This window comes from Prevotella illustrans (assembly GCF_017426725.1).
GTDB classification, from domain to species: Bacteria; Bacteroidota; Bacteroidia; order Bacteroidales; family Bacteroidaceae; genus Prevotella; species Prevotella illustrans.
This window is the reverse complement of sequence record NZ_JAERMS010000009.1, coordinates 1-57,671: the sequence shown is the minus strand read 5'-3', so window position 1 is coordinate 57,671 and position 57,671 is coordinate 1. Positions and strand designations below refer to the sequence as shown.

Sequence of the window (57,671 nt, the reverse complement as noted above, 5' to 3'; positions counted from 1 at the left end):
CAGTGCTACTGGGCGCAGGCTTTGGGCGAGGAGCCGAGCCCCTACCGCGAGGCCGACAAGGCAAAGCCCAACTATGTATATTATAATAAGGAGAACAACGGCTGGGCGTGCGACGACTTCCGCCTCACCGACGACAAGCCGCTGCCCATCGGCATCGACTTCACCGCTGCCAAGGTAAGCTACGAGCGCGACCTTTCCATAGGGAAAGCCACCCTTTGTCTGCCCTACGAGTTGTCTGTACAAGGTTTCAAGGCCTACACCATCTCGGGCGGCAACAACAGTGCAGTCCATTTCGCGGATGCGAAGGATAAGCTCGAAGCCTACAAGCCTTACCTGATTACTGCCGACGGTGTGCCACAGCTCGGCGGCAACGACATACAGGTGAAAGCCTACAAGGCCGACGCTCTGACCACTACCGCCGGCAAGTACAGTTTCGTGGGCACGGTAACCGGCGTGGACAACGCCACGGCAGCAGCCGCCAACGCCTACATCCTGCAGAACGACGGCCTCTTCCACAAGGTAACGACGGAGCACCCCGGCGCCACGGTTCCCGCTTATCGCGCCTATGTCACTTGTCCGAAAGGCGCGGGCGCCAAGCAGCTCTCCATCGTCATCGACGGCGAGACCACCGGCATCGGTGGCGCTACGAACGACGCGAGGGGCAGAGCCGACGGTCCGGTGTACGACCTGCAAGGTCGCCGCGTGGCCGACCGCCTCGACGACGCCGCACGCCACCGGTTGCCCGCAGGCGTCTACATCGTCGGCGGCCGCAAGGTTGTTGTGAAATAAAAAAGATGTCTCTCTCATCGGGGGTGCGGCACGCCGCAGGGGCGTGATTTATCATGTTCCGCCCCATCCGGAAACGGGCGCGCCCCCGATAACCCGTAACCCTATATGTAATGATAAAAATTGGAAGATTTAGAACGATTTGTGGGATTTATTCGCCTGACGGCTCATCAACTCGTCTCGGCGAGCCGACTGAAGGAGTGTCCTGCGGACAGAAATCGGACAAATCAGTACAAATCGAACAAATAATAGATAATGTAAAAATTGGAAGATTTGTAAGATTTCTCGGCGAAGCCGACTGAAAAAGTGCGAAGCCGACTGAAAATTACCAATCCATTTTTATAAAAACATTTAAACCAACCTTTATAAAACATTCAAACAAAATGAAAGAGTACATCAAACCGGAAATGAAATCGCAACTCATCGAGTTAGAAAACTGCATCCTCGCCGGCTCCCTTGACATAGGCATCAGCGAAGACCCCGCCACGGGACCGGCCCTGTCGAAGGGTAACAACTTCTTCGACGACGAAGAGGATGACGCCCAGACCACCACAACCCGTTCCTCGTCCTCGTTGTGGGACGATTAACCTACCCCGGCCTTTGCTTTGCTTTTCCCTCCGGCCAGCGATTTACAATTACCTCGCTCCGCGAACAGCGACCCAAAGGGAGGGAGAACTTCCGAATCACGGGGAACGGCAACCCGTCAGGCGTAGGGGCGTGATTTATCACGTTCCGAATCACCAAGGAAATAGGCAATCACGCCCCACGCCATTTACAAACGCCACGACAGGCGGAACGTGATGAATCACGCCCCTCCGGCTGGCGCATGGCGACTGACTTGCAGCTACCGAGCTATGATTTCTGTGTTTGTAAACGGCAGGGCGTGAGCTGTAGGGGCGTGATTTATCACGTTCCGCCTATGCCTGTATTCCTTTTATATCATGGGATTTCTTCGTCAGCGTATCGGGATGTTTTGATAGGTAATCTTTCTTGGTCTTTTCTTTTTCAGGAGTCGACGCCTCCAAACTCTGTGCTCCCATCGCTTTGAGATTAGCGGAGTTGTAATTAATATCGTAGATAGCCTGTGGCAGGCGTCTGGGTGATTGGCCTTCGGGGCAGAAGGTCTTAACCGTTCCCGTCACATTATACCAGTATTTTTCAGTTTGTTTGATCAGTTGTTGAATTGTTTTTGCAGCCAACTGATGAAACGTTCTTTCCAGCTGATCGCTTCTTTCGTTGTTTTTCGGGCAGTGGCGCCGAAGCCGTGGCCGCCCGTTTGGTATTGGATATATACATGGGGTACGTCGTGGGCAGTCATGGCGCTGTCCATCAATACGGCGTTGCGGTAGTCGACGATAGGGTCGTCCTTGCAGTTCATCAGGAAAACGGGGCATTGGATGCGGTCGGCGTGCCGCTCCATCGACAGCGAGTCGCGCATCACGGTGCTGCGTCGGCGCCATTCGCCTAATAGTCCGCGTCGGCTGCGCTTGTGCGTAACGGCGTGGGAGAGCGACACCACAGGATAGATGGGCGCGATGAAGTCGGGCCGCAATGGTCCGGTAAGGTTCTCGGCCGCCATCAGTGCCAAGTGGCCGCCGGCCGAGAAGCCCATGACGCCTACGTGGCGGTAGCCTTGCTGTCGGACAAGGCGCATGGCCTGTTCGATGGCCCGCAGCTGGTCGGGATATTGCCGACCGGGAAAGTAAAGCCGACTGCGGAGCACGAATCCGGCCCAACCCGCCGTGGGGTAGTGCAGCACGTAGGCTGCTATGCCCTTGCTGTTGAGCCATCGGGCCACTTCGCTGCCTTCGTATTTTTTACTCAACCAGCAGTAGCTGCCCCCCGGACAGACGATGACAGCCGTGCGGCAGGTGTCGCTCGGTTTATAGATCTTCAGCCGGCGATAGTTCGGGTCACTCTTTTGCGCGCCTACGGTCGAACAAACGGTGAGCAGGAGCAGCAAAAGACTAATTCTTGGTTTCATACGCGTTGATTTTATCGACGATAACGTTGTGTCCCACGATGGCTTCGGCCGTATTGACAGCCGTCAGCGGTACGCCGCAAAACCCGTGTAGGTTGATATTCTGTCCCGTCAGAAACAGGTTTTTACATTTCGTGTAGACCGATACTTGCGACCGGGCGATGTTCTCCGTGTCGCGTCGCAGGCCATAGAGGGCGCCCTCGGGCTCGTCGTAGTAGTCGCGGATGGTGAGCGGCGACGAGGCAAAGCGGTGGGCGAGCGTGGCTTCAAAGCCGGGATAGAGCCGCTCCATACGGCCGATGATCTTTTCCAGATGGGCTTCTTTCCATGTTTCATAGTCCTTGCCTCGGTGTCCGCTTCGGGTGTCTTTCCATCGTTCTACCACCTGATAGGGCATGATGGCGTTCACAATCATCTTCGTTGCCCATGAACCTTGCTGTCTGTCGGCCGGTGTCATGTACATGAAGCCCCTTGGCCAGTGAGCCTCGTCGTAATCATTGTAGTTCCACACGTGGCCATAGTCTTCCTGAAAGTAGCATGTGTGATTGATATATGGAAAACTTTCGGGTTTGAAGACGAAATAGGCACAGAACGAAGAGTAGCTGTTGGGCGCCTCGTCGATGCGTGTCCTGAATGCTTTGGAAAAGCAAGAGCTGTCTGTCATGCCGATCAATTGGCGAGGATGGATGGCACTGATGTAAGTGTCGGCGGTGTAGATATGGCCTTGTTCGGTCCTTACGGCTGCCACCCGGCGGTCGTTGATATCAACCGCTACCACCTTGTCGCCACTGATGACACGCCCTCCACCCGCACGAATGATATCCGCCAAGGCGTCGGCCAACTGCTGGCTACCACCCGAAAAGCGGCTCGGGCCGTTGATATAGAGCACGTTGATAAGCGCGTGGATATAGGCCGGCGTGTGTCCTTCCATACCGCCATACATCGGATTCATGTAGCCCAATACGTCGCGGAGACGTGGGTCGCTGATAAAATGAGCCACCAAGCGGTCGGCCGGCCACATGAATGTTTCGTTATGGGTAAACACATGGTCGTTGGTGGGTCGCAGATAGAAAAAGTCTATCTCGTCGACCATGCTGTAGAGTGCTTCCACATATTGCCTGATTTGGTGGCTCTGATGTGGAAACTCCCGTGCGAAATAGGCGATGAACGCCTCCTTTCCCTGTGGCACACGATAGGTCTTGCCGTCGGAAAGATAGGTGATCTGGTCCATGCAGTCGGCGTCTACATCGATGATTTTCAGTCGGTTTCTGATTCCTAAGTAGCGCAGCATCTTGTCGATGGTCTGCCCTTTGTGCAGGCTGCCAAGCAAGTGCATACCCGTTTCGAAGGTCAGGCCGTAGTATTGAAAACTCTGCAGGCCACCGCCGATGGTCTTGTTTTTCTCGAGGATGGTTATCTTATGGCCTTCTTTGGTAAGCAGGGCGCCTGTGAAAAGGCCGCCGAGGCCACCGCCGATGATGATATTCATTTTCTTCCTTTTTTAAGAGCGGCTTAATGGCATATCAGTCCTAATAGGTTTCTGTTATCTGCCTGAAGATTTCTTCGCTGCCGAGCAGCTCTGAGCATGTGACGATGGTGCCGACGAGCACGCCCAATATGCCGTGGCTGTTGATGTTCTGCCCCGTGAGCAGCAAGTTGGGTATGCGGGTCAGATGATGCACCCGGGCTGCGGGACCAAGCGTGATGTCGTGGGCTATGCCATACATGCCACCGGCCTCCGTTCCGGTGTAGTCGCGATAGGTCAGTGGCGTACTGGTGAAGTATTGTTCTATGCCGTCGGCAAAACCGGGGATATCGTGTTCCACCGCCGCGATGAGCTTTTCGGCATGTTGCCGCTTGAAGGCCTCATAGTCTTCGCCCCGTCGTCCGGTAAAGGTTCTTTCCCATCGGGCCACGTCGGCATATTGCATGTACGACAGAATAATACCGCTTTGGGCATACTGTTGTTGCTGTTCCTGGCACGTGTGCAAGTAAAGATAGCCCTTGGGCCACGTTTCAGTCGTATAGGACTCGCATCCCCAAGGCGTCGGCGAGCGGTAACCATAGAGATTATAGTTCATGTAAGGCACCGTGCGAGGCTTGAATTTCAGATAGACGGAGAAGCCGCCGACGGTATTGGGCAGTGCCCGGAGCCGCCGACGATAGGCAGGTCGCAACAAAGGAGAGTCGGTCAGCTCGAGCGTTCGGGCCGGATGAAGGTCGGAAATCAGCACATCGGCTTCATAACGATTACCATCGGACGTCAACACGGCGACAGCTCGTTGGTCATCGCATTCGATATGTGTCACCTCTTGTTTTGTAATCACCTTGCCACCATAGCGCTCAATGGCAGCCTGCATGGCCCGCGCAATGAGGTCGCTGCCGCCCACCACACGATAGGCACTCTGGTTATAGAAGTCGGTAACGAAGGCATGGGTGGCAAATGGCGTCTTATCTTTCTCGGCCGCGTAGAGCGGTAGCGCACCCATGAGCACGTCGCGTAGCAGCGGATCGGCCACGGTTTGCTCCATCACGTCGTTGATACTCCGTGTTAAATATTCGGGTTGGATGGCCTCCATCGTCTCGGTATGGCGCAGACTGTGGAGCCGTGACGCGCCGGCCACCTGCCGGATGAGGTCGTAATAGCGTCCCAAGTCGGCCTGTGCATGAGGAAAAGAGGGCAAAAGCTGGCGGATGAAGTTGTCGCGTCCGTTGGCCATACGATAAGTTTTCCCATTGAGTAGAATCACGTTGTAGCCCCAAGGGTCTAATGGGCTCAACTCGATAGCGTCGCTTACTTCCAAGTAGCGCAACATCCGATCGAGCGTCTGGCCCGGTGACGCACTGCCGATGAAGTGCATACCCGACTCAAACTTTACCCCTTTGCGTGAGAAACACTGCAGACAGCCACCTATCTGGTAGTGCTTTTCCAAGACGGTCACTTCATAACCATTCTTAGCTAAGATAACACCGCAGGAAAGACCGCCTAATCCGCTGCCGATGATGACACACTTTTTCTGACTCATACTTTCGTTTTATAGTAATCGCGCAACTGCCTATAAGGCTGCAGATAGGCTTCCGTCTCTATCCGGCGGCGCATTTCGGCATAATGTTTCTGATAATGGTGGCGCATGTTTTTAGCCATCAAGCGTATGGCTTCGTTGGCTTCAAGGCCTTGGTCGTCGTAACGATCGAACCGAACGCGCTGCCCCACTTCGATATTAATTTCGCCCGGGCGCAACATGAAGTCGCGTTTGGGCAGCACATAGCCCGCCCCATGGAGATAAAGCGGCAGTATATCGGCTCCCAATTCGTGGGCTATATAGAAGGCTCCCTTATGAAAACGCCGCACCTCGCACGTCTCACTGCGGGTGCCTTCGGGATAAATCACGATGTTGTAACCGGCTTTATAAAGCTCGCGCAGCTTGGTCATGTTCTTATCAAGTCCATCGGCGGCCGGCAGGAAATCGCCATAATGGAGCACGTCGCCGTAGAAAGGATTGTCCCATGTCCACGCGTTGGTGATAATAATAATCTTGGGTGACAGCTGCAACACGGCCATAATGTCGAGGTGACTCTGGTGGTTGCAAATGATGACAGCCGGCTTTTCAAATGTTTCGCCCACCTTATTATATATATGACACTTCACACCGGGCAACAGCTTGAGCCCTTTTCGGGCGAAGAATTGGAACAAACGGTGGTAGCGGTCGCGCCTTTCCGGGTCGTCTTTCTTCTTTCTGAAGATCCATCGCGTATAGGGTTTGGCCCCTAAATACATGAAAAGAAGGAAGGAAATCATGAAATACAGCGAACTGACGATGCGGCGTAGCGTAAGCGGGAGCTTGTCGGTAATCCACAGTTGCACGTCGGACGGCTCTTCGGTGGGCAGATGCCTACCTCGCACAAGCCAACGGAAGACCAACGGAGGCAGATAATAGGCCATAATTACGACCGTAAACATGCCGATTATTGTCACAACAGCCAACGACCGCATGGCCGGATGGCGGGCCAGAATGAGGCTGCCGATACCGATAAACATGAGCAAAGCCGAGATGGCCACGCTGTGTTTGTAGGAGCTGAGTCGCTTACGGCCCGTGGTATGTTCGTACATCAGCCCTTCGGTAATGAAGATAGTATAGTCGTCTCCCTGACCAAAGATGAAGGTGGCGAGGATGATATTGACAATATTAAACTGGATGCCGCCTATCTGCATCATGCCTAATATCCACAACCAGCTGACGGCCAGCGGCAGAAAAGATAGCAACGACAATTCGAGTTTGCCGAAAGAGAGCCACAGGAAGAAGAAAACCACACATCCGCAGACCAGTCCGATGTAGTTGAACGAGTCGTTGAGCACGCGAACAAGCTGGTTGCCGATGTCCTTAGAGGAGAATACAAAATAGGGCGCGGTGGCCTGTTGATTGATGTCGCGCTTTAAAATGGAGTCCGCGCCGGCCGACGGCAGGTAGTTGACAATGCGTGTTTGGTTGGGCGAATGCAGGATGTAAGTGCCGACGAATGGCTGCAAGATTGGATTGAAATAAGACTGCGGACGAACCGAATTGTGGTCGGTCGTCAGTAGTTCGTAGAACGGTTGGAAGGCTTCGGGCTTCAATCCTTGGCGTCGGGCCTCAGCTTTCACACGATCGATCAACTGCCGAGCATCGTGGATAGTCCACAGTTGCCGCCATGCGGTCAGTGAAGCGCGTTGCCGTTCGGCCGTGGGCGAGAAGTCGCCGATTCCGTGAGGCTGATAGCCATGCGCCTGTAATTGACTAAGCAGGCGGTCGTTGGCCTGGAATGCCTGCGTCATGGTTTTACCTTCGGCCACAGCATAGAGCGCGGCTTCGTGCTGCGTACCCGCTAACCGCTGCATGTCGGCACGCTGATCGGGCGTCATATAGTTGATATGCGTGAGGTCGCTGTCGAAAGATGTCTTGGTTGAAAAATAACCGAAGACCATCGTTAGCATCATGACAATGGGCAGAACAGCTCGTTTAATGGCCTTGCGGTTGAGCCAATCCTCAGCCCGTTCCATAAGGGGCAGCAGTATACCGGCGCGGTGTTGTGGCGCGGCGGCGGGTCGTCGGGCATAGAGCGGAAGGAAAACGAGCACGAAGAGTATCGTACCGATGAGCATGAGTGCCCCGAAAAGGCCGAGATCGCGCATGGCTTGGGCGTCGAGCCATACCAAACAGAGGAAAGCTGCCACGGTCGTGACGTTGCCGATAAGCAGGGGCGGCACCATTTCTTTCAATGCCTGGAGACGATTGCCGACCTCACGGATATGGTCGAGGAAGTGCAAAGGATAATTGACGGCGATACCGATAATGACAGAACCGATACCCAGCACGATCATCGAAACGCTATCGTGGAACAAGGCCATGCCGCCGATGGCAAACAACCAGCCGAAGACGATGGAAACGCCAATCCACAACATGTCGCTCAGTCGACGATAATGCCACCAAAGCAGAAGCAAAATGAAGACAGAGGCGATAGCAACGGCCACGATAGCGTCGGTCTTGATGGTCGTGGCATTGGTGACGGCGATGAGCGGTGCCCCGATGGCGCTGACCTTGAGTTGCGGATAACGGGTTTCGATTGTATGGGCAGCGCTATCGAGCAGGGCGGCTATCTCGCCGTTGCGTTGCGTTTCACTGGCACCGAAGCGGCTGTTGAACGTCACCATACCCGTGCGACCGTCGTGGGTAAAGACATAACCATCAATCAACTGAAACTGACGGTCCATGCGGAAACGCTGCATGCGCTGCAACACAGGCGTAAAAAGGTGGAGCGGATCGTGGCGTAGCGTCGTCATGGCGATACCGCCTGTGGGAAGCATCAGTATCTTCTTGTTCTCTTCCATTTGACGGGCCACGAAATCGGGTGACCGAAGCAGAGAGTCAATGTGGCGCGCGTCACTGTTGGTGATGAAATAAGGGGAGTTGGTGTTGACGAAATCAATCATCTTGAGTGCCGCAGTCTCGTCGGCACTCACCTGTAACTGTTCGATGAGCGGACTGTTTTCAATCTGCTTGCCAAAAGATTCCATGGCTTGCCCGATGGTTTCCGTATCGACGGGACGAAGGGAGTCCTTCGACGAGAAGAGCACAGCTACGCGACTTTGCAGCGCAATCTGTTCATATACGTCTTGATACTTTTCGTTTTGAGTGTCGTGGGGCAGAAATTTGGCAATATCTTCTTCGTAATGGACACGCGAAGACAGCAGCGCAGCCAGTGCGCAAATAGTCAGCAACACGGCGGAAGCCCACAGTCTGCGTGCGGAAAAATAATGATAAATATGGAGAAAAAATCTTGTCATTGATTCAAAAATCATCGATGAAAAAGTTTCTTATAAACCGCCCTCGGCCCGTTGTAGACAATCAGCTTAGACAGATAGAAGAAAAGGGAGCCTAAACAGAGAGCGGTATTGAGCAGACTGATACGCGTGAAGTCGACGGCCGGTCGGAAGTGGGTGACTCTCTCGGCCTGCGGAGGGTAGTAAACCCGTACGTTGACCGACCTAATCGCTACATCCATCCAAGCCGCAACGACTAATAATGACAGCTCGGCTTCGTAACGTGAAGAGAATATCCAGCGACGACTGACACGCCGGAGCGGATAAAGACGATAGCCACTCTGCGTGTCGGCTACATGACGGAGCGTCTGTACGGTAAACCAAAAGTTGGAAAAGCGATTGGCAAACGTGTTTCGACGCTGCGTACTGTCGGCGGTCAGTTGGCGAACGCCCACGATTAATGCTTCGGGATGGGCTTCGTGCTCGCGTAGCAACAGCGGTATGTCTTCGGGAAAATGCTGTCCGTCGCTGTCGATCGTTATGGCATAATCATAGCCCAGCGCAAGCGCCATACGGAACCCCTGCTTTAGCGCATAGCCCTTGCCACGATTCACGCCGTATTCTATCCGATGAATGATGAAAGGCAACTGATGAAGGGCGGTGTGCGTATGATCGGTACTGCCGTCGTTGACAACGATGATGTCGGGCGTAATGGCGTGGACGCGGGTCACGATGTCGGCAATGGTCTTGCCGTTGTTATACGTTGGAATGATGACACAGACTTTTCCCATGTTTGCGGTGGTTATGTGTTCAGACAATAGCGTCCAGACGTGCGATGAGCGAGAACTTCGTGAAGACGATTTCGCCGTGAATAACGGAACCACGGAGCTTCACTGTGCCGTCCGTCAGGTCCAGATGATCGAACAGAACGGTGGCTTCGGGATGACGAACGGGCGAGAGGGGCTGAATGAATTTCAAGTTTTTGACTTGTTGCAAGCGCAACGGAGTCGTGAGAAACCGCTCTGCCAACTCTAAAATAATCTTGATAATACACACGCCGGGCGTAATAGGCTGGCCCGGAAAATGCGCCCGATAGATGAGATGGTCGGCATTGAGACGGATATCAGCCGCGTGTCGCGCCTCGTCTAAGCGCGCTATCGTGAACATGTCGTTCGTGAGTTTCATCATGTAGTCTTGATTTCTGATAATTCAATCGTTATCTTATCGCCGCCGGGCTGTGACATAATGACCTTGGAAACCATCTTGGTCCTTCGGTCGAAATAGAGACTGATGGATTGGAAAAACTTCTTCAACCGTGGTTCTTTGGGCGACAGTTCGGCCTTCCAGATATTGCCTCCGTCATACATAACGACCGTGAAGTCACGGTTGCTGCGCAGGTTCTGTCCCGTCATGCTGTTTTTTACCATCTTCACAATGCTTTGAACGCTGGCACCCGACAGATCTATGGTCTGTTTTTTTCCATCAGATTGAATGGTTGCCTTGTTGTTGCTGAGGGTAAAAGTGTAGCGATAGGGCCTTATGTATTTCCATGTCAGGTTGCCTTTGCTGTCATAATCCATATAACCATTGGCCACAACGGGCTCTTCCATGTATGAAGCCTCGGTCTTCTGCACGAATTGACAACGCAAAGTCTTGATGGACAGCGCTTGCTTACTGATAGCGTTGACCATCGATTGCTGCCGGGCCGGCGTCACTTTGCGAAACGATTGCGCGCCGATTGTAGCCATCTGCGTGAGTAGCAGCATGACTATTAAAATCTGATATCTGTATGTTTGTTTCATAAAAACGATGCTAAGCTGGATTATGATAACTTATATATAAATTCTTAGGCCTATAACACCTGTTCTCCTCTTCCTATTTTGCCACCAGAAAGCAGCCGGTAATGATGAGAAAAACGCCTAACCAACGGGTGGGTGGGATGGTCTCGTGGAAGAAGAGCAGGGCTGCCAGCATACCGAAAACATAGCTGAGCGAAACCATGGGATAAGCCATGGAGAACGGGAAGGTCTTGATGATATACATCCACTGTACCGTGGCCGCGCCATAACATAAGCCACAGCCCAGCCACCACCAGTTAGTGAGCTGATCGGTGATGAGCGACCAGGCCCAACGGAAAGGGCCCATCTGCTGCAAAGCGAACTTCAGGAATACCTGACCGCTACAAAGCAGCAGGCTTTGAAGGATGGAAAGAAGAATCAGTCGCATAGTTCTCGGGTGATGATTTCGGCGGTATCGCCGTTTTGTGGATGATGACGCAGACGAATGTCTACCAGTTCTTTGCATGTGCCGGCGCTTTTTTCGCTTGACAACACGACGGCGACGGAGCGGTCTTCGGCCACGCAGACGGTGCCGGCAGTCTGAAGTTTTGCTTGGAGCGCGGGCGTAATTTCATCGTTAGCACATACCAACGCCGTGCGGATACGCCCCGATTTGATTTGTAGGAAGGCATCGAGCAAGGCACTCTCGAATGAGATTCGCCCATGAGCATAGGTACTATTGTAGCCGTGATTGCCCATGTGAATGGCAATGAGCGACGCAATGGTGTTGTGGGTAGACTGCATGAAGTTGGTGGGCATGCTCATCTGCTCACCCTCCGTGGCCAAAGCGTCAAGCATTCGTTCCGTATTTTCGATACAACCCATGGCCGTTCCGTTGATGATAGCGTCGGGCTGGTCGACACCACTCTCCTTGATAGCCTTCAAAGCCGTCACGAGTGCCCTTCGTAACAAGCGGCCATAACGGCGCGCCTTCATAGGGTTGAGATAGTCACGGTATTCCGCTTCGGGAACATTCGTCACTTCCGCGATGATATATACCTTATTCTCCATAACGTGAAAGGATAATGGCGGAGTCGTTGCCGCCGAACCCGAAAGCGTTGCAAAGCACGTTTTCAAGCTTCGGCAGCGGGCCGCCGGTGTAGGGAACAACGCACTGCGGATCGGCGGTTTGCCAACCGATATTGGCCGGCGCGAACTGATGGCGCAGTGCCAGGAGGCAGAATACGGCCTCAATGGCACCCGACGCGCTCGTGGTGTGACCCGTTAACATCTTGGTTGACGACACCGCAGGCAGTGTTTTGCCGAAAACACGGCGTAGGGCTTGGCTCTCACTGGCGTCGTTATTGGGTGTTCCGGTGCCATGGGCATTGACATATTGAATGTCGGAAGGTAGCAATCGAGCCTCATCCAAAGCCTGTCGGATGGCTAAGAACGCACCTTCGCCATCGTCGGACGAGGCCGTCTGATGGAAAGCATCGCAGGCATTGCCCGTGCCCAGCAGTTCACCAAAGATGTCGGCGTGGCGTCGCAGCGCGCTATCTTCGCTCTCCAACACGATGAAAGCAGCGCCCTCACCCAGATTAAGACCGGCTCGTGTGGTGTCGAAAGGCCGGCAACGTCGCTCGTCGAGTATCATGAGCGACTTGAAACCATTGAGATGGAAGCGGCTAAGGCTCTCGCTACCTCCAACGACAACGATGTCGCGCAGACCGCTTTTAATCATTCGAGCACCCATAATGATGGCATTGAGGGCCGCGCTGCAGGCCGTAGAAACAGTTGTTGTTAAGTCGAAACAACCGAAATAATCGGCAATGGCATTGGTAGAAGCCCCACAGTCGTGTCGATTTAGGATGTCGGCATCGAGCCGGTCGGGATAAAACGCCTCGGTACGATCCATTCCGGCCACGGTCGTTCCGCCCAATAAGGCCAGACCTTGCACAGCCGGCGTGCCCGCTTCGTCGATAAGACGGGCTTGCAACAAGGCTTCTTTCAGGGCCAACATGCCCATAAGTTCGGTGCGACTCTCACGCTTGGTATAGGGAATATTGAGTTGCCGGCACATCATTTCATTGCTAAGTTTCACCTCGCCCACAGGAAATTCCGTGTGCTCCGTCGGCAGAAAGCGCACCCGTTCCACCCCCGACAGTCCTCGTCGGAGGGCTTCCAAGCTCTGTTCTTGGCCGAAACCGATGGCCGAAACCACGCCGGCGCCTGTAATCAATACTCGCTTTTGCATACTTATTTTGTGCGATTCGCTGCCACGTAGTCAGCCATTACGCTGACCGACTTAAAGATATTCTTACCTTCTTTCGGGTCTTTGATTTTAATACCGTAGTTCTTTTCGAGCAACACAATGAGTTCGAGCGCATCGATAGAGTCGAGACCGAAGCCGTCTTCACCGAACAACGGCACGTTATCGTCAATGTCGGCCGTCGTCACGTCTTCGAGATTGAGCGCTTCGATGAGCTTTGTTTTCAGTTCTTCTTTGAGTTCCATATTTGTATTGGTTGTGTTCCGTCGTTGCGGAATATAAATAATTCTTTATTTTGTAATGAGTTTCAGTGCCGCCGTAAAATGATGATTATCGGGTGCTTCTATCCAACCGGCGATGGCACTGGTGGTCGTGGGATCTGTGAAAGCGGCTTCCGTAACTTGTCGGATGCGCTCATCGTCACGTTCGTTGAGGATAATGAAGTTGGTCTCTCCGTAATAATGATTGCGAATGGCAATCTCTCCGGTCACGATATTGGGTAGCGTATAGACAAAGACCGATGGGCTTGGAAAGAAGTCCGATCGGTCACGAATCGTCTCTTCAAAGGCTTTGTCGGCCTGAATAGACGAGGAATGATTAAAGAAAAGGATAGCCCGATCGGCCCGATCGGCCCGATCGGTAAACCGTGGCGCGCCTTCGGCCTGCAGGAGCAACTCGGAAGCGATGAATCCCAATTTACAAAGGATATCCATCTTGAAGAATTTAGGGTAGTCGTTCACGTAGATACGATAGAGTTCGGTAAGCATTTGACTACCGCTCCGCGACGTATCGATGCGCTTTCCATCTATCACGGCACTGCTGTTGTCGATATTTATTTCGTGAATCGTCTTCATTTCTTCGTCTTTTAAACCCTTTTCAATACGTAATGATACCACCCTACCTTATACTTTGACACAGCGTAAGGCCGCGTTCGTTCCGCCAAAACCCGAAATCAGTTTGATAAAAGCCTGTCGGTCGGTGGTCAAACACTCCTTCGTCACTCGGATGGGCTTTGATACGCCTAACTCATCAAAACCTCGTGTGGGCAGAATCGTGCCTTCATCGAGTCCCCGCATGGTCAGGATGGTTTCCAGAACACCGGCCGCTCCCATCGTATGACCATAATTTCCTTTATACGCATTCACGGGAATGGCCAACAAACCGGCCCGTTCGATGGCCTTCGCCTCCATCTCATCATTGTATAAGGTGGCTGTTCCATGCGCGTTGATAACGGCTAATTCTTCGGTCAAAGGACAGCGACGAAGCACGGCTTCCAAAGCTCTGAAACTCCCTTCGGCCGCTTTCGACGGACTTGAAATATGGTGGGCGTCGTTGCGGATGGCTCCGTCAGCTAATTGCCAGTATCCTTTGGCTTCATCCACGCGCCGCAACACCATCGTGGCAGCTGCTTCGCCGAGGTTCAAACCCATACGATTCTCGCTGAAAGGCTGGCATGCGGTGGGCGAAAGAGCTTTAAACGACGCGAAACCACTCACAATAAAGGGCGACTGAATATCGGCTCCTATCACCACGGCGTGGTCATAACGACCGCTTTCGAGGTAACGCATGGCTACGATTTGCACACAGACACCTGACGCGCAAGCGTTCGATACGACCATCGGTTCTGCCCGATTGCCGAAAAAACGAGCAATCGCACGAGCGGTTTCGCTTAACTGTAAGCGATCGTCGGGTACGCCTTCAACGCCTTGTTCCAATAAAGAAATGTTGCCTTTGGTGGTTGAAAGGATAAAAATACAACGCTCCGAAGCAGCGTCAATGCCACTTCGGGTAATGGCTTCGATGGCCGAAAGAAGGGCCATCTGTTCAAATCGGGTATAGGGGAGGGTTGCTTTCACGCGATGATTGAAAGCGGATTCGAGCGTGCCTTCTTCAAAAAGTGACGCGATAAAAGGTTCGGGCAACGACCATTTGTTTACGAATCGTTGCAGCCGTGTGTCGCCCCGCTTCACCGCCTGATAGTTTTCTTCGGTCGTGAAGCCCAATGGCGATGTGATATTATCGGCAATCTTGACTATCATGGGGTCAACCATTTCTTTTTCCAAGCCTCATAGAACGCCGGATTTTCCCACATCAGATTGTAGTCGCGATCGAGAAACACCTGCACGGAACGGCCCGTTACGAGCAGTTCGTTGGTGTTGCGGTCGTGTATTTCGTAGTCGAAAACAATCTTTGCGGCGTCGGTCGGTTGGTAAATAATGTCGATTCGGGGTTCTGTGCCATAGCGCATGGGCTTGTGATAATGGAAATTCAAGTCCACTAAAGGCGCGTAACAGCCATTATCGAATATCGTCATGTAGCCTAAATCATACGCTCGTCCGAAGGCTTCGCGAGCATCTTCAAAGTACAGGGCGTATGAACCATGCCAAACAAACTGCATGGAGTCTACTTCGCTGAATCTTATTTCAAAGTCCTTGGATGTTCTCAGTTCCATATTTTTTACGCAATCACTTCATCGGACAGTGCTATTTTCATCTGTGCCGAGGCTATTTGGCGGCCGTTGCACGTGATAGTTGCCGTTACCAGCGTCAGTTCCATCACCTGTTCCATCACTTCGATGACGGTTTCAAGCCTGTCACCGACGTGCGGACGAGCCACTACCGTCATATCGCGGATGGCACCTATGAAACCAATCTGTATGGCTCGCTTCAGAATATATTTGTTGATGTAGCCCAAACGGGCAGCGCAGGTCTGCGCAATGTTCTCGGCCAAGGCACATTCGTTGAGCCATCCGTCTTCAACGAAGATGTTATCGGCCCTCACCGTCAAGCTGGTAGCGGTTATCTTCTCATCGAATGCCGTCAGCTGGTCCACCATGACGAAGGGCTCCTGCTGTGACAGCAACTCATGTATGTCGATTTCGTCGAGCTTCATTGGTTCCAGAAGTTATAATAATTAAACCATTGGGTAGGATGTTTTCTGACGATGGTTTCCAGTGTCCGTGCATATTGCGACGCTAATTGAGCCGCCCGTTGCTTCATGGTGCCCATACCAGCGTCAAGTTGCTCGATATAAATACGATAACGCTTCCATCCGGTCTTCATCACATGGATGGTTAGCACCGGCACTTCACGCTGTGCGGCAATCGCGAAGGGGCCCATCGGGAAAGCAGCATCCTCGTTAAGGAATGGCAGTTTATAGTGTCGATTACTGCCAAAGACACGGTCGGCCGGAATACTGACGCTCTCGCCGTCGGACAAACAGTTACTGATTTCAAACAGATGGCTCATGTCCTTGCGAATCAGAATCATGTGGAGATTGTTATCCTCAAACATCCGTCGACGGTTTTCCATCACCGTTTCGGCCTCACCGGCATACACCAGCACATTGAATCGTTTGCTTTGGGCCACCAATGTATAGCCGGCAGCCTCGTAATTGCCCACATGGGCGCTCAGAATAACGAAACCTTCTTTGCCGTTGGCCAGCCGTTGATAGCGTTCATAATCGGGAATATCGAAGCGCACACGTCCTCCCGCGTACACATAAAAGCGGTCGAGAATAATCTCGGCAAAGCGACAGTGGTTGATATAGGTGTGCCAAAAGGCTTTGAGCTTCGATTCATCAAACCTGTTGCGGAAGAAACGATATTGTGCCAGATAGCCTTTGCGGGCAAAGAGCATACAAAAGGGAATCACGAAGATGTCCGCAAAGGCATAGAGGCCCCATAATGGCAGATACCTCATCATGCGAATGAGGCTCCGATGCATCCAGTTGGCACCCCCTGTTTTACCTTTCCATTCTTTCGTTTTTCCCATCTCTGTCTATCCTATCCTGAAAAACGCCCCCTGCGGAGGTCGTTCCAGACTTGTTGGCACGCTTAGTTTACCTTACTATCTATATAGTCACAGAAATCCTTCAACGTTTTTACGCCGGCCATTTCTTCGGGTTTAATCTTGAATCCGAAATTCTTTTCCACGATGACTACGATGTCAACGAAGTCAAGACTATCAATTCCGAGATCGTCCTTCAGCAATGCTTCCGGCGCGATTTTATCTTCTTCTACTTCTAAATCGTCAATCAAAAACTCTCTAACTTTTTCTTCTATTTCTGTTCTTTCCATATTATATATAATGTGTAATATTGAATATCAGAGGTGATATGTGGAAGATTTACGTGTGAAATTCATTTTCCATTTCACGCTTCTCACTTCATTTTCTTCACTTTGACAATGCTATGCCCTTGGCCCAAATGGTCGTAAATTTCGTCAACGCTAAGCCCTGCTTGACCAATCAGCCTGATCAAATCATCGCTGTGATACATTTTGCTGTTGCCGTTGGCTATATCCGTGAAGTAGAGACTAATCTGAGTAAGGCAGAAAGCTGCCGGTTCGAAGCGTTGCCTGTCCCATAATGTCTCCATGATATAGAGCCGAGTGTCGTTGTCCATCACGGCCGCGGCCCGCTTCAAGATGCTCACGATCTGTGTTTCGCTGAAGCAATCGAGAAACTGACTCATCCAAATCACATCCCAATGGCGGTGATTGGGTAGGGCATTTGTTTCATCAAGTAGGTTCGTTCCAAAGCCTTCTATGCGGTCGGCGCCAGACTTTCCCGCCGTTTGTTGCCGCATCATGGCTAACTGTTGGGGCAAATCTACAATCGTCACGTTGACATTTGGGTCATAGTCTACGCATCGCAATGCCCAGCGTCCTGTATTACCACCCACGTCCATCAGTGTCTTGGGCTTGTCGGCAAATACGATTTTCAATGCTTCTTCAAAAGAGCTGTCGCTATAAAAATGATCAAAAGCGAACCAACTCTTCTGCGCTTCTTCGGGAAGTTGCGACAACCCTTCGTAAACGGTGGGCCAGTTGCCAAGTCGTTTCAATCCTGCGGGCCGTCCTTCTTTCAGCGCGTCTTCCAGATCGAACATCCCTAAGTAGTTCACATCGTGATTAAAGTCCATGTTCACACGTGTGGCTGGATCGTTCACGAGAAACCATCCGGTCTTTGAAATCGTGAACCGGTCGGTCGCTTTATTGATTAATACCGTGCCGATCGTCAACGATGCCTCGAGCAGACATTTGGCCGCATAGACCGATATATCAGCCTTACGGGCCACCTCTTCAATCGTGAGTTCCTCATCGCGTAGCATTTCCAGTATGCCCCACTTCACCATGAGGCGCGACACCTGAAAGACAATAGGTCCAAAAGCAATAAACTCTGCCAGCCTTTGCGCGTCGCGGGCTGGCAGGGTTTCCTTTGTATATTTCTTTTCTAATGATTCCGAAAGATACATATCTTACATTTTCCCAGAAAGTTTGACTCTTTTTCTTTCGTCAACTTTCTGCACGAATCTTCTATTTCAAGCCTTTTTTAATCATGCTTGCCAGTTTTTTGCCCGCGTCCTTGAAGCCGTCACTCCACAGATTGGCCATCGATCCGAAGACGCCACCTTTGCCTTCGATGTTGAACTCATGCACAACCTTGTGTTTCTTCGTTTCTATCAGCTGACATTTGATAACGTTGTTTCCTTTCTTCGTGATATTTTGAGGACTCAGTTTGATGGTGTATTGGCTCGAACAGTTTTTCTTCAAGATCAGGTTGCTGCTTTTCAGCTTGCCGTTAGCCGAGGCAACCATTTCGTCAATCTGTGGTTTCAGCTCCTCCTTCAATTCCTTTCGGGCGTCCCAGTCGGGCTGATCGGCCTGCCGAAAATCCAGCCAGTCGGCTACTTTCTTGCCTTCGATGGTCAGATTCGTCCAATCGTAGTCTACGTTGATCATCGTTACATTTTTCAACATGCTGAAATCAAGTTTGCTACCGGCAAACATTTGGCACACGGTAAATAATATAACCGCCGTAAAAAGAATTCTTTTCATAATCTTATATTTTTAGTGGAACAATCAAATCTTTTGAATGACGAGAGCCGAGTTGGTCCCTCCGAAGCCGAAGCTGTTGCTCAGTACGATGTTCAGTTCGCGTTCAATCGTCTGCGTAGCCAAATTCAATGGTTCAGAATATTCATCGGCGTTTTCAAAATTGATGTTGGGTGCCACGAAATGATGCCGCATCATCAGAATAGAATACACCGCTTCGCTGGCTCCGGCCATCCAACACTCGTGTCCGGTCATGCCCTTGGTCGAAGAGATGAGGGCATGCTTGCCCCGGAACATGCGATCCAAAGCCATCGCTTCAAACATATCACCTTGCTGGGTGCTTGTCGCGTGGGCATTGATATAGTCGACATCGTCAGCCGTAATGCCAGCCATGTCCATAGCCCGGCTCATCGCCGTCACGCTGCCGTAGTCGCTGGGTTGCGAGATTCCGGCACCATTCGACGAAAAACCATAACCGGTGACTTCGGCCAAGATAGGCGCACCACGCTTGACAGCACTTTCATACTCTTCTAACATCAGAGCCGCCGCGCCGCCACTCGGCACCAATCCGTCGCGATCGCGGTCGAATGGGCGCGAAGCCCGCAGCGGATCGTCCATCCGGGCAGAGAAAGCACCCAGTGCGTCAAACGTAGCCATGCTGTAAAAGTTCACTTCCTGCGCGCCACCGCAGAGCACCCGATCCTGCAATCCCTGTTTGATAAGCAGAAAGCCCAGTCCTATACTGTGGCTGCCGCTAGCACAAGCCGCGCTCACACTGAAGTTGACGCCCCGCAACTGAAAGATACTGCTCAGGTTCATGTTGACCGTTGAGTTCATCGACTGGAAGATATAGCCCGAGCCCAACAGCTGGGTGTCGTGCTTTTCTTCCATGATCTTGGCGGCTTCGATTACCGGTTTGGCCGACGAATCATTGCCGAAGATGATGCCCACTTCGTTTTGCTGCAGGAAAGCGTCATCTATGCCGGCCTGCTCGAAGGCTTCGCGCGAAGCCATATAAGCGTATTCGGCTTCTTCGGGTAGCCCCACACGCAGCCTGCGATGGAGCAATCCCTTTAGCTGAGGCTGTTCCACCAGACCCGTCAGGGCCGATTGGTAGCCATATTCTATACGTTGCGGCTCAAGTCCAATACCCGATCGGCCTTGTCGCAACGCTTCTGTTACTTGTTCTTGGTTGGTTCCCAGACACGACCAAATGCCCATGCCCGTCACCACGACTCTTCTTTCCATGATTACGTGTAAAGTCCTCCGTTTATTTGTATCACCTGCCCGGTAATGTAGGCAGCCTTATCGCCGGCCAAGAAAGCCACTAAAGCCGCCACTTCCTCCGGTTTACCGAAGCGCCCCATGGGTATCATCTTCGACAACTCTTTCTCATCGAGATCGCGGGTCATATCGGTGGCAATGAATCCGGGCGCAATGGCGTTCACGGTAACACGCCGTTTAGCCACCTCTTGGGCTAAAGCCTTTGTGGCTCCTATCAGCGCAGCCTTGGCCGCACTATAATTGGTTTGCCCCGGCAGGCCTTTTAAACCACTCAATGAAGCAATGTTGATAACGCGACCGTCACGATGGGTAAGCATATTCTTCAGCAGTCGGCGGGTCACATAGAAGAAACCGTTAAGCGGGGTGTCCACTACGTTGTGCCACTCTTCGTTCTGCATGAAAATCATTAAGTTGTCGCGGCGAATACCCGCGTTGTTTACGACCACGGCAATGTAATCATCGGGATGTTTCGCTTCCCAATCGGCCAACGCCGTTTCGATAGCTTCCGGATCGGCCACGTCGAACGACAACAGTTCAGCCTGCCCGCCACGCTCCGTAATTTCATTCAAAGTAGCCTGCGCGGCTTCCGTATTGCTGTGGTAATTGATAACAACGGGTAATCCCGCCATGGCCAGTTCGCAGGCTATGGCCTTACCAATACCACGTGACCCTCCTGTTACAAGCGCGTATCTCATAATCGAATTTCCTGGATCTTCTCCTCTTATTATATTACACAAAAGTAAGAAGAAATCCGTATAAGTCCAAAAAAAACAAACAGAATTTAGTCATTCCGCCACCCGCGTGCTGTATGTGCTTCGGCCTTTTTCGTCTTTCCTTCTTTGAAATGAATGTGAGCGAGGACGCAGAGCTTAGGTACAACAGCCTGTTTATACAGGGGAAGAATGTTTCCGAAGTCCTTTTGTCAGAAGGTTCTTATTTGAGTAATTTAACATGGCTACCTTTGGATTGTATGCTTTTTTTATTTACGTTTGTAATCATTTAATATAACTCCGTAAATCTTTCTGTTCTTATATGCGAAATAGAGAATGTCCGTGTTGTCATAAAAGGATAGCAATCAGACAATGCTTGATGTATATCTATCGTGGTACAAACTATTCAACAAGGTGTAATCATTGTGGGAGTATGGTTAAGCTTAAAAGGGAACCCATCCCCTTTATGTATTGCGTATGCGCGGGCTTCTTAAGTATTTATCTTCCAATGCAATTTTTGTTATACTTTTGTGATTTTTCTTTTCTTAAATCTGCTTTATTTAGTTTGCCCATAGGAATCTTATGTATAGCGATTTGTATACTATTCACTTTCAAAAACATTTTCTTCCAAATTTCAAAATAATATGATGGTTGCTATCAAAAATCACTATGATTCTGTTATATAATTGCTTGTTAAAAACGTCTTTTTTGAGTTGAGTTTATAAAGACTTTGCCACCCGTTTCTAAAAGCATAGCTTTCGCGTTGTAAAAGCATAACTATTACACGCTAAAAGCATAGCTTTTACACGCTAAAAGGGCTGCTTTTACAAGGCGAAAGCTATGCTTTTAGAAAACAAGACTTTGAAAGAAACATCCATATATCAACCAACCACTTGTAAATCACTAAGTTATCGATTATCAATTCAGTAAAAAATATGGAAATGAAACAACATATTCGTGAGCTTTTAGAAGAAGCGCTGCCTTTGGTCGACATCGATTCAGACTTCCTTTTCAGCGAACTCGACTCGCTGGGCGTTACCACTATCCTGATGATTTTGTCGAAAGAATACGACATTGTCTTAGAAGCGGAGGACGCAACGCCCAAGAATCTGAAAACGCTCGATGCCATCGTAGCCATGGTAACTCACAAAATAGCCGACCGAAAGTGAAGACCATCGAGGATTTTCTGTGCCGCAACGCTCGCCTTTATGCCGACCAACCGGCCATCGTAACGCCTTGCGACACGATTACTTACGCCGAACTTTGGCAGCAAGTGTCGGCCAAAGCCCGGACGATGGCCGCGTTACGGGGGCGGGCGGTGGTATTCAGAGGCAGTCAGACGGCCGATTTTCTCGTCCATTATTTCGCCATTCATCTGGCGGGCGCGGTGGCCGTGCCGCTCGAACACGATGTTCCCGATAGTCGACTGACCGAACTTGAGACCGAATTGAGCCACTGCATGCTGCCCGCAGACGTGGCCGACGTGCTCTATACCACCGGAACGACAGGCCGTTCAAAGGGTGTCATGGTGAGCCATCGGGCCATATTGGCCAATTCCGACAACCTTGTCAAGGCCCTGAACTTCAGCCACGATCTCGTGTTTGTAATCTGTGGTCCGATGAATCATATCGGTTGCCTTTCCAAAGTCTACCCCGTCGTGCAGTGCGGGGCGACGCTCTATCTGCTCGAAGGCATGAAAGACCTCAACGCTTTCTATCAGGCATTGGATTACCCCTGCGCCAAGGCGGCCACTTTTCTGGTTCCGGCCAGCATCCGTATGCTGCTAACCTTCAGTGCCGACCGCCTTCAGACCTACGCGGCGAAGCTCGATTTCATAGAAACAGGCGCGGCACCCATTGCGCAAACCGACATGCGGCAGCTCTGCCGGTTGCTTCCTCACAGCCGACTCTACAACACCTACGCCTCTACCGAAACGGGAATCATCGCCACTTACAACTTTAACGACAGCCATTGTTTTGAAGGTTGCGTCGGCACCGCTATGCCGCATGCCCGCTTCACGGTCGATAGCGACCGGCGCATCCGTTGCCAAGGCGACACGCTCATGTCGGGATATGCCGGCAACGAGGCCCTTACGGCAAGTGTACTGACTGACGGCGAACTGCTCACGGCCGATTTGGGCCGCGTAGACGCAGAGGGACGGCTCCACCTCATGGGTCGCAGCGACGACATTATCAACACGGGCGGACTGAAGGTTGCGCCCGAAGAGGTGGAGAAAGCGGCCCTCGCGATGGGCAATATCGCCGAATGTCTCTGCGTGGCGGCCAATCATCCTGTCGTAGGAACGGTGCTGCGGCTGCTCGTCGTCATGCGCCCGGGCCATGAACTCAAGGCTCGTGAACTGACCAGGCATCTCCGCGAACGCCTCGAAGCCTACAAAGTACCCATGCTGTATGAGCAGGTAGAAGCGATTCGTAAAACTTTCAATGGCAAACCCGACCGCAAGAGTTATCGCTAAAGTGCCCTTCGGGCTGCGTTCTATGAGGAAAGAATCCGCCGAAAAAACCATAAAAGTGGTGAGGGTTTGATATTTAATGTTATCTTTGCAATAACAAATGATGATTGGATGATAGATATCTGTTGTATTGGGCATGTTACGCTCGACAAGATTGTAACCCCACAGAAGACCGTCTACATGGCGGGCGGGACTTCATTCTACATGGCTTACGGCATGAAACAGCTGCCTCCGAAGGCTTCGTTCCAATTGATAACGAAGGTGGGAGACGAGCAGCGCAAGGAGATAGAGCGGATGCGCCATGCCGGCATCGACGTTGTATGCTACGATAGTGCCCATACCGTTTATTTCGAGAATCGATATGGCATGGACACCAATCATCGAACCCAACGTGTTTTGGCCAAAGCCGACCCTTTCACGCTCGACGAAGTGGAACCGCTGGAGGCTGAAATATTCCATCTGGGTTCGCTCTTAGCCGATGATTTTTCGCCCAAAGTGGTGGCTGCTTTGGCCGCTAAGGGCCGTGTTTCCATTGACGTACAGGGATTCCTGCGCGAGGTGAGGGGCGAGAGCGTGCATCCTGTCGGATGGAAAAACCAAACTGAAATACTTCAATATACGGACATTCTCAAACTGAACGAGCACGAAATGGTGACCATCGGCGGCAGCAATAACCCGCGTGAGGTGGCCTTGAGTCTGGCGGCGATGGGCGTGCGCGAAGTCGTGATTACGCTGGGCAACTATGGTTCGTACATTTGGGCCGACAACAAGTTCTACGAAATACCGGCCTATGAGCCTACGGAGCAGGTAGATGCCACAGGTTGCGGCGACACGTATTCCACCGGTTATCTCTACATGCGTTCACAGGGAGCCGATTGTTTTGAAGCCGGTAAGTTCGCGGCGGCCATGTGCACCATTAAGTTAGCGCACAACGGACCATTCGATGGCACCATCGAAGACATCGAACGGGTGGCGGGGCAGTCGTTCCGGTAACAGACTCTTCCCTTCGCCGATATCGAAGTATATAATATTTGCAACCGAACAATAAAGATTTTCATGGAGAATTACGACGACATCCGTCCTTATCGCGACGAAGAAATACCCGCAGCCATGCGTCGTATTGCAGAGTCGGAAGCCTTTCCGCTACTGGCCTCATGGATATTTCCCGACCGCGGGTTAGAAGAAGTGCGACGGGAGTTGCTCTCTTACCATACGATCAAAGAATTTCAGTATGGCGTGATGATGGCCGCCACGCTTCAGATTATCCGTCGCAGCATAGATCAACTCAGTTATAGTGGCTTTGAACAACTGCGACCCGACACGCAATATCTTTTCGTATCAAACCATCGCGACATTGTTCTCGACGCGTTGCTGCTTCAAAAGTTGCTCGTCAAACACGAACGAGAGACCACCGAGATTACCTTCGGTGCCAATCTGATGCAGCCCGGACTGGTGACCGACATCGGCAAATCGAACAAAATGTTCAGGGTGGAGCGTGGAGGACGCATGCGCGATTTCTATATGTCGTCGTGCCATCTGAGCAATTACATCCGCCATACCATGCTCGAGCGGAACGAAAGCGTATGGATAGCCCAGCGCAACGGGCGTACCAAGGACGGAAACGACCACACCGACCAGGGAATCATCAAGATGTTCTGCATGAGTAAGCCGGAGGATAAGATCAAAGCGTTGAGCGAACTCCACATCATTCCTGTCAGTATCAGCTACGAATGGGAAAGTTGCGACATCCTGAAGGCCATCGAACTCTACGAAAGTCGTTGCCGAAAATACATCAAAAAGCCGGGTGAAGACCTCAATAGCATCCTCACGGGCATCATTCAGCCCAAGGGGAAGGTCCATATCACACTATGTCCCGAACTGACCGAGGCCGACTTGCGCCAGTTCGACAGCTGTACCAACAACGAATACCACAAACGAGTGGCCGAATTGCTCGACCAACGCATCAACGCGGCCTATCTATTATACCCCAATAACTATATAGCCCACGACCTCCGCTACGGACAGACCTGCTATCAGGAGCATTACAGCAAAGAACAATTGCAACAATTCCTGCGTTATATGGAGCGTCTCAACGACTACGACATCACCGATCCCGATACGCTAAAAGACATCTTCCTTGGCATTTACGCCAACCCTGTACGCAATAAATAAACATCTTTTTCCTCCATTTCTGCCTTTCCCAATATTAGGAAAGACCATTTTAAATCAAATAAGGCCATCGCTGAAGAACGATGGCCTTATTTTTTTACTTCTTTTTCTCGGTTTTGACGAGTTTAAAGAGTTTGTCATTAGGACGAACCTTGCCCGGAACGGGAACGGATACGCGCCATCCTTTTTCGGCTTTATCCACCGGTTTGAGGTCGTAGCGTATCTCTTCGGCATCGAGATACATCACGCCGGTGGTCGGTCCGGTGATAAGGAGCTTGTCGCCCAGACTCATTTCCGAAGCCTCAACGGCCATTTCGGCCACGCCGAGTTTAGAGAAATACTTCACAACCTTGCCCACAAGCACTTTCTTTTCTGTGGCGGCACTGCCGTAATTTTGGTTCCATTCGCCCAATGTCTGCCCCTGATAGTAGCCATCCCAGAAGCCACGATTGAACACTGTGGCCAGTCGCTCGTCCCATTGGTCTTTCTTTTCCCCGGTAAAAGTGCCGTCAACCACACTTTGGATGGCCTCGCGGTAACAGCTAACGACGGTATATACGTATTCAGGACCACGCGCCCTACCTTCTATTTTGAACACGGTGACACCGCTCTCTATCATCCGATCGATGAAGCGAAGGGTCTTCAGATCCTTCGGACTCATGATGTATTGATTGTCAATCTCCAACTCATTGCCCGTCTCGTTGTCGGTGACGGTGTACGAACGGCGGCATATCTGCACGCATTCTCCACGATTGGCCGAGCGGTTAGAGTTGGCCAGACTCATATAACACTTACCACTGACAGCCATACAGAGGGCACCATGGCAGAACATTTCGATGCGGATGAGTTCGCCCTTGGGGCCACAGATGTGCTGTTCTTTAATCTGTCGGTGGATGTCGGCCACCTGTTCCATATTCAGTTCGCGCGCCAACACGACCACATCGGCAAAGCGTGCGTAGAATTTCAGGGCATCGATGTTCGTGATATTGAGCTGCGTGGAGAGGTGAACCTCTACACCCTCCTCGTTGCAGTAGGCCATCACGGCTACGTCGCTGGCGATAACGGCACTGATTTGGGCCTCTTTGGCGGCATCGATAATCTCGTGCATCGTACTGAGGTCTTCGCCATAGATGATGGTATTGACCGTCAGATAGCTCTTGATGTTATGTTCGGCGCACGTGGCGGCAATCTCCCGCAGGTCGTCGATGGTGAAATGATTGGCCGAATGCGACCGCATATTGAGCTGACCGATGCCGAAATAAACCGAGTTGGCACCGGCTTGGATGGCTGCCGCTAAGCTTTCGCGCGAGCCTACGGGAGCCATGATTTCAAATTCTGATATCTCTTGTTGCATACAATCTTATATAGGATAGGGCTGCAAAAGTACGAAAATAAAGTGACAAGACGCTTTTTTCATCCCGCAAATCATTTTTTTGTATTTTCTCATGCAAGATTTTCACCATCATGAAGTTATGATGATAGACAACCACAAGAAAAGTAGTCATGAAAAGAATTTTCTACACGCTTTTGCTGCTGTTTTGTTTCGGTCTCACCGCATGCACCGTAGCTAACGATACCGACATTCCGAGCCAGACTCCGGGGGACGGTGTGCTGTCGCCGTGGCGGGGTAGTTTTACGATTGAGCTGACGGGCAATGGCAGTCAGACCGTGACGACAACGTTGCGCGTGACCGGATCGGAAATGACCTTTGGCCGTTTGCCCGGCGTCAGCGCTCCCGTCGTGGCCATCTATCTGCATACGGGCAGCTCCGACACCACCGAATACTTCGACCTGACGCAGAAGGAAAATCCGACCGGACCGAAATGGGTGGCCGTCTATCATAAAAAGACAGGTCTATGGAGTGGTGTCGTAGTCATCGGCGGCGCTTCCTACCAATTCAGCGCGACGAAACGAACCCTCTGAAAGGCGGATGGAATCGGAAGAAATCATCTTGGACGGAATCAGGCGGGGAGACCGCCGGGCCATGCGACAGCTGTACGACGGTTGCGTCGGGCGAGCCATGGCTGTCAGTCACCGCTATGTGGGCGACATCGACGCCCGTAAAGACATCGTTCAGGAGAGTTTTATCCAGGTTCTGACGCACATCGGCGACTTCCAATACCGGGGCAAAGGCTCACTTATGGCATGGCTGCTGCGCATCGTCGCCAACCGGTCGGTCGACTATATAAGGAAGCACGAGCGCTGGGTGCTGACCGACAGCATGCCGGAGCTGCCCGACGAGGACGAGCCGCCTGTGGAACAAGTGCCTCCCGAGGTCGTTACCGAAATGCTGGGACGGCTGCCCGTCGGCTATCGGATGGTCTTCAACCTCTACGTTTTCGAACAGCGGTCGCACAAGGAGATAGCCCGGTTGCTGCATATCCGTGAAAACAGTTCGGCTTCGCAATACTCCAGGGCCAAGAAAATGCTGGCCCGAATGATGAAAGAATATATTAAGACGCAAAGATGATGAAACAAACAGATTGGACGGACACCCTTCGCAAGCGCGTGGCACAGCAGGAAGAACCTGTCGGCGATGAGCTGTGGGCGGGCATTGAGCAGGCGCTCGACGGCCGGTCGGCCGCCGTGGCCGCACGTCGGATGGCTTTGCGTCGTTGGATAGCCGCCGCGGCAGTCGTCATAGCGGTGGTGGGAGGAAGCGTTTTATGGTTGAGCAGGCAGGGAGAGCAGGCTGTCGGGCAGTTGGGCACGGAGCAAAAACTGTTGGACAGGCAGCGTGCCGTCCGGCAATCGATAGGTATGGAACCCTCGGAATCGGTGCCCGTCGTGGCTCAAAACAAGGTGGCGCGGGAGCGGAAAGGACTCTCCTTGCCCGCCCCTTCGGCAGCTCCGGAGGGACCGACTGCCCCTTATTGCCATGAACCGACTGTTTCGCCTGTCGACGATTCGCCCGAGAAAGCACCCCGCCGGTCACAGCCTGTCACGCCTTCACGGCCTGTTCCGCAACCGCGATCTTCTACGACGGCGCCCGCCATACGCCGCGCCACTACGCCCGGTGTCAGCCTGCGGCTCTACGCGGGCAACGGGTTGATGGGCTATCAGCGGCAAAACGGGGTGGTCATGTCGCCCGAAATGCAGCGTCAATACCACATGGCCAAGCGCAACGGCCCCGGGTTGTCGCGGGCGGCAACGGCCCCTGACGACGCGACGGTGTATCTTGTAGGCTATGGCGAAGAAGCTCATCACGACCTGCCGCTATCCGTAGGACTCACGGTAGACGTGCCGCTGACGACTTCATGGAGCCTGACGACAGGTGTGGTTTATACCCGACTCAACGCCACCTTTACCCGTCGCATGCGAGAACATGCCATGACGACCCGCCAACAACTTCATTACGTGGGCGTGCCGCTGACAGTCAACTATCGTTTACTACACGGCCGGCGGTTTGCGGTCTACGCCATGGGCGGCGCGCAAGTGGACTTCAACGTCAAGGCCGACACCCGAACGGAAGGAACACGCCAGCCGATGAAGAAAGATCAAACGCAATTCTCGGTGACGGCAGGTTTAGGAGCGATCTTCAAACTGACCCCCGTGGTGGGCGTTTACGTTGAGCCGTCGCTGCGCTACGCGCCCGATAACGGCAGTTCGGTGCAGACCTTCTTCAAGGAAAAGCCCTTCAGCCCCGCCCTGCAATTAGGAATACGGATTCAAACAAAATAAAAATAAACCATCAAGAACATTGAAAAGATGAATGTAAAGAAACAACCGTTTCTGCTCTTTTTCGTACTGCTGGCGGCCTGGCCGATGGCGGGACGGGCGCAGAACGACGACATTCCCCTGCGGGAAGTGTCGGTAGGAATGGGCATTGGCACCTCGAATCTGAAGTGGAACTTGAGCAGTGAAGACACGTATGATTACTGGTTTTACAGAGAAAAGCCGCTCGCCGCCTATCGTCATTTGAAAATCTATGACGACGGAAGCGTGCAACCGCCCTGCTATACCGTGGCTTTCCGGCAGGATTTCAAGGTAGGACGCTGGATGAGCTATGGCCTGACGGCGTCGTATGAATACACAAAGAACACCTGGAAAAGCAGGTTGACGGACAAGACGGTGGCCACCTCGCGCGACAGTTACTTCACGCTCATGCCTGCTTTGCGTTATTATTATCTGCGCCATCGGGGCTTCCGCATGTACACAGAGGCCGGCGTAGGCGTGTCGCTGCGCTACACCCGTAGCATGGAAGAGCGGTCGGGACATCATAAGATCCGCTTTACGGGGCAGTTTACGGGCTTCGGTATTCAGATGGGTAAGCGTGTTTTCTTCGGGTCGGAACTGGGTTACGGCTGCTTAGGTGTGGCCCGTATGATAGCTGGCTATCGTTTTTAATTTTAAAAGATAATATCAAGATGAAAAAGAAAATATATCTTTCGGCATGGCTTGCCATGATGGTTTGCTGCCTGACGAGTTGTTTAACCGAGTCAAGTTCGGGCCGTGACGCGACGGCACCGGGTTATCAGGCCTATGAATACGTGCGCCAGGCCAACGAATCGTTGACCGACATGCTTTTTATGGCTTATCTGTCGCATCAATATTTCGGGTTGTCGACCGATGTCGAGCGGGCAAAATTCATGATGGAATACTTTCCGAAGTGCGAGATTCGCGACACGCTCAAGATCGACGGCACCCGTAACTGGGAAGTGCTTTACCGTCAGTCGGATTACTATTTTGAGGATTATCTTTTCTCGGAGACGCCCCAGAAACAGTTGCAGGCTCGCATGTTCTCGGCACATAACAGCGACGAGATACAGAATGCCTACCGTTTTCAGGCACAGATAGGCACGGATAATCGATGGACGCTGAGCGATTACACGGTCACCGTGAGAGAGAACACGAAGCGAGGTGATTTTGATTTGAACCAGTTTGACTGTAGCGCCAAGCAATTAAACGTGACATGGACAGAGCCAAAGAATGACTCGCTCTACTGTGAACTGACCGGTACGATACAGATGGCCAGTCATGAGACGCCGTCACTGCTGATCGAGATGAAGACGAAGGAACCGCTACGGGCGCAACTGAACCGCAGAAGCTCTATGTCGACCATCTTCCCGTGGATTAAAGGTAAGTTGGAGCTGACCGTTACGGACGGTGGGACGAAGGAGACCGACCATGTGGGCGTCATTTTGTCGGGCAATCCCGACCAGCGTGCGCTCATCCAGATGAATGATTTCTCGCAACCGTGGTGACGGCTTGCGTGCGATAGAGAATGATCCCTCTGATTCTAACCGAGTCAGGGGGATTCCTCTTTTATTAAAAAAGCGTAGTTTTAATTTTGGAATATCACGCATTTGGTGTATCTTTGCAATAAAGTATCTTATGATGGCTGCACTTCCTTTATGGCAAGAGGAGTATTGGATTTTACTGATGCAACTCTATATGAAAAAACCGGTGGGCGTCAAGGCTTTATATTCCAAACCTTTGATCGACTTGAGTCTCGAGCTCCACATTGAGCCCGTGTTTCTCTATCAACAGCTTTTTCGCGTCCGCAGAAAGGATACGCCCAGTATGGGACTGCTCTGGGATACTTATGCCGACCACCACAGTCGCCTCAGTCGTGAGGCTAAGCGTGTGCGACGGATGAAAGGCTATGGTAATGCCGCCGGATTTTACGAAGGGGTCGACATCCATGAGACGTTTGAAAAGGACTTCAGGCCTTTGCCACAGAATCCACAGCTCACCCCCGTCATGCTCATCCGCATGCTCGACCTTTATTTTAGGCTTACGCCTTTGACGATGGTCGTGGGCACTTCGGAGATACAAGAGGAGGCTCGGCTGCTGAAGATACCCGCCGCGCTCATTGTCAACGTGATGGAGGTGTTTCAGTTTTGCGACCCCTATCTCAATCGTGGTGACTTCATGATCGACCCGCTGCTGTTGCCCTGCAAGGACATCTGGAAGCGATATGGTAACGATAACCCCGAAAAGTTGGCGGCGGTGGCGGCCCAACTGAAGGATTATTTCAAATAACGGAAACGCATGGCACAGAAGTTGATACAGACTCAGGAACAGAAGCTGGCGCAGCTGCAACGTCTCTCGCAGCAGCAAATGCTGGTGGTGCGCCTGCTCGAAATGCCCATCACCGAACTGGAAGAGAACGTCAACGCCCAGCTCGACGACAATCCCGCGCTGGAAAAGGTCGACGAGGGCGAGGAGGACATGCCCGATCTGCGCGACGACGGTGGCGTGGCGGGCGATGAGCCCGAAGGCTTTGAAGCGGAAAATGAGTGCGAGGAACGGCAGGACGCCCTCGACGACGCGCTGGAGAGTATCGGCTACGACGACCGAATGCCCGACACTCATTGGAACCAGCGGCAGAATGCCGACTACGAGGAAATCGTCTACGGCGATACGGTGTCGTTCTACGACAAGCTGAAGGAGCAGATGGGCGAACTCGAACTGACCCCGCGGCAGGAGCACGTCATGGAATATATCATCGGAAGTCTTGACGACGACGGACTGCTACGTAAAGATCTCGACACGATCTGCGACGAACTGGCCATCTATCATAATATCGACGTGAGCGTGGCAGACATCGAAGAGGTGCTCCGCATGCTCCAGACGTTCGACCCGGGGGGCATTGGCGCACGCTCTTTGCAGGAGTGTCTGCTGCTTCAGATAGACCGCTTGCTCACCGAAGAGAAGGAGAAAGGACAGTCCGAACGGCTGACGCTCGTCATGCGCGACGTCATTGCCAACTGCTTTGACGACTTTACGCGTAAGCGATGGGGCCGTATTCAAGAACAGTTGCGGCTGACCGACGACACGGTGGAGGCACTGAAAGAGGAAATCAAACGGCTTAACCCGAAACCGGGAGCCGCAATGGGCGAGACCGTCGGGCGCAGCCTGCAACAGATAACGCCCGACTTCATCGTCGATACGGCCGACGACGGCACCGTGACGTTCTCCATGAACAACGGCGGACTGCCTGATCTGGCCGTCTCTCCTTCGTTCACGAAGCTGGTGGACGACTACAAGGACCGCAAGGAAAAGTTGAACCGGCAAGACCGGGAGGCGTTGGTCTACGCCCGCGACAAGGTGGACAAGGCGCGAAACTTCATCGACGCCATCCGACAGCGTCGCCATACGATGTATGTCACCATGAAAGCCATCATCGCATGGCAGCATCGGTTCTTCACCGACGGCGACGAGGCCGACTTGAAACCGATGATTCTGAAAGATATTGCCGAGAAGACGGGGCTCGACATTTCCACCATCAGCCGCGTGAGCAACGTGAAATACGTGCAGACACGCTGGGGAACATTCCCCCTGCGCTTCTTCTTCACCGACGGCTACGACACGGGCGATGGCGAAGAGACGTCTACCCGCAAGATTAAATTGGCCCTGAAGGAGATGATCGGCAAGGAAGACGCCGGACGCCCGATGAGCGATGAGGCCCTGGCCCGCGAGATGAAGAAGCAGGGTTATCCCGTGGCCCGGCGCACAGTGGCCAAGTATCGTGAGCAGATGGGTATTCCCATCGCCCGCTTGCGCAAAGACTGACGGACGGCGAAACGATTCGGAAGAAGAGAAAAGAGAATATAATCAATCGCAAAGTGATCAAGGAAAAAGACATGATTGTGGCGGCAAGGACCGTCAGCATGGTATTCAATCCGTTCTATCTGCCCATGATGGGGCTCGTGGCGTTGTTCGTCTTCAGCTATCTGAGTATGCTCCCCACGTCTTATAAGTTTACCGTTCTGGCACTGGTCTACGTGTTTACGGCCCTGCTTCCTACGTTACTCATCCGCCTCTATCGCAATTCGCAGGGCTGGTCGCTCATCGAACTGGGTTCGCGTGAGCGGCGTATGGTTCCCTATGTTATCTCCATCCTGTGCTACTTCGTCTGTGTCTACCTCATGAGAATCTTCCATATGCCGCATTTCATGGGCAGTATTCTGGTGGCGGCATTGCTGATTCAGGTGGTTTGCGCGCTTATTAATATATGGTGGAAGATATCCACCCACACAGCAGCCATCGGTGGCGTGGCCGGCGCTTTGATGGCATTCTCCATGATTTTCGCTTTCAATCCGATGTGGTGGTTCTGTTTAGTGATGGTGCTTTCGGGCGCCGTGGGCACCAGTCGCATGATTCTGCGCCAGCACTCGCTGTCTCAGGTGGTTGTCGGCTTCATCATGGGACTGGCCGTTGCCTTCTTTTCGATTCTTTTGTAAAACAAACAACAACCGATATGAAACCATTAGTGAGTATTATCATGGGCAGTACGAGTGATCTGCCCGTCATGGAAAAGGCCTGTAAGTGGCTCGATGATAACGAAATCCCATTTGAAGTGAACGCCCTTTCGGCCCATCGCACGCCCGACGCGGTTGAAGCATTCGCCAAAGGAGCCAAGGCACGTGGCGTGAAAGTCATCATTGCGGCGGCCGGAATGGCTGCGGCACTGCCCGGTGTCATCGCAGCGTCGACCCCGTTGCCCGTCATCGGCGTACCCATCAAGGGCATGCTCGATGGTCTCGACGCCATGTTGTCGATCATTCAGATGCCCCCCGGCATACCGGTAGCCACCGTTGGCGTCAACGGAGCACAGAACGCGGCTATTCTCGCCGCCCAAATGATTGCCCTGAACGATGAGAACGTGGCAGCCAAAGTAGACGCATGGAAGGCCGGACTGGGTGAAAAGATAGAGAAAGCCAATAAGGATTTGGCCGAAATCAAGTATCAGTTTAGGGTGTAGCATACGATGGATTTATTCAATTTTCAGCGTCGGGCCACGACCGTTGTGCATGTCGGTGCCATTGATATGGGTGCCGACAACCCCATTCGGGTGCAGAGCATGACCACCACCAACACCAATGACACCGACGCTTGCGTAGCGCAGGCCGAGGAAATCATCAAGGCCGGTGGCGAACTCGTGCGACTGACGACGCAAGGAACCAAGGAGGCGGAAAACCTGCAGCCTATCAACGCACGGCTCAGGGCTGAAGGATATGACACGCCTTTGGTTGCCGACGTCCACTTCAACCCTAACGTGGCCGACGTGGCCGCACGCTTTGCCGAGAAGGTTCGCGTCAATCCGGGCAACTATGTAGACCCCGCCCGCCGCTTCATCAAGCAGGAATATACGGACGAGGAGTACGCGCAGGAACTGAAAAAGATAGAAGATCGCTTCGTTCCTTTCCTGCGGATATGCAAGGAAAACCATACGGCCGTGCGCATCGGCGTGAACCATGGTTCGCTCTCCGACCGTATCCGCAACCGCTACGGCGACACGCCGGCGGGCATTGTGGAGAGCTGTATGGAGTTTCTCCGTGTCTGTAAGCGGCATGATTTCAACGATGTGGTCATCTCGGTTAAGGCTTCCAACACGGTGATCATGGTGCAGTCGGTGCGCATGTTGGTCGAAGCCATGGACCGGGAGGGCATGCGTTATCCGCTTCATTTGGGAGTGACGGAGGCCGGTGAGGGCGAAGACGGGCGTATCAAGAGCGCTGTGGGCATCGGCGCGCTGCTGGCCGACGGCATTGGCGACACCGTTCGGGTGAGCCTGAGCGAAGAACCGGCGGCCGAAATACCTGTGGCACGCCATCTGGTGGACTACATCGGTGCCCATGCGGGTCATTTAGTGATTCCCGGAACGGCCTCGAAAGATTTTGACTGGCTGCGTCCGCAACGGCGCAAGACGCGTGCCGTGGCCGGAATCGGCGGCAGCAACGTGCCTGTGGTCATCGCTTCGCTGTCGCCGGAGCATGGCGCCACAGTCGTCGGAACGGGCGAGCAGGCACCCGATTACTTGTATGTGGGCGGTCGGTTGCCCGAAAAACCGGAAGCAGGACAGAAGTACTTGGTGGATTACGACAAGTATATCGCCTTGCAACGAGCCGGGTCGCCGTTAGTGACCGCGGGTCGGCTGGCCCCCGTTTTCCCTACCGACGCCATTCCGTTCATTGGTATGACCAAAGCCGACGTGAAGTTTCTGGTGCTCAAGTTTGGCGCGCCCGTTGAGGAATATCAGGCCTGTCTGCGCCTCCATCCCGAGGTAGTGGTGGTCTGTGTCAGCAATCACCGAAACCGGTTGGGCGACCAGCGCGCGCTGGTTCATGAGCTGATGAACGCCGGACTGTTCAATCCCGTGGTCTTCGCGCAGATGTACCGCCATTCGAAAGCGGAGAAAAGCGACTTCCAATTGGAAGCCGCCGCCGATATGGGAGCCTTGATGATCGACGGATTCACCGATGGATTGTGGCTCCTGAACGACGGTGATATTCCGCAAGAAGACATCGTTGACACGGCCTTCGGCATTCTGCAGGCCGCCCGTCTGCGCACCAGCAAGACCGAATACATCTCCTGTCCGGGTTGCGGACGTACCCTTTACGACCTTCGGGAGACCATCGCCAAGATTCGCGAGGCTACCAAAGACATGAAAGGACTGAAGATCGGAATCATGGGTTGCATCGTGAACGGTCCGGGAGAGATGGCCGACGCCGACTACGGCTACGTGGGGGCGGGCGTCAATCGGGTCAGTCTTTATCGCGGTCAGGTGTGTGTCGAGAAGAACATACCGCAGGAAGTGGCCGTCGAACACTTATTGGCATTAATCAAAAAAGGCGAACAATAATTATTGTTCGCCTTTTTTGATTGTCTCATTCGCTTGTCGCGTACTCGTAAAGTTTTTTGTAAAAAGGATGGCGGGTCAATGTTCTGACGTCGCCAAGGATAATCAGTTTCATGCGGGCGCGGGTGATGGCCACGTTCATTCGCCGTAGGTCGCGCAGGAATCCGATCTGTCCTTCGTCGTTGCTGCGCACCAGCGACACGAGGATGATGTCGCGTTCCTGCCCCTGAAAGCCGTCGACGGTGTTGACACTGATGAGCCGTCGGTAGGGTTTGAAGAACTCTTCCCCTCTGATGAGGCCGCGCAGATACTGCACCTGTGCGCGGTAGGGCGAGATGACGCCTACGTCGATGCGCTCGTCGAGCACCCGCTGCCGCCCGATTTTCGTGAGGTAATCTCGCAAGGTGTCGAGTGTGAGTCGCGCCTCGGCCTTGTTGACGCGTCCGAAAGAGGCGCCCACGAAAGTTTCGCCATAGGTTCCTGTGGCTTTTTCCATGGCTTGCGGGTCGTCGGGAGCTGCGTCGGCCTGCAGGCTGTCGCGCCATTCGATGGGGCGGTCGTAGTCGAGTATGCCCCGATATCTGATTTGTGGCGCGCTCTCCACCTGTCCGTGATAGAACCAGTTGCTCGAAAAGCGCATGATTTTCTCGTTCATCCGATATTGTATCTTGAGCAACGTAACCGTCTCGGGCTTGTTTTCGACGATGCGTTCCATGAGCGTCTTACCCAGTCCGGCCCGCAGCGCGGCGATACTCTTCACCGTCGGAGGCAGCTGGCAGTGGTCGCCCGCCAGCACGACGCGGGTCACACGCCGCATCGGAATCCAGCAGGCAGCCTCCAAGGCTTGTGCCGCCTCGTCGATAAAGAGCGTTCCGAATTTCATTCCTTCGAGCGTGCGATGCGCCGATCCCACCAATGTCGAGGCGATGACACGGGCTTCGCCGAAGAGGTCGGCGTTGATTCTGATTTCCAGTTCGGTGGCCCGTGCCTTCAGCCGCTCCGTTTTCTGGTGATAGTTTTCGCCTCCCTTGCGCCGCTGACCACGCAACTCGCGGATTGCCTTGCGCAAACTCCACAGCTGCGGATAGTCGGGATGGGCCTCGAAACGCCGCTCGTAGGTGAAGCCCAACATCTTATCGTTCACCCGGGTGGGGTTGCCGATGCGCAGCACATTCACCCCCCGGTCCGTGAGTTTCTCGCAAATCCAGTCCACGGCCATGTTGCTCTGCGCGCAGACGAGCACCTGGCTCTCGCGCATCAGCGTCTCGTTGACGGCTTCCACCAGCGTGGTGGTCTTGCCGGTGCCAGGCGGTCCGTGGACGACGGCCACGTCTTTGGCCCGCAACACCTCGTTGACGGCCCGCTCCTGGGTAGGGTTGAGCCATGGAAAAGCGATCGGCTGAAAGGAGAACCGTTCCGCTTTCCGGTTGGAATAGAACAGGTCGCGCAGGTAGGCTAGCCGGTTGTCCTTGGCGGCAATCACCCTGTCGAGCGCGTCGAACATCGTTCTGTAGCTCGTCTCATCGAACGACAGCTGCACGCCGACGGATGTCTCGGCCGACTGCAGGTCGGACAGGGGCGCCGAGTCGGGCACGATGACGACCATGCGGTCGCCGTCTACGTAGGAGACCGTGCCCGTAAAATGATAGTAATATAAAGAGGTGGGAGGTAATTGGCGGTTGGCAATGGATTGTTGTTGTGGTTTTTCGCGGAAGAACATGACCGGGCGGCCGAACTCGAAGTTGTGTTCAATATCCTGATCAACGGTGCGAAATACCTCGACAGCACGTTGGTTGAGCGAGTTGTAGAAGCTCTTGCCCATCCGCAGCGGGTACCACGCGTCGCCACGTTTCACCTTCCGGGCCACACCGGCGGCCTCGGTCTGTCGCCGAAACTCATCTTTCTCGGCATAATACTCCATCTGGAGCAGCAGTTTCTGGCGTTTCAATTCTTCAATGGCTGTTCGCATGTTTTCTTTTTTACAACGATATGACAATTCCGGGGAATCTCTATTGCGGCCAATCCTTAAATTCTAATTTCAGCTGTATCCATTCCCGCCTTTTAGCCTCGTCTTCGTCGGCCGGATTCGACACTGACAGTCCGATGAGCCTGATGGGATGTTCGGATGAATAGTCCACTTCGGTCAGCAGTTTCTTGGCCAGCGGTAGTATCTCGTCCTTGTTCTTGAGGTGCTTTTGCTGCGTCACGCTGCGCGTTATCTGCCTAAAGTCGCCGAATTTCACCTTCAGCGTGAGCGTTTTTCCCTCAAAACCGTCCTTGGCGATACGCTCCACCAGTTCGAGCACGGTATGATAAAGCTCGATGATGACGGCCGAAGGACGGCTGATATCCTCCCGAAACGTGTGCTCGCAGCCCACCGACTTACGCACACGTTCCACCACGACGGGCCGGTGGTCGATGCCTCGGGCAAACTCATAAAACAGCTGTCCCGACTTGCCGAAGACTTCTTTCAGATGCCCGAGCGAGCATTTGCGCAGGTCGCGTCCCGTGAATATACCCATATAGTGCATGCGTTGAGCCGTCTTGGGTCCCACGCCCCACAGTTTTTCGATGCGCAGTCGGGCGATGAAGTCGAGCGCCTTGTCGGGATGGATGGTGCAGAGGCCGTCGGGCTTACGCTCCTCCGAGGCGATCTTGGCCAGCAGCTTGTTGTAGGAAACGCCGGCCGAGGCCGTCAGGCGCAGCTCGTCCTTGACGCGTCGCTTGATTTCACGGGCGACGTCGACAGCCAGTTCCATGCCCCGCTTGTTCTCCGTCACGTCGAGAAAGGCCTCGTCGATAGACAGCGGTTCGATAATGTCGGTGTAGTCGTGGAAGATGGTCATCACCTCGTCTGACACTTGGCGGTACACTTCGTAGCGTGCGGGCACCACGATGAGCCGCGGACACAGTCGTTTGGCCATCATCATTGACATGGCCGAGCGCACGCCGAACCGCCGGGCTTCGTAACTGGCTGTCGACACAACGCCCCGTTCGCCGTCATAACCGATGGCGATGGGCTTTCCGCACAGTTCGGGATGGTCCCGTTGCTCCACGCTGGCAAAGAAAGCGTCCATGTCGATATGAATGATTTTACGCTGCGGCACTCTCTGCAGGAGCTGTCTGTCGATAGGCAGCCATACAAAATTACGAAAACTTTTTGTTTTCCTCTGCCATACCTAAAAGAAATGACGCCTTGCGGTAGGCATAAGTGAAGAATGTAGGGGACGGTAGAAAAGTAGCGGGGACCGATTTACGAGTATCAATCGATATCTGCCGCGCCCTGAATTATCTTTACATACACCCTCAAAAAAGTGGCGTTATTTTGAAAAAGAAAAGACTTGGGCGCAAATAAGCGATTATAGAGCGAGTTTATAAAACACTGGTTATCAATACATTGCGCTTTTTAAGGTGTTTTCCTCTCGCTTTTTCGCCCTTGATCGCTATGCTTTCAGGCCGTCATCGCGGCCCTTTCACCCACTAAAAGCTATGCTTTGGCGGTGTAATCGCTATGCTTTGAGCCGATAAAAGCATAACTTTGGGCATAAAAGGTATAAAAATCGGCAAAGCGAAGTGTTATTTTCGGCGTGCCGGCAGTTAGATGACGTGTTGCGGAAGTGTTAAAATCCGGTAGTTTTTTCTTACAAAATCACGGGAGCGCTGAATCAATATCATTTAGGAAGGGCTTACAAGTGATGAAGCCGCAGACTACATTACTTGCGGACTTTTCCCCGCGAATGATCAGGTGATCCGAATGTAGAAGGAATGCGGAAAGAAGCCGGAAACTTCGCCCGCGTCACCTTTTTTAGGTATTCGTCGCGGTCTTAAAATCATGATAAATAGTGATTGCGAGGGGAGAATAACCATCTTACCTTTGCACCGCTATCTTTACAATTTGTAGGATAATGCTATTATAACAGATTTTTTAATCATCAAAACAAAAAAACAATGAAACTCAAATTATTTCTTTTCATGGCCCTCGCCGGCATTTTCTTCACTTCATGCAGTAAAGACGAAAAAAACGACTCCGTTTCGGCTGTAGCCGAGAAAGTTGTAGGCGTATATGACGTTCATACATCAGCGGCTTTCTCCAAGACACCTAAGCCAATGGAGAACGATGGCGACAAGGTGACTATCACAAAGATGGGCAACAACACAGTCAAAGTTATTTTCGCAGGTAAGACCTGGGGCGCCGGAGCCTTTGAAAATGTTACCGTAGCCGCCAATTCCAACGGTAAGCAATATGCTGTTTCTGGTCAAGGCACAATGAAGATGGGTATGGATCCCAAGAAACTCTCTGACTATCAGGCTACACTGAAGGCTGAAGTTACCGAAGGAAAGAAAAACTTTAACTTCAAGATTACTGTACCGAGCGTCATGGGTGGTCTTGCCATTACGCTTACACCTGCCGCTAACGTGCCGCAATCCGGTAAATAATCCCCCTGCAGCCTATGCGATTTAAATCATTTATGCTGTCAGCTCTGTTGATGCTGACACTGTCGGTGTCAGCCGAACCGACAGTTGACGGTCCCTCTGTTACCATCAGAGGGACCGTTGTCGATGAGAATGGAGCTCCCCTTCCGGCCGCATCGGTGGTGGTGGAAGGGACTACTATAGGCACGGGAACAACAAGTGACGGACACTTCACACTGCAGTTGCGCCACTCCAATCCCGTGTTGCGCATCAGCTTTATGGGCTATCAGACCCAACGTTACAAGGTTACCGATAAGACTCAGAATGACATCAAGGTGCGGCTAACGCCTTCTAACAATCAGCTGAATGCCGTTGTTGTAACGGGTTCACGCATAGAGCGTCCGCTGAAAGACGTGCCTGTAGTTACCCGTATTATCTCGGCAAGGGACATCGAACGGATCAATCCTGTCGACCTCACACAACTGCTACAATACGAGTTGCCCGGTTTACAGTTTGGTTACAACTCAATGAGCCAGACCGAGGAAATCAGTTATCAGGGTATGGGGGGCGAATACGTGGTGTTCTTGCTCGACGGCGAACGCATATCGGGTGAGGGCGCCGATCATAATATCGACTTCTCACGCTTCAATATCAATGATATCGAGCGTATCGAAGTGGTCCGTGGCGCGGCTTCCACGCTGTATGACAGCAACGCTTTGGGCGGTGTGGTCAATATTATCACCAAGAATGCCAATCGTCCCGTAATGGCCAACGTGTCGGCCCGTTATGCCGGCATCAACGGACAGAACTACTCTTTGCAGGCCGGCACACGCCAGAGCCGTCTCTCTACGCTCACGTCGGTGGGCTACCGGCAGCGCGACAGTTACGTGATAGAGGAGGAAAAAGGCAAGAAGATGACCACCGTCAACCCCGACGGCAGTCAGGAAACGGAGCAATATACCGGCATTCCGACCACCATCCACGGCTATGAGATATGGAATGTGAGCCAAAAGATAGGCTATAGCTTTACCGATCATTTGAAAGCGGAGGTAAAAGCCGGCTACTATCACAACCAACAGGCCCACCGATTGGGTGAGACCTATCACCGCATTTTCAAGGATTACACGCTCAGCGGACGGCTCAACTGGATTATGAATAAGAATCACCAGCTGAACTTCGTCTACCAATTTGACCGCTACGACAAGAACCAAGACACCATCAGAGGCGGTACCGGCAATATCTACAGCAACCGCATGCACGTGGGACGGCTCAACTATTCGGGCCATATCGGCAAGCATCAGCTGTCGGCCGGCGTGGAATATACGCACGAATATCTGCACCATTACTTCATGCCCGACTCGGGATCGGCGAGTCGTTATCAGGCGGCCGCCTTCCTGCAGGAGGAGTGGCAGTTGACCGACGAACTGACTATCGTGGCCGGACTGCGGGCCGACATCGAGAAACTCTACCATTTCCACCTGACTCCGAAGCTGACGTTGATGTATCGTCCGTGGAAAAGGTTCACTTTCAGAGCCAATTATGCCGAAGGTTATCGGTCGCCTTCGCTCAAGGAACTTTACCAGGAATACGACATGGGTGGTCTGGGTATGTTCACCCTTTGGGGTAATCCGAATCTCCGACCCGAGAAAAGTCGCCAGTATAGCGCGTCGATCGAGTACAATCATAATGGTCTCAACACCTCGGTATCGGTATACCACAACCGTTTCAGAGACAAGATATCCTATGCCGGTATGGACAACGGCACGCGCGACATGCAGTATATCAATGCCGACAAGGCACGCACCATGGGTGTTGAAATCATGGCACGCTACCGGTGGGCGGCGGGCGTCGACCTCATGGGCAGCTATGCCTATGTCAACGACTACGAGGAAACCAACGGTCTGAACACCAGCTATGTGCGTCCTCACAGCCTGACTTTCGGAGCCTGCTATCGTAAAACGCTATTCAATGTCGATTGGACGGCCGCGCTCAACGGACAGTGGACATCGCGCCTGCGCACCAATACAATCAACCGTGACGGCAGTTACTATTACGTCACCTACGACCCGCGGACGATGTGCAACCTCAATCTTTCGGCCCGTTTCCTGCGTGGCATTACCGCGGGCTTCATGATAGAGAACCTCTTTAACTATCAGGATAAGTCGAGCGACCGCGCCGTTCAGGTGCCACAGAAAGGGCAGAACTACGTGGCCACGTTACAGCTGAATCTGGCCGACATATTCAAATGGTAACCCATAGTGCCGAACCACTCCCTGCCAACCGTCTCCCCCCCGACGGCGCGAGGAACGTGGTTCGGCTTATACTTTATAAATAATAACTCTCAAACAGATGAAACGACTTCTCAACAAACGTTTTTTATTGGTCGTTGGATTGATAGTCCTCGTGGTGTTCGCGATCTACGGCTGGCGCCATTGGATAAGTTCTACCCGAATCGCCTTCATCAACTATCAGACCATTGAGCTGGGACAGATAGCCAAAGCTAACGATAACGCTTCCATTCATGTGAAGCAAGTAGACTTAGAACATCTGGATGAGCTGAAGGACTACGACATGATCATGGTGACGGCCATGGGCCTACAGCTCGATTCCGTGCAGCGAGAACAGTTGCGCGAGGCCTCACAGTCCGTGCCAACCTTCACCCGCTTAGTCACCAATCCGGCCAACGACATCACTACCGTTGACTCTGTAGACGGCGATTTCCTGCGGCAGTATCTCGAAAACGGTAACCGCCGCAACTATCGCAGCATGCTGAACTATATCCGTAAGTTCATTGATGGTAAGAAGTTTCGCAGCGTCGAGCCCGATGTGGTTGAACTGCGGCCCGACAACATGCTGCTCCATTTCGACCCGAAACATCCCGACGACGATGAGCTGGGCTTTAATACGGTGGCCGATTACAATGCTTTCCTGCGTCGCAACGGTCTCTATCGGCCGCACGCGCCGAGCGTTATTGTCACCGGTATGATGGGGGTGGCCTCGTCGCTGGTCGATGGATTCGAGCGTCAGGGCTTTACGGTCTATCGGGTCAATAGGCTCAGAGAATTTGTTATGGCCCATCATATAGATTCCGTCCGACCGGCGGCTGTCATCAACATGGCCCACGGTCGCGTCGGCGATTATATGGTACGGTATCTTGAAAAAGCCAACATACCCATGTTCGCGCCGCTCAACGTAAATCGTCTTGTCGACAAATGGCAGAATGACAAACAAGGTATGATGGGAGGATTCCTGTCGCAAAGCGTTGTTGTTCCGGAGATCGACGGTGCCATTCGGCCTTATGCCGTCTTCGCTCATCGGGTGGGTAAGGACGGACTTCATGAGGCTTTTGCCGTGCCCGAACGACTCGACGCCTTTGTCAAAACCGTAGCCAACTACGTCAGACTGCAGTCTAAGCCCAATACCCGCAAGCGAGTGGCCATCTATTATTATAAAGGTCCCGGGACGAGCGCGCTCACGGCATCGGGCATGGAGGTGGCTCCTTCTTTATATAATGTGCTGAAACACATGCGTGTTGAGGGCTATAATCTCAACGGTTTGCCCGCCAATGCCGATCAATTAGAGAAAGGCATACAGCAACACAGCTACGACCACAAGCCTATGATCTTTGGTAATGTGGCCCTGTTGCCGCAGTTGATGAGCGGCGAAGGCACCGACTCGTTCAAGATTATCCACGGTACCAATCAGGATCCGCCCCGGGCTTACATCCGTTCCTACCGCTGGACACAGCGTCATTTCAAGGCCGACGCCCTCATCCATTTCGGCACCCATGGTTCGTTGGAGTACACGCCGCGCAAGCAAGTGGCCCTTTGTGGTAACGACTGGCCCGACCGTCTTGTCGGCACCTTGCCCCATTTCTATATCTATACCATCGGTAACGTGGGTGAGGCGATGATCGCCAAGCGACGTTCATACGCCCAGATACAGAGCCATCTGACCCCGCCTTTCATGCAGAGTGGGCTTCGGCAGACTTACACCAGATTGAGCGACGCCATTGATCTCTATAATAAGGAGACGCAGAAAACCGACCGTCCTACGGCTGCCTCACGACAGGCTGCCCTGAAGGTAAAAAAGCTGACGGTGGAGATGAATATCGATCGTGACCTGGGACTTGACCGCAAGCAGATGAACGTGCCCTATACGCAGGCCGACATCGAACGTGTCGAGGCCTTTGCCGAAGAATTGGCCAACGAAAAGGTGACGGGACAGCTCTATGTGATGGGTCAACCCTACGCGCCGGAGCGTATCGTGAGCAGTGTCTATGCCATGTGCACCGACCCGATTGCCTATGGGCGGTTGTCGATCGACCGCCTGAAACATCGTGGCGATGGCAGTGCCGACCGCCATCAGTTTGTCTTCGACCGCCGTTATCGGCAACCGGCGCGCGCGTTGGTGGCTCGGCTGTTGGCCAATCCCCACTTGGCGACAGACGAACTGGTATGTCGTGAGGCCGGCATTACGCGGCAGGAACTGGATATGGCCCGTGAAATCGATCGCATGCAGCAAGCGCCCGACGCCATTTCGATGATGATGCAGATGGGCGACGGCATGGGGCAAAAGCCCGAAAAGCCACGGAAAAAAGAACAGCTCACGGTGAGTCAGTTACGCGAAAAGGGCGTGAAGCGCGAGGAGAAGGTACAGCAGATTCCCAAGTTCGTGTACGACAAGATGGCGCAAACCAGTAAGTTTCCCGAGAAAATGATGCGGGCCATCCGCGTGAAGCAGAAATGGTATCGTGGCAGTAAGGAGGAAGCGCAGGATAAGGCCATGGCTGTCAAGGGCGGCAAAGGCATGGGTATGCACGGCCATGCGGCCGGAGCGAGTGGCCATACGGGTGCTCGCAGGAAGTATTCGCAGCAGCAGGTGCAGCTGGCCCAGGCCATCATAGCGCTGGAAAAGGCCGTAAAGAACGTAGACCTGTACCGCCGTGAGATAGCCGAAGCGCCTGCCGCCGAGATGCGTTCGCTCATGAACGCGCTCAACGGAGGCTACACCCGTCCGTCGTCGGGCGGCGACCTCATCGTCAATCCGTCGACTTTGCCCACCGGTCGCAACCTTTACGCCGTCAACGCGGAGACCTGTCCCACCGAGAACGCGTGGGAGAAAGGTTGCCAATTGGCCGACAATACCATCCAACTCTATCGCCGGCGTCATGGCGGACAGTATCCCCATAAGGTGAGCTACACGCTCTGGAGTTCGGAGTTTGTGGAAACCGAAGGCGCCAGTGTGGCGCAAATCCTCTACATGTTGGGCGTGGAACCCGTGTGGGACGCCTTCGGTCGTGTGAACGACGTGCGGCTGATACCCTCCGAACGGCTCGGTAGGCCCCGCATAGACGTGGTGGTACAGACCAGCGGACAGCTGCGCGACATCGCCGCCAGTCGTCTTTTCCTCATCAATAAAGCCGTGCTCTTGGCCGCGAAAGCCGGTAATGGGAAGTATGGTAACGAAGTGGCCAAAGGCGTAAAGGAGTCGGAACGGACGCTTGAAGACGCCGGAATGTCGCCTGCCGAAGCCCGTGAAGTGGCCACGTATCGTGTCTTCGGCGGAATCAACGGTGGGTATGGCACGGGCATACAGGCCATGGTAGAGCAAGGAGACAAGTGGGAATCGGAGAAGCAGATAGCCGAAGTATATCTGCATAACATGGGCGCTTTCTACGGCGATGAGAAGCGTTGGGAGGACGTTCGGCAGGCGGCTTTCAAGGCCGCGCTCACCCGTACCGACGTCGTTGTCCAGCCCCGGCAGAGCAATACGTGGGGTCCCATCAGCTTAGACCATGTGTATGAGTTCATGGGTGGGCTCAATCTGGCCGTCCGTAACGTGACGGGCAAGGACCCCGACGCTTATATGAGCGACTACCGCAACCACAACCGCATGCGGATGCAGGAGGTGAAAGAAGCCATTGGAGCCGAAAGTCGCACCACGATTCTCAATCCTGAATACCTGAAAGAGAAGATGAAAGGCGGCGCCACTACGGCCGGCGACATGGCGGAGACCGTCACCAACCTCTACGGATGGAACGTAATGAAGCCCAAGGCCATTGACAAGGAGCTGTGGGACGCCGTCTATAAGACCTATATCAACGACCAATACAAGCTCGGCACGCGCGAGTTTCTGGAACAGAAGAGTCCGGCCGCCCTCGAAGAGATGACTGCCGTGATGATGGAAACCATCCGGAAGGGCATGTGGAAGGCCACGCCCGAGCAGACACGGGAGCTGGCTCGTCTGCATGCCGCTACCGTAGCGAAGTATGGTGCCTCGCAATCGTCGTTCGTCACGGGCAACCAAAAGCTGCGGACATTCATCGACTCGAAGCTCGACGCGGGACAGCGACAGGCCTACCGCAGCCGGATGGAGTCGGCACGGCAACGCGACGACAAGGCAAAAGTAGAAAAGGGTACCGTGATGGAGAAGCAGGAACTGACCTCGGAACAGGTGAAACAACGCCGACAGCTCATCAACGGGGCCATCACCTTTGCGGTGACAATCGTCGCGCTGGTAGCCATCGGTTGGTGGGTGCGCCGTCGTCGCAAACAGATGGAGAGCTGATGGAGACGATTGTAACCATCATGATGCTGCTCACGGTGGGCTGTTTCCTTCTGAAACAGACCTTTATGGGCGTGCGGCAGATTCTCGTCACGGCCGTTGTGGCCATGTTGTTTGTGGCGTTGACATGGCCTTTCGCCGTCACGCAAAGCAAGACTGAGATCGCTGCGTGGCTGGCCGACTCGCGGCTCATGCTCGATGTGGCGGTGCTGTTGAGCGTCGATATCGCGCTCGAAATCGCTTTCTGCGTGACCGATGTCGACGTGCGAACCTCACGGAAGGTAGGTATCAAGAAGCGAATGTGGTTTCGCTTTCTGCGCTACTTCCCCGGTCTGCTCATCTTCCCCGTCTTCTTCGCGTTATTGGTGTGGGTCATCTTCGCTCTGCCAGGCGTCGACTTTGCGGTCATCGGCTGGTCACTGGGCGTGGCCCTGCTGTTCGTTATCCCGCTGCTGACGTATCTGTTGCGCCTTGTGGTGCCCGAAGAAGATCTGCGGTTGGAGCTCCTTTACCTCTGCAACCTGTTGCTGGGCGGTCTCGGCGTCATCGCTACGGTCAACGGAACGACGGCTGTCCGTGGCGTGTCGCAAGTGAATTATGCCGCCCTCGGGGCTATGGCGCTTCTCGTCCTCGTGTTCGGGTGCGTCGGCTTCGTGGCGTGGCGAATCAGACAGAGACGCCATGTGGCACGGCCACGACGCGGATAATACGGGCGGACGGTGTGTCCGCTCAACGAAAGAAACATTATTTTAATAAAAAAGACATGAAATTTATTTCCGACATCCTGTTCTGGATTTCCTCGGGCCTGTTGGTGCCCGTGGTAGTGCTACTCATTTATTTCTTCGGCCGCAGCCTGTTGCTGCTCGGCAGCTTCTTCGGCCAGTATCTGAACATGCGCAAAGAGAGCGCCGTCGAGGCCGAACAGCTGGCCGAAGGTAAGTCGGTGGCAGCCGCCTATGCCCGCCTGATACTCGAAAACAGACAGAGTCCGGCCCGCATGGAACACTTTCTGGCCGAGTATGAGACCTATTGCGAGAAAGACCTTTCCTTGCCCAACACGTTGATTAAGATGGGCCCCATGCTCGGACTCATGGGCACGTTGATACCGATGGGGCCTGCCCTCGTGGGCTTATCGACGGGCGATATCGCCACCATGGCCTACAATATGCAGGTGGCTTTCGCCACGACCGTCATCGGACTCTTTGCCGCCGGTATCGGATTTGTCACCAAACAAGCCAAGCAACGCTGGTACAAGAAGAGTCTCAACGACCTCGCTTATCTCGTTGACCTGCAGCAGGAAGGGGGAGAGAAGGCATGAGACGGCGTGGCAGATATGGTTTCATGGCCGATGATGACGACCCCATGAGCAATGTGGGCAACCTTTTCGACGCCGCCATGGTGTTTGCCGTGGCGTTGATGGTGGCTCTCGTGACGCGTTACAGCATGACCGAGATGTTCTCGAAAGATGATTTTACGATGGTGAAAAATCCGGGAAAGGAGAACATGGAGATTATCTCGAAGGAGGGAAAGAAAATCAATCGCTACACGCCTTCCAAGAATCAGAACGTCAAAGGCGCGAAAGGAAAGAAAGTGGGGATAGCCTACGAACTCGATAACGGCGAGATTATCTACGTACCGGAAGAGAGGTAAAAAGGTAAAAAAGTAAAAAGGTAAAAAGCAAACGGGTGGTGGGTGTTAGGTGTTAATGGTCAGTGAAGCCATTCATTGTCACTCAACTACAGCTATTTTGCCTTTTACCTTTTTACTTTTTTACTTTTCAGTGTTTCCGTGATTTTTGTCAGAAAAAACTACCAGATTTTAACACTTCCGCAACACGTCATTTAGCTGTCGGCACGCCGAAAAAGTCCTTTGCTTTGCCGATTTTGATGCCCTTTTATGCCCAAAGCTATCCTTTTATCGGCTCAAAGCATAGCGATTACGCCGCTAAAGCATAACTTTTAGCGGGTGAAAGAGCCGCAATTATGATCTAAAAGCATAGCGATTAAGGGCGAAAAAGCGAGGGAAAAACACCCTAAAAATCACAATACATTGATAACCAGCACTTTATAAACTCGCTCTACAATCGCTTATTTGCGCCCAAGTCTTTTCTTTTTCAGAATAACGCCACTTTTTTGATGGTATATGTAAAGATAATTCAGGGCTCGGCAGATATCGATTGATACTTGAAAACCTGTCCCCCACAAATGATCAGGTAAAGGTAAAAAGGTAAAAAGGTAAAAGGGTAAAAGGGTAAAAAAGTAAAAAGCAAAATAGCTGTAGTTGAGTGACAATGAATGGCTTCACTGACCATTAACACCTAACACCCACCACCTTTTTACTTTTTTACCCTTTTACTTTTTTACCTTTCCCTTTTCCCTTTTTACTCTTTTACTTTTTTACCTTTTTACCTTTCCTTTTTCCCTTTCCTTTTTCCCTTTTACTTTTTTACTTTTTTACTTTTTTACTTTTGTAAAAACGGCTATCTTTGTGTCGATATGAATGATACGGACAAGATTGCGGCCGAACTTTTCGGTCGGGTGGGGCAGATTCTGGACATGACCGACGGAGCCATCGCCAACAAGTTGACGCACGAAACGCTGGCACAGGTGTGTCATGAGGGGCTGGCAGGCAGCAATCTGGCCTTTGGCAACCTCTTCTCGCAGGTGGACTTTCTCTGCAAGAAGCACCATGTGAGCGTGGCAGACACCATCGCCATCCAGCGCATGCGCCGCGAGAGCAACCGCTCCGGACGGCCCGCGCCCAACGAGATACGCTACAACTGTCGTGCCCTGGCTCTGTTCATATCGGCCGTACTCGACGTGAAGGTGCCGCCGGAACTGGTAGGACGCATTCCGCCGACCGACCGACCGCACGAGAACCGGCAGCCCGTGGACTACCGTTGCGTGCGTTGCATCGTGCAGGAGACCGACGCCGACGGCTTCACGGCCACCATCGACCAAGACGCCGACGAGAAAGAAGTCGTCGTAAGTCTGGCCGACGATCAGCGGTATCTGGCCGACCTATTGCGTCCCGGCATGCAGCTCAACCTGATCGACGTGTCGGCGCCCGCACTGTCGCGTGACCGTCGGGCCCGGGCCACGGCGCAAGTCATCATCGTGGAGCCCGACTTTTTAGTTGACATCAGTAGCATCGCCCGCTGTTTCACCGACTACGGCCACCATCCGCTGGCCTATACCGTCAACCGCATGGCCCCTTCGGCCAACAGCCAGGCCATTCTGCTGGGTAACTTTGCCGGCAAGGCGCTCGACGACATCATCAATGGCGAAGGCCGTTACGACTGGAAGGAAACCTTCAAGAAGAGTTTTAAAGAGAAGGCGTTGGAGTTCTGCGCCTGCGAAGACCTCAACCGAGACGAGAACTTCAAGACGGCCGCCCTCTCTCAGACCCAAAACATACGGCAGATTGTGGCCGAACTTTTCGGCGAGTTTCACTCCGCGGTGTTCCCCTCCCGCACGACCGTCGCCTACGACCGCCGTCAAGCCGTTCTCGAACCGTCTTTTGTGTGTGAACGACTGGGCCTGCAGGGACGTGTCGACCTCATGACGGGCGACATGAAGCTGCTCGTGGAGCAAAAGGCGGGCAAGAATTTCAACATTCAGCGCAACCGTCCCAACGAGTACGGGTCGTACCAGAAGGAAGACCATTACGTGCAGTTGCTGCTTTACTACGGCGTGCTGCGCCAGAATTTCCACGTGGGCAGTCACCAGACCGATATCCGCTTGCTCTATTCCAAATACCCATTGCCCGGCGGACTGGTGGTTGTCAATTTTTATCAAAAGCTTTTCCGCGAGGCCCTTCGCCTGCGCAACGCCATCGTCTTTCGGGAGTTTGACTTCGCTCTCCACGGTTTCGGACCAGCTTTGGAGAGTCTCACGCCGGCCACCCTCAACGAGAATCATATAGCCACACCTTTCTTCCAACGTTATGTTCTGCCCCGATTGCAGGCCGTTACCGAACCTTTGCGGCGATTGACCGCGGTGGAACGCGCCTATTTCAACCGCATGATGACCTTTGTATATAGAGAGCAACTGGCCGCTAAAGTGGGCCGGCAGGAGGGCGTGGGTAACGCCGTGGCCGACCTGTGGAACATGCCTTTGGCCGAAAAACGGGAGACCGGAAACATCTATACGGGGCTGACCATCGTGTCGGCGGAGTGTGGCAGCGACTTCAGCGGCATTGACCTGATTACGCTGAGCGTACCCGATCAGGGCGAAGACTTCCTTCCCAATTTCCGATTGGGTGATTTGGTGTATTTCTACGGCTACGGGAAAGACGCGCAGCCCGATGTGCGCGAGGCGTTGTTGTATAAGGGAACGCTGATCGAGATACGCACCGACCGCATCCGGCTGAAGCTCATCAACGGACTCAACCCGCGTCTCCGGGCCGACCGCTACGCCATTGAGCATGGCGGAAGCGACGTTGGCACGACGGCCGCCGTGCGCTCCCTGCACCAACTGATGACGGCCGACAGCCGTCGTCGACAGCTCTTGCTGGGGCTGCGCGCGCCCGAAGCCGACACTGCCGTCAGACTAACAAGAACTTATCACCCTAACTACGACGACATCATTTTGCAGGCACGACAGGCCCGCGACTACTTTCTGGTGGCAGGACCTCCCGGAACCGGCAAGACCAGCATGGCTCTGCAGTTTCTCGTTAGGGAAGCCTTAGCCGTGAAACCGGCCGACGAGGGCATTCTGCTGATGGCTTATACCAATCGTGCCGTAGACGAAATATGCGGCATGCTGGCCGACAACGGCATCGACTACATCCGTATCGGCGGCGAATATACTTGCGACGAGCGCTACAGAGGGCGGTTGCTCGATTCTCTTGTCGAAGCCGCGCCCCGCTTAGACGAGGTTCGGCGACTCCTGTTGCGGACCGATGTCATCGTAGGAACGACGAGCACGTTGCAGAATAAGTCGTATCTTTTCAGTCTGAAGCGCTTCGCCGTGGCCATGGTCGATGAGGCCAGCCAGCTGTTGGAGCCCAACCTTGTGGGGCTGCTGACCCGGTGTGGCAAGTTCATTTTGATAGGCGACCACAAGCAACTGCCCGCCGTGGTGCAGCAGGACGAGGGCGAGTCGGCCGTTACGGAACCGTCGTTGTGGGCCATCGGGCTGGAGAATTGTCGGCAGTCGCTCTTCGAACGTCTGCTACGATTGGAGCGGCGGGCCGGCCGTACTCGCTTTATAGGCATATTGCGACGTCAAGGTCGCATGCACCCCGAGGTGGCCGCGTTCTCCAATCGTATGTTCTATCGAGAGGAGAACCTGCGCCCCGTGCCCCTGCCTCACCAGCAAGAAGCCCGCCTCCGCTATGCCGTGGCCCCCGCGGACGCCTTCGACGACCTGCTCAGTCGGCAGCGCGTGATTTACGTTCCTTCGGCTTTCTGCCACGAACCCACGCTGTCGGACAAAGTGAACACGGAGGAAGCGGCCATCGTGGCCGACGTGCTGCGCCGTGTTTATCGCTTTTACGGCCGAAAGTTCGACGCCGATAAGACCGTGGGCGTCATCGTGCCCTACCGCAACCAGATAGCCATGATTCGCAAACGAGTGGAGCGGCTCGGCATTCCGGCCCTCGAACGCGTCAGTATCGACACCGTGGAACGCTACCAAGGGTCGCAACGCGACGTCATCATCTACTCTTTCACCATCCAACAGTATTACCAGCTCGATTTCCTGACGGGTAATTGCTTCGAGGAAAACGGGCGCGTCATCGATCGCAAGCTCAACGTGGCCCTTACCCGGGCACGCAAACAGATGATCGTGACGGGCAACGAGCGGTTGATGAAGGCCAACCGCGTCTTTGCCGAACTGATTCGTGATATCGATGAAAAGCAAGGTACTTGGCGAGGATATGAAGCAGGGGTATGAATAGTTGGCTGCTTATCCTCTTTATGAAATTCTGTTTTTCCCAAATTTGGGAAAGTCATTTATTCTTTTAAGCGTGTGAAATATCTCACAGGGTACCATACGGCAATCCAGCCTACGGCCATTACCGTGATAAAGATGAACACCACGTCCGTGTAATGTACGCTTACCGGATAGGCGTTGACGATGAAGCTGCCGCTGCGCTCGCCCATTTTTACAAGTCCATACGTCTGTTGCAGCCAGCAGAGCAGCAGTCCAAGCCCTATTCCAAGCAGTGCGCCCAAGGCTGAAATCATGCGACCTTCAAACAGGAAAATACGTTTAATCTGTCGGTCGTCGGCTCCTAAATTGCGCAATGTCACCACATCTTTCTTCTTGTCGATAATCAGCATGGAGAGTGAACCGATGATATTGAAACAAGCTACGATAAGAATAAATGTCAGAAAGATGTAAGCCATGAACTTTTCTATTTGCATAATCTTGAACGTATCGGCCTGTTGTTCAAACCGGTCAAGCACTTTGTATTTTGTGCCGGCTATCTGTTTCATCTCGTTCTTGACAGCTTCGAAATCGCTACCGTCTTTCAGTCGCAGCTCAAGCGACGATAGCATGCCGTCCTGATTGAAGAGCAAGCGCGCGAAAGTGACGGAAGTAAGGATGTAGTTGCGGTCGTACTTGCTTTGGTTGACCGCAAACACCACGCCGGGGGATAATAGCGAATCCGCCACAAAGCCTTCCTGTGGATTCATCATGTCGAGCTGGCCGTCGCGTTGTGGCGCGTAGATGCGCAGATAATCGTTGAAGTTGGCCGATGTTCCCAGCATATTGGCCAGTCGGATGCCCAGAATGCCATATTGCAGATTGGCGGCATGCAGCGAAAAATCGCCGTCGCCATAGAGTATTTCCTTGATATGGGTGAGCCGGTCGAAGTTGTCGTCGACACCTTTGATGACCACCATGGCTTGTTTGTCGTGATACATGGCAAGCGCCTGGTCTTCCACACACTCCGTGGCAATGTCTACTTGGGGCAGCTGTCTGATCTTTGTCAGAATGGGATCATCGGCCGGTGCCGTCTTCCCCTCTACGGGAACGACTTTCAGTTGTGGATCGAAATTGGTGAAAAAAGAGGCTACCAGATCGTGAAAACCGTTAAATACACTCAACACAATGACCAGCGCCATTGTCGCTACGGCCACGCCTATCACCGAAATGATAGAAATGATATTGATGGCATTGGTCTTTTTCTTTGAAAAAAGATAGCGTTGCGCGATATAAAAAGGGAACAGCATTGGGTAGTTGGTGGCTCTCTATTTCTTCAACAATTCGTCAATATGTTCAATATAGTCGAGGCTGTCGTCAATGAAAAAACGCAGTTCGGGGATGATGCGTAGCTGGTTGCGCACACGTTGGCCCAGATCGTAGCGGATTGTCTTTTCGTTGGCATTGATATTCTTTAGTATCTCCGCGCCTTTCTCGCTGGGAAAAATGCTGAGATAGGCGGTGCAGATACTCAAGTCGGGACTTATCCGTACACGGGTGACGCTTACCATGACACCATGCATCATGCGTGTCTGACCTTGGAAAATAGTAGCCAGCTCTTTTTGGAGCAGGCGTGATATGCGGTTTTGTCTTGTTTCTTGCATAATTATCTTGTTTAAATTGTCCGCGAAGATAGTGCCGGTGAGCGCGATGAAAGCTTACTTTCAAATAGTCAAGCGCGGCCTGTCTTCTGCAAAGGTAATCAATAATATTGAATAAGAGGGCCGAATCAGGTCTCGGAGTCTCGTTTTTTACGGATGATGGTCAGTCCGTCACGCAGTGGCAGGATCACTTTCTCCACGCGTGTGTCGGCCGCCACATGATCGTTGAAGGCTCGTATGCCTTTCGTCTGGTGGTCGTGATCGTATGTCGGGTCAATTACGTGGCCGTCCCAAAGCGTGTTGTCAGCCAGGATAAAACCACCCGGATGGAGCAATCTCAGCACCGTTTCGTAGGTTTCAACGTAAGACCGTTTGTCGCCGTCCACAAATGCCATGTCAAATGTCACGTTCAATCGCGGTGCCAGTTTGTTGGCGTCACCGATACGAAAGTCAATCAGTCGGGCAAGTCCGGACCCCTCGATCCACGGCCGTGTGAAATCTTCCATCTCATCATTGATCTCAAACGTATAGAGTTTACGCTCTATGTGAGGCTCTTCCATCACCAGCGTCTTCAGTCCTTCGGCCATGCACAATGCCGAATAGCCCGAAAAGGTACCTACCTCCAGCACATAGCGAGGCCTTATCATCTCAACCAACATCTTGAGTAGTCGCCCTTGCAAATGGCCGCTGGCCATTCGCCCGTGGATGGTATGGATGTTCGTGGCCCGATAGAGGCGATAAAGATAGTCGCCCTCGGGCTCAATGTGAGAAGCGATGTATTGATCAAGCATAATGCGCTTCTCATTTCAAATTCCTGATTCCTTCCACCGCCAATTCATAGCTTTTCAGTCCGAAGCCGCAGATGACGCCTAAGCAAGCCGATGAGATAAAAGAGTGGTGGCGAAACTCTTCGCGACGGTGCACATTGCTGATGTGAACCTCTACCACCGGGCATTTCAAGGAGCGAATACAATCGTGCAGCGCCACACTGGTGTGGGTATAAGCCCCCGCGTTGAGTACCACGCCGTCGTGCGTGAAGCCCACTTCCTGCAGTTTGTCGATCAATGCTCCCTCGCTGTTGCTTTGGAAGTATTCGATCTCTACGTCGGGAAACTTCCGGCGCAGCTGTGGCAGATAGCTCTCAAAGCTGTTGTTACCATATACGTCAGGCTCACGAACGCCCAGCAGATTGAGGTTAGGACCGTTAATAATTTGAATTTTCATCTTTTTATTCTATCTTTGTAATGAAATCAGCGTCACCCTTCGACAAACAGGGTCTTGGTTGTTGATTGCCGGAACGGTTATTTTAGGACAAAAATAACAAAATAAATGGAAAACGACAAGAATTCAAACGCGAATATTGTAAAGTCGTATCTTAGGTATCTGAAGCTGGAACGCAACTACACCGTCAATACCATCGAAGCCTATCGGCACGATCTGCAGTGGCTTTTAGACTATTGCAACCGGCAGCGGCTCGATCCTTTACGTATTCGGCTCGATGATTTGCAGCACTTCTCGGCCACGTTTCATGATCATGGTATCGGGCCCAAGTCGCAGGCACGCATATTGAGTGGCGTCCGTTCGTTCTATCGTTATTTGCTCCTCGATGGTTATATCGAAACCGATCCGTCGGAATTATTGGAGTCGCCGCAATTAGGAATACATTTACCCGAGGTGTTGAGTACGGCCGAAGTCGATCTGTTGGAAAGCAGTATTGATCTGACCAAGCCCGAAGGGCAACGCAACAAAGCCATCATCGAAGTACTTTTTAGTTGTGGACTGCGCGTTTCCGAACTCACTCATCTTAAATTCTCGAACCTCTATTTGGATGAAAAGTTTATTCGGGTAGAAGGAAAAGGGCGCAAGGAACGGTTTGTGCCCATCTCATCGAAGGCGATTAAGGAAATTGAATTGTGGAATCTCTACCGTGTTCATCTCGATATCAAGCCCGGCGAAGAAGATTTCGTATTCCTCAATCGCCGTGGTCATCATCTTACCCGTACCATGATTCTCATCATGATCAAGCGGCAGGCCCGGGAGGCGGGCATAAAGAAGACGATCTCTCCTCATACCTTGCGTCACAGTTTTGCCACGGCATTGCTGCATGGCGGTGCCGACTTGCGTGCCATACAGGCCATGTTGGGCCATGAGGACATCGGTACGACCGAAATCTATACCCATGTCGACACCACGACACTGCGTGAGGAAATCCTCAACCATCATCCGAGGAACATCAGAAAATAAACACCCCGATACGCTGACATGGAAATCCCACGATACAACAGGAATGTTCAAATCGGCGATATCGTTGCTGCCGGGGCTGGAATGCTGTCGGCTGCCCGACGGATACGCTCACTTAGGTCTACGAGCGCACCTTTGAGTTGTTGTGCCTCTTCGGGAGTAAATCCACCCATGCCCCCATTTCCGTCGATACCATACATCTTGTGCTGGAACCAAGGCACTGATTTATCGAAATAAGTACGTGATATTTCACGCCACGACACACTCAGGTAAATGTCTTGCATACGTTTTTTCATATCAGTGATTCTATCCGCTTTTCTAATTGCTACTTCCATAATCTTATTTTTTATGTTTATTTTTAAATGGCTCTCCTGAGGGAGAGAATCTTTTGCCTTCATTCTTTTGGCATGTCCGTCATTCTATCGAAGATGTCCTGTGCATATTCAAGAAGTTCAGGATAGCCGTTTGGGTAACTGTTACAATAATTTCTGATTGCTTCGATGAGGTCTTGTTCTTCTGGAGTAACTTCAATCTTCGTTGTTTCTCTTTTTTGTTTCATATTATATTCTTTATATGAACAATGCAAAGGTACTATCTTTTTTGATAGTAGTATATGTTTTTAACATAAAAAAAGCCGTAATAGCATAGGAACTGCTACGACAACAAAGAAAAAGCGTCGTGTTTTTCCTGACTTCGTCAATGCGTACCCCAAAATTTTTCGTCAAAGAGTTTTGTGATGCG

The 57,671-nt window shown here is 52.8% G+C and carries 55 protein-coding genes (1 of these 55 running past the window's edge); 24 read left to right on the top strand and 31 right to left on the bottom strand.

Annotation, left to right across the window (positions count from 1 at the left end; translation table 11 throughout):
* Positions 1-789, top strand: partial view of a glycoside hydrolase family protein gene (locus JHU38_RS04795; protein WP_232369836.1) — the final stretch only. 4,581 nt of this gene lie to the left of the window's left edge; only the last 789 of its 5,370 coding nucleotides appear in the window; the start codon falls outside the window, past its left edge; the stop codon is at positions 787-789.
* Positions 790-1,169: 380 nt separating this feature from the next.
* Entirely contained in the window at positions 1,170-1,373 is a 204-nt protein-coding gene (locus tag JHU38_RS04790) for a toxin PIN (RefSeq protein WP_207859316.1), read from the top strand.
* Positions 1,374-1,703: 330 nt separating this feature from the next.
* Here the strand turns inward: JHU38_RS04790 and JHU38_RS04785 are convergent, their stop codons facing one another.
* The 22 genes from JHU38_RS04785 to fabG form a co-directional block, all read right to left on the bottom strand.
* The gene (locus JHU38_RS04785; RefSeq protein WP_107581909.1) at positions 1,704-1,985 is read right to left on the bottom strand and encodes a hypothetical protein; all 282 of its coding nucleotides are present in this window, start codon (positions 1,983-1,985) and stop codon (positions 1,704-1,706) included.
* The gene (locus JHU38_RS04780; protein ID WP_107581910.1) at positions 1,958-2,770 is read right to left on the bottom strand and encodes an alpha/beta hydrolase; all 813 of its coding nucleotides are present in this window, start codon (positions 2,768-2,770) and stop codon (positions 1,958-1,960) included. The genes JHU38_RS04785 and JHU38_RS04780 overlap by 28 nt, the downstream gene beginning before the upstream one ends.
* A complete protein-coding gene (locus JHU38_RS04775) occupies positions 2,754-4,256 on the bottom strand; it encodes a phytoene desaturase family protein (protein ID WP_107581911.1) in 1,503 nt (500 codons plus the stop codon). Before JHU38_RS04775 ends, JHU38_RS04780 begins: the two co-directional genes overlap by 17 nt.
* A 40-nt stretch (positions 4,257-4,296) precedes the next feature.
* Positions 4,297-5,793 (bottom strand): phytoene desaturase family protein, encoded by a 1,497-nt coding sequence (locus JHU38_RS04770; RefSeq protein WP_107581912.1) that lies wholly within the window; start codon positions 5,791-5,793, stop codon positions 4,297-4,299.
* Positions 5,790-9,089, bottom strand: coding sequence for a 1-acyl-sn-glycerol-3-phosphate acyltransferase (locus JHU38_RS04765; protein WP_107582381.1), 3,300 nt, complete (start codon positions 9,087-9,089; stop codon positions 5,790-5,792). Before JHU38_RS04765 ends, JHU38_RS04770 begins: the two co-directional genes overlap by 4 nt.
* An 11-nt stretch (positions 9,090-9,100) precedes the next feature.
* Positions 9,101-9,856 carry a glycosyltransferase family 2 protein gene (locus tag JHU38_RS04760; protein WP_107581913.1) on the bottom strand — a complete coding sequence of 252 codons (756 nt, stop codon included), beginning with the start codon at positions 9,854-9,856 and terminating at the stop codon, positions 9,101-9,103.
* A gap of 19 nt (positions 9,857-9,875) precedes the next feature.
* A complete protein-coding gene (locus JHU38_RS04755) occupies positions 9,876-10,253 on the bottom strand; it encodes a beta-hydroxyacyl-ACP dehydratase (RefSeq protein ID WP_232369835.1) in 378 nt (125 codons plus the stop codon).
* Complete coding sequence (locus JHU38_RS04750; protein ID WP_107581914.1) at positions 10,250-10,867, bottom strand: outer membrane lipoprotein carrier protein LolA; 618 nt, start codon at positions 10,865-10,867, stop codon at positions 10,250-10,252. Before JHU38_RS04750 ends, JHU38_RS04755 begins: the two co-directional genes overlap by 4 nt.
* Positions 10,868-10,940: 73 nt before the next feature.
* Entirely contained in the window at positions 10,941-11,291 is a 351-nt protein-coding gene (locus JHU38_RS04745) for an EamA family transporter (protein WP_107581915.1), read from the bottom strand.
* Positions 11,282-11,914, bottom strand: a complete 633-nt coding sequence (locus tag JHU38_RS04740; RefSeq protein ID WP_107581916.1) for a beta-ketoacyl synthase chain length factor — start codon at positions 11,912-11,914, stop codon at positions 11,282-11,284. The genes JHU38_RS04745 and JHU38_RS04740 overlap by 10 nt, the downstream gene beginning before the upstream one ends.
* On the bottom strand, positions 11,904-13,100 hold the full coding sequence (locus JHU38_RS04735; RefSeq protein ID WP_107581917.1) for a beta-ketoacyl-[acyl-carrier-protein] synthase family protein: 1,197 nt from the start codon (positions 13,098-13,100) through the stop codon (positions 11,904-11,906). The genes JHU38_RS04740 and JHU38_RS04735 overlap by 11 nt, the downstream gene beginning before the upstream one ends.
* Positions 13,101-13,102: 2 nt before the next feature.
* Positions 13,103-13,393, bottom strand: coding sequence for a phosphopantetheine-binding protein (locus tag JHU38_RS04730; protein ID WP_255414288.1), 291 nt, complete (start codon positions 13,391-13,393; stop codon positions 13,103-13,105).
* Between the two features lie 12 nt (positions 13,394-13,405).
* Positions 13,406-13,969 (bottom strand): hypothetical protein, encoded by a 564-nt coding sequence (locus tag JHU38_RS04725; RefSeq protein ID WP_107581919.1) that lies wholly within the window; start codon positions 13,967-13,969, stop codon positions 13,406-13,408.
* A gap of 48 nt (positions 13,970-14,017) precedes the next feature.
* On the bottom strand, positions 14,018-15,154 hold the full coding sequence (locus JHU38_RS04720; protein WP_107581920.1) for a beta-ketoacyl synthase N-terminal-like domain-containing protein: 1,137 nt from the start codon (positions 15,152-15,154) through the stop codon (positions 14,018-14,020).
* A complete protein-coding gene (locus tag JHU38_RS04715; RefSeq protein ID WP_107581921.1) occupies positions 15,151-15,567 on the bottom strand; it encodes an acyl-CoA thioesterase in 417 nt (138 codons plus the stop codon). The genes JHU38_RS04720 and JHU38_RS04715 overlap by 4 nt, the downstream gene beginning before the upstream one ends.
* Positions 15,568-15,572: 5 nt before the next feature.
* Positions 15,573-16,007 carry a pseudouridylate synthase gene (locus JHU38_RS04710; RefSeq protein ID WP_107581922.1) on the bottom strand — a complete coding sequence of 145 codons (435 nt, stop codon included), beginning with the start codon at positions 16,005-16,007 and terminating at the stop codon, positions 15,573-15,575.
* A complete protein-coding gene (locus JHU38_RS04705) occupies positions 16,004-16,888 on the bottom strand; it encodes an LpxL/LpxP family acyltransferase (protein ID WP_107581923.1) in 885 nt (294 codons plus the stop codon). Before JHU38_RS04705 ends, JHU38_RS04710 begins: the two co-directional genes overlap by 4 nt.
* A 62-nt stretch (positions 16,889-16,950) precedes the next feature.
* Positions 16,951-17,193, bottom strand: a complete 243-nt coding sequence (locus tag JHU38_RS04700; RefSeq protein WP_107581924.1) for an acyl carrier protein — start codon at positions 17,191-17,193, stop codon at positions 16,951-16,953.
* A gap of 83 nt (positions 17,194-17,276) precedes the next feature.
* Complete coding sequence (locus JHU38_RS04695; RefSeq protein ID WP_107581925.1) at positions 17,277-18,371, bottom strand: class I SAM-dependent methyltransferase; 1,095 nt, start codon at positions 18,369-18,371, stop codon at positions 17,277-17,279.
* Between the two features lie 61 nt (positions 18,372-18,432).
* Positions 18,433-18,954, bottom strand: a complete 522-nt coding sequence (locus tag JHU38_RS04690) for a hypothetical protein (protein ID WP_107581926.1) — start codon at positions 18,952-18,954, stop codon at positions 18,433-18,435.
* Between the two features lie 24 nt (positions 18,955-18,978).
* Complete coding sequence (locus tag JHU38_RS04685) at positions 18,979-20,199, bottom strand: beta-ketoacyl-[acyl-carrier-protein] synthase family protein (RefSeq protein ID WP_107581927.1); 1,221 nt, start codon at positions 20,197-20,199, stop codon at positions 18,979-18,981.
* A 2-nt stretch (positions 20,200-20,201) separates the two neighbouring features.
* Complete coding sequence (gene fabG / locus JHU38_RS04680) at positions 20,202-20,930, bottom strand: 3-oxoacyl-ACP reductase FabG (RefSeq protein WP_107581928.1); 729 nt, start codon at positions 20,928-20,930, stop codon at positions 20,202-20,204.
* A gap of 956 nt (positions 20,931-21,886) precedes the next feature.
* Here fabG and JHU38_RS04675 point away from each other — a divergent pair.
* The 4 genes from JHU38_RS04675 (at position 21,887) to JHU38_RS04660 (ending at position 25,590) form a co-directional block, all read left to right on the top strand.
* Entirely contained in the window at positions 21,887-22,114 is a 228-nt protein-coding gene (locus JHU38_RS04675) for an acyl carrier protein (protein WP_107582383.1), read from the top strand.
* The gene (locus tag JHU38_RS04670) at positions 22,111-23,421 is read left to right on the top strand and encodes a class I adenylate-forming enzyme family protein (protein ID WP_107581929.1); all 1,311 of its coding nucleotides are present in this window, start codon (positions 22,111-22,113) and stop codon (positions 23,419-23,421) included. The genes JHU38_RS04675 and JHU38_RS04670 overlap by 4 nt, the downstream gene beginning before the upstream one ends.
* Positions 23,422-23,529: 108 nt before the next feature.
* Complete coding sequence (locus JHU38_RS04665) at positions 23,530-24,411, top strand: PfkB family carbohydrate kinase (protein WP_107581930.1); 882 nt, start codon at positions 23,530-23,532, stop codon at positions 24,409-24,411.
* A 63-nt stretch (positions 24,412-24,474) separates the two neighbouring features.
* The gene (locus tag JHU38_RS04660) at positions 24,475-25,590 is read left to right on the top strand and encodes a 1-acyl-sn-glycerol-3-phosphate acyltransferase (protein ID WP_107581931.1); all 1,116 of its coding nucleotides are present in this window, start codon (positions 24,475-24,477) and stop codon (positions 25,588-25,590) included.
* A gap of 94 nt (positions 25,591-25,684) precedes the next feature.
* Here JHU38_RS04660 and JHU38_RS04655 read toward each other — a convergent pair whose 3' ends face one another.
* Positions 25,685-26,941, bottom strand: coding sequence for a peptidase U32 family protein (locus JHU38_RS04655; RefSeq protein ID WP_107581932.1), 1,257 nt, complete (start codon positions 26,939-26,941; stop codon positions 25,685-25,687).
* A 149-nt stretch (positions 26,942-27,090) separates the two neighbouring features.
* On the opposite strand from JHU38_RS04655, the gene JHU38_RS04650 reads away from it, so the two are divergent.
* The 10 genes from JHU38_RS04650 (at position 27,091) to JHU38_RS04605 (ending at position 36,178) form a co-directional block, all read left to right on the top strand.
* Positions 27,091-27,510, top strand: coding sequence for a hypothetical protein (locus JHU38_RS04650; protein ID WP_107581933.1), 420 nt, complete (start codon positions 27,091-27,093; stop codon positions 27,508-27,510).
* Positions 27,511-27,517: 7 nt separating this feature from the next.
* Positions 27,518-28,057: an RNA polymerase sigma factor gene (locus JHU38_RS04645; RefSeq protein ID WP_107581934.1), complete on the top strand. Its 540-nt coding sequence runs from the start codon at positions 27,518-27,520 to the stop codon at positions 28,055-28,057.
* The gene (locus JHU38_RS04640; RefSeq protein ID WP_107581935.1) at positions 28,054-29,268 is read left to right on the top strand and encodes an outer membrane beta-barrel protein; all 1,215 of its coding nucleotides are present in this window, start codon (positions 28,054-28,056) and stop codon (positions 29,266-29,268) included. The genes JHU38_RS04645 and JHU38_RS04640 overlap by 4 nt, the downstream gene beginning before the upstream one ends.
* Positions 29,269-29,295: 27 nt before the next feature.
* Complete coding sequence (locus tag JHU38_RS04635; protein ID WP_107581936.1) at positions 29,296-29,934, top strand: hypothetical protein; 639 nt, start codon at positions 29,296-29,298, stop codon at positions 29,932-29,934.
* A gap of 20 nt (positions 29,935-29,954) precedes the next feature.
* Positions 29,955-30,791, top strand: coding sequence for a hypothetical protein (locus JHU38_RS04630; protein WP_107581937.1), 837 nt, complete (start codon positions 29,955-29,957; stop codon positions 30,789-30,791).
* A gap of 133 nt (positions 30,792-30,924) precedes the next feature.
* Positions 30,925-31,572 carry a hypothetical protein gene (locus JHU38_RS04625; RefSeq protein ID WP_107582384.1) on the top strand — a complete coding sequence of 216 codons (648 nt, stop codon included), beginning with the start codon at positions 30,925-30,927 and terminating at the stop codon, positions 31,570-31,572.
* A gap of 9 nt (positions 31,573-31,581) precedes the next feature.
* A complete protein-coding gene (gene rpoN, locus JHU38_RS04620; protein ID WP_107581938.1) occupies positions 31,582-33,105 on the top strand; it encodes an RNA polymerase factor sigma-54 in 1,524 nt (507 codons plus the stop codon).
* Between the two features lie 56 nt (positions 33,106-33,161).
* Entirely contained in the window at positions 33,162-33,776 is a 615-nt protein-coding gene (locus tag JHU38_RS04615) for a phosphatase PAP2 family protein (protein WP_107582385.1), read from the top strand.
* A gap of 17 nt (positions 33,777-33,793) precedes the next feature.
* On the top strand, positions 33,794-34,297 hold the full coding sequence (gene purE, locus JHU38_RS04610) for a 5-(carboxyamino)imidazole ribonucleotide mutase (protein ID WP_021589925.1): 504 nt from the start codon (positions 33,794-33,796) through the stop codon (positions 34,295-34,297).
* A 6-nt stretch (positions 34,298-34,303) separates the two neighbouring features.
* Positions 34,304-36,178 (top strand): 4-hydroxy-3-methylbut-2-en-1-yl diphosphate synthase, encoded by a 1,875-nt coding sequence (locus JHU38_RS04605; protein WP_107581939.1) that lies wholly within the window; start codon positions 34,304-34,306, stop codon positions 36,176-36,178.
* A gap of 25 nt (positions 36,179-36,203) precedes the next feature.
* On the opposite strand, the gene JHU38_RS04600 is transcribed toward JHU38_RS04605, so the two are convergent.
* On the bottom strand, positions 36,204-38,144 hold the full coding sequence (locus JHU38_RS04600) for an AAA domain-containing protein (RefSeq protein ID WP_107581940.1): 1,941 nt from the start codon (positions 38,142-38,144) through the stop codon (positions 36,204-36,206).
* A 40-nt stretch (positions 38,145-38,184) separates the two neighbouring features.
* On the bottom strand, positions 38,185-39,282 hold the full coding sequence (gene dinB, locus JHU38_RS04595) for a DNA polymerase IV (RefSeq protein ID WP_369917172.1): 1,098 nt from the start codon (positions 39,280-39,282) through the stop codon (positions 38,185-38,187).
* A gap of 841 nt (positions 39,283-40,123) precedes the next feature.
* Here dinB and JHU38_RS04590 point away from each other — a divergent pair.
* The 7 genes from JHU38_RS04590 (at position 40,124) to JHU38_RS04560 (ending at position 53,052) form a co-directional block, all read left to right on the top strand.
* Positions 40,124-40,612: a hypothetical protein gene (locus tag JHU38_RS04590; protein ID WP_107581942.1), complete on the top strand. Its 489-nt coding sequence runs from the start codon at positions 40,124-40,126 to the stop codon at positions 40,610-40,612.
* Between the two features lie 32 nt (positions 40,613-40,644).
* Positions 40,645-42,840 carry a TonB-dependent receptor gene (locus JHU38_RS04585; RefSeq protein ID WP_158267301.1) on the top strand — a complete coding sequence of 732 codons (2,196 nt, stop codon included), beginning with the start codon at positions 40,645-40,647 and terminating at the stop codon, positions 42,838-42,840.
* Between the two features lie 97 nt (positions 42,841-42,937).
* The gene (locus JHU38_RS04580; RefSeq protein ID WP_107581944.1) at positions 42,938-47,158 is read left to right on the top strand and encodes a cobaltochelatase subunit CobN; all 4,221 of its coding nucleotides are present in this window, start codon (positions 42,938-42,940) and stop codon (positions 47,156-47,158) included.
* A complete protein-coding gene (locus JHU38_RS04575) occupies positions 47,158-47,862 on the top strand; it encodes a hypothetical protein (protein ID WP_232369834.1) in 705 nt (234 codons plus the stop codon). The genes JHU38_RS04580 and JHU38_RS04575 overlap by 1 nt, the downstream gene beginning before the upstream one ends.
* A 56-nt stretch (positions 47,863-47,918) precedes the next feature.
* Positions 47,919-48,473 (top strand): MotA/TolQ/ExbB proton channel family protein, encoded by a 555-nt coding sequence (locus JHU38_RS04570; protein ID WP_107581945.1) that lies wholly within the window; start codon positions 47,919-47,921, stop codon positions 48,471-48,473.
* Positions 48,470-48,805, top strand: coding sequence for a DUF2149 domain-containing protein (locus JHU38_RS04565; RefSeq protein ID WP_199222653.1), 336 nt, complete (start codon positions 48,470-48,472; stop codon positions 48,803-48,805). The genes JHU38_RS04570 and JHU38_RS04565 overlap by 4 nt, the downstream gene beginning before the upstream one ends.
* Positions 48,806-49,650: 845 nt before the next feature.
* Complete coding sequence (locus tag JHU38_RS04560; RefSeq protein WP_107581946.1) at positions 49,651-53,052, top strand: DEAD/DEAH box helicase; 3,402 nt, start codon at positions 49,651-49,653, stop codon at positions 53,050-53,052.
* A 59-nt stretch (positions 53,053-53,111) separates the two neighbouring features.
* Here the strand turns inward: JHU38_RS04560 and JHU38_RS04555 are convergent, their stop codons facing one another.
* The 4 genes from JHU38_RS04555 to aroQ all read right to left on the bottom strand — a co-directional run bounded on the left by JHU38_RS04555 (position 53,112) and on the right by aroQ (position 55,913).
* Positions 53,112-54,338, bottom strand: a complete 1,227-nt coding sequence (locus tag JHU38_RS04555) for an FtsX-like permease family protein (RefSeq protein WP_107581947.1) — start codon at positions 54,336-54,338, stop codon at positions 53,112-53,114.
* 18 nt (positions 54,339-54,356) lie between these two features.
* Entirely contained in the window at positions 54,357-54,692 is a 336-nt protein-coding gene (rbfA, locus tag JHU38_RS04550; protein WP_107581948.1) for a 30S ribosome-binding factor RbfA, read from the bottom strand.
* A gap of 125 nt (positions 54,693-54,817) precedes the next feature.
* A complete protein-coding gene (locus JHU38_RS04545) occupies positions 54,818-55,480 on the bottom strand; it encodes an O-methyltransferase (RefSeq protein ID WP_107581949.1) in 663 nt (220 codons plus the stop codon).
* A 10-nt stretch (positions 55,481-55,490) separates the two neighbouring features.
* Positions 55,491-55,913 carry a type II 3-dehydroquinate dehydratase gene (gene aroQ, locus JHU38_RS04540; protein ID WP_107581950.1) on the bottom strand — a complete coding sequence of 141 codons (423 nt, stop codon included), beginning with the start codon at positions 55,911-55,913 and terminating at the stop codon, positions 55,491-55,493.
* 105 nt (positions 55,914-56,018) lie between these two features.
* Between aroQ and JHU38_RS04535 the strand changes: the two genes are divergently transcribed.
* Positions 56,019-56,933, top strand: coding sequence for a site-specific tyrosine recombinase (locus JHU38_RS04535; protein ID WP_107581951.1), 915 nt, complete (start codon positions 56,019-56,021; stop codon positions 56,931-56,933).
* Positions 56,934-56,980: 47 nt separating this feature from the next.
* Here the strand turns inward: JHU38_RS04535 and JHU38_RS04530 are convergent, their stop codons facing one another.
* On the bottom strand, positions 56,981-57,265 hold the full coding sequence (locus tag JHU38_RS04530; RefSeq protein ID WP_107582388.1) for a DUF5053 domain-containing protein: 285 nt from the start codon (positions 57,263-57,265) through the stop codon (positions 56,981-56,983).
* Between the two features lie 59 nt (positions 57,266-57,324).
* Positions 57,325-57,489 (bottom strand): hypothetical protein, encoded by a 165-nt coding sequence (locus tag JHU38_RS04525; protein ID WP_199222654.1) that lies wholly within the window; start codon positions 57,487-57,489, stop codon positions 57,325-57,327.
* Positions 57,490-57,671 lie beyond the last annotated feature (182 nt).

What these genes read in the sequence shown, in the direction of transcription:
- rbfA (WP_107581948.1), bottom strand. Translation starts at nt 54,692, where the DNA reads ATGCAAGAAACAAGACAAAACCGCATATCACGCCTGCTCCAAAAAGAG.
- JHU38_RS04650 (WP_107581933.1), top strand. Translation starts at nt 27,091, where the DNA reads ATGAAAAGAATTTTCTACACGCTTTTGCTGCTGTTTTGTTTCGGTCTC.
- aroQ (WP_107581950.1), bottom strand. Translation starts at nt 55,913, where the DNA reads ATGAAAATTCAAATTATTAACGGTCCTAACCTCAATCTGCTGGGCGTT.
- JHU38_RS04625 (WP_107582384.1), top strand. Translation starts at nt 30,925, where the DNA reads ATGGCTGCACTTCCTTTATGGCAAGAGGAGTATTGGATTTTACTGATG.
- JHU38_RS04770 (WP_107581912.1), bottom strand. Translation starts at nt 5,793, where the DNA reads ATGAGTCAGAAAAAGTGTGTCATCATCGGCAGCGGATTAGGCGGTCTT.
- JHU38_RS04740 (WP_107581916.1), bottom strand. Translation starts at nt 11,914, where the DNA reads ATGGAGAATAAGGTATATATCATCGCGGAAGTGACGAATGTTCCCGAA.
- JHU38_RS04665 (WP_107581930.1), top strand. Translation starts at nt 23,530, where the DNA reads ATGATAGATATCTGTTGTATTGGGCATGTTACGCTCGACAAGATTGTA.
- JHU38_RS04690 (WP_107581926.1), bottom strand. Translation starts at nt 18,954, where the DNA reads ATGAAAAGAATTCTTTTTACGGCGGTTATATTATTTACCGTGTGCCAA.
- JHU38_RS04750 (WP_107581914.1), bottom strand. Translation starts at nt 10,867, where the DNA reads ATGAAACAAACATACAGATATCAGATTTTAATAGTCATGCTGCTACTC.
- purE (WP_021589925.1), top strand. Translation starts at nt 33,794, where the DNA reads ATGAAACCATTAGTGAGTATTATCATGGGCAGTACGAGTGATCTGCCC.
- rpoN (WP_107581938.1), top strand. Translation starts at nt 31,582, where the DNA reads ATGGCACAGAAGTTGATACAGACTCAGGAACAGAAGCTGGCGCAGCTG.
- JHU38_RS04790 (WP_207859316.1), top strand. Translation starts at nt 1,170, where the DNA reads ATGAAAGAGTACATCAAACCGGAAATGAAATCGCAACTCATCGAGTTA.
- JHU38_RS04630 (WP_107581937.1), top strand. Translation starts at nt 29,955, where the DNA reads ATGAAAAAGAAAATATATCTTTCGGCATGGCTTGCCATGATGGTTTGC.
- JHU38_RS04780 (WP_107581910.1), bottom strand. Translation starts at nt 2,770, where the DNA reads ATGAAACCAAGAATTAGTCTTTTGCTGCTCCTGCTCACCGTTTGTTCG.
- JHU38_RS04580 (WP_107581944.1), top strand. Translation starts at nt 42,938, where the DNA reads ATGAAACGACTTCTCAACAAACGTTTTTTATTGGTCGTTGGATTGATA.
- JHU38_RS04725 (WP_107581919.1), bottom strand. Translation starts at nt 13,969, where the DNA reads ATGAAGACGATTCACGAAATAAATATCGACAACAGCAGTGCCGTGATA.
- JHU38_RS04760 (WP_107581913.1), bottom strand. Translation starts at nt 9,856, where the DNA reads ATGGGAAAAGTCTGTGTCATCATTCCAACGTATAACAACGGCAAGACC.
- JHU38_RS04720 (WP_107581920.1), bottom strand. Translation starts at nt 15,154, where the DNA reads ATGATAGTCAAGATTGCCGATAATATCACATCGCCATTGGGCTTCACG.
- JHU38_RS04715 (WP_107581921.1), bottom strand. Translation starts at nt 15,567, where the DNA reads ATGGAACTGAGAACATCCAAGGACTTTGAAATAAGATTCAGCGAAGTA.
- JHU38_RS04710 (WP_107581922.1), bottom strand. Translation starts at nt 16,007, where the DNA reads ATGAAGCTCGACGAAATCGACATACATGAGTTGCTGTCACAGCAGGAG.
- JHU38_RS04700 (WP_107581924.1), bottom strand. Translation starts at nt 17,193, where the DNA reads ATGGAAAGAACAGAAATAGAAGAAAAAGTTAGAGAGTTTTTGATTGAC.
- JHU38_RS04755 (WP_232369835.1), bottom strand. Translation starts at nt 10,253, where the DNA reads ATGATGAAACTCACGAACGACATGTTCACGATAGCGCGCTTAGACGAG.
- JHU38_RS04705 (WP_107581923.1), bottom strand. Translation starts at nt 16,888, where the DNA reads ATGGGAAAAACGAAAGAATGGAAAGGTAAAACAGGGGGTGCCAACTGG.
- JHU38_RS04605 (WP_107581939.1), top strand. Translation starts at nt 34,304, where the DNA reads ATGGATTTATTCAATTTTCAGCGTCGGGCCACGACCGTTGTGCATGTC.
- JHU38_RS04560 (WP_107581946.1), top strand. Translation starts at nt 49,651, where the DNA reads ATGAATGATACGGACAAGATTGCGGCCGAACTTTTCGGTCGGGTGGGG.
- JHU38_RS04655 (WP_107581932.1), bottom strand. Translation starts at nt 26,941, where the DNA reads ATGCAACAAGAGATATCAGAATTTGAAATCATGGCTCCCGTAGGCTCG.
- JHU38_RS04685 (WP_107581927.1), bottom strand. Translation starts at nt 20,199, where the DNA reads ATGGAAAGAAGAGTCGTGGTGACGGGCATGGGCATTTGGTCGTGTCTG.
- JHU38_RS04545 (WP_107581949.1), bottom strand. Translation starts at nt 55,480, where the DNA reads ATGCTTGATCAATACATCGCTTCTCACATTGAGCCCGAGGGCGACTAT.
- JHU38_RS04635 (WP_107581936.1), top strand. Translation starts at nt 29,296, where the DNA reads ATGAATGTAAAGAAACAACCGTTTCTGCTCTTTTTCGTACTGCTGGCG.
- JHU38_RS04660 (WP_107581931.1), top strand. Translation starts at nt 24,475, where the DNA reads ATGGAGAATTACGACGACATCCGTCCTTATCGCGACGAAGAAATACCC.
- JHU38_RS04745 (WP_107581915.1), bottom strand. Translation starts at nt 11,291, where the DNA reads ATGCGACTGATTCTTCTTTCCATCCTTCAAAGCCTGCTGCTTTGTAGC.
- JHU38_RS04600 (WP_107581940.1), bottom strand. Translation starts at nt 38,144, where the DNA reads ATGCGAACAGCCATTGAAGAATTGAAACGCCAGAAACTGCTGCTCCAG.
- JHU38_RS04575 (WP_232369834.1), top strand. Translation starts at nt 47,158, where the DNA reads ATGGAGACGATTGTAACCATCATGATGCTGCTCACGGTGGGCTGTTTC.
- JHU38_RS04565 (WP_199222653.1), top strand. Translation starts at nt 48,470, where the DNA reads ATGAGACGGCGTGGCAGATATGGTTTCATGGCCGATGATGACGACCCC.
- JHU38_RS04775 (WP_107581911.1), bottom strand. Translation starts at nt 4,256, where the DNA reads ATGAATATCATCATCGGCGGTGGCCTCGGCGGCCTTTTCACAGGCGCC.
- JHU38_RS04525 (WP_199222654.1), bottom strand. Translation starts at nt 57,489, where the DNA reads ATGAAACAAAAAAGAGAAACAACGAAGATTGAAGTTACTCCAGAAGAA.
- JHU38_RS04695 (WP_107581925.1), bottom strand. Translation starts at nt 18,371, where the DNA reads ATGTATCTTTCGGAATCATTAGAAAAGAAATATACAAAGGAAACCCTG.
- JHU38_RS04585 (WP_158267301.1), top strand. Translation starts at nt 40,645, where the DNA reads ATGCTGTCAGCTCTGTTGATGCTGACACTGTCGGTGTCAGCCGAACCG.
- JHU38_RS04765 (WP_107582381.1), bottom strand. Translation starts at nt 9,089, where the DNA reads ATGACAAGATTTTTTCTCCATATTTATCATTATTTTTCCGCACGCAGA.
- JHU38_RS04570 (WP_107581945.1), top strand. Translation starts at nt 47,919, where the DNA reads ATGAAATTTATTTCCGACATCCTGTTCTGGATTTCCTCGGGCCTGTTG.
- JHU38_RS04555 (WP_107581947.1), bottom strand. Translation starts at nt 54,338, where the DNA reads ATGCTGTTCCCTTTTTATATCGCGCAACGCTATCTTTTTTCAAAGAAA.
- JHU38_RS04640 (WP_107581935.1), top strand. Translation starts at nt 28,054, where the DNA reads ATGATGAAACAAACAGATTGGACGGACACCCTTCGCAAGCGCGTGGCA.
- JHU38_RS04645 (WP_107581934.1), top strand. Translation starts at nt 27,518, where the DNA reads ATGGAATCGGAAGAAATCATCTTGGACGGAATCAGGCGGGGAGACCGC.
- fabG (WP_107581928.1), bottom strand. Translation starts at nt 20,930, where the DNA reads ATGAGATACGCGCTTGTAACAGGAGGGTCACGTGGTATTGGTAAGGCC.
- JHU38_RS04735 (WP_107581917.1), bottom strand. Translation starts at nt 13,100, where the DNA reads ATGCAAAAGCGAGTATTGATTACAGGCGCCGGCGTGGTTTCGGCCATC.
- JHU38_RS04530 (WP_107582388.1), bottom strand. Translation starts at nt 57,265, where the DNA reads ATGGAAGTAGCAATTAGAAAAGCGGATAGAATCACTGATATGAAAAAA.
- JHU38_RS04675 (WP_107582383.1), top strand. Translation starts at nt 21,887, where the DNA reads ATGAAACAACATATTCGTGAGCTTTTAGAAGAAGCGCTGCCTTTGGTC.
- JHU38_RS04535 (WP_107581951.1), top strand. Translation starts at nt 56,019, where the DNA reads ATGGAAAACGACAAGAATTCAAACGCGAATATTGTAAAGTCGTATCTT.
- JHU38_RS04590 (WP_107581942.1), top strand. Translation starts at nt 40,124, where the DNA reads ATGAAACTCAAATTATTTCTTTTCATGGCCCTCGCCGGCATTTTCTTC.